At 66.4% G+C, this 55617-nt stretch carries 56 protein-coding genes and 1 pseudogene (2 of these 57 cut by a window edge); 21 read left to right on the plus strand and 36 right to left on the minus strand.

From position 1 onward, the window contains the following. Window positions 1–1324, plus strand: partial view of an ATP-binding protein gene (locus tag THSYN_RS07335; protein WP_100918560.1) — the 3' portion only. Its footprint begins 95 nt before the window's first position; the window shows 1324 of its 1419 coding nt (coding positions 96–1419); its start codon lies beyond the left edge, outside the window; its stop codon occupies window positions 1322–1324. Continuing rightward, complete coding sequence (locus THSYN_RS07340) at window positions 1314–1856, plus strand: response regulator transcription factor (RefSeq protein ID WP_100918561.1); 543 nt, start codon at window positions 1314–1316, stop codon at window positions 1854–1856. The genes THSYN_RS07335 and THSYN_RS07340 overlap by 11 nt, the downstream gene beginning before the upstream one ends. Before the next feature lie 23 nt (window positions 1857–1879). Here the strand turns inward: THSYN_RS07340 and THSYN_RS07345 are convergent, their stop codons facing one another. The 4 genes from THSYN_RS07345 to THSYN_RS07360 all read right to left on the minus strand — a co-directional run bounded on the left by THSYN_RS07345 (window position 1880) and on the right by THSYN_RS07360 (window position 8152). Further along, the gene (locus tag THSYN_RS07345) at window positions 1880–4219 is read right to left on the minus strand and encodes a TonB-dependent receptor (RefSeq protein ID WP_100918562.1); all 2340 of its coding nucleotides are present in this window, start codon (window positions 4217–4219) and stop codon (window positions 1880–1882) included. 270 nt (window positions 4220–4489) lie between these two features. Continuing rightward, on the minus strand, window positions 4490–5608 hold the full coding sequence (locus tag THSYN_RS07350; RefSeq protein ID WP_100918563.1) for a hypothetical protein: 1119 nt from the start codon (window positions 5606–5608) through the stop codon (window positions 4490–4492). Then, the gene (locus THSYN_RS07355) at window positions 5602–5829 is read right to left on the minus strand and encodes a site-specific DNA-methyltransferase (protein WP_236848812.1); all 228 of its coding nucleotides are present in this window, start codon (window positions 5827–5829) and stop codon (window positions 5602–5604) included. Before THSYN_RS07355 ends, THSYN_RS07350 begins: the two co-directional genes overlap by 7 nt. Window positions 5830–5935: 106 nt before the next feature. After that, the gene (locus THSYN_RS07360) at window positions 5936–8152 is read right to left on the minus strand and encodes a DUF6263 family protein (protein WP_157817514.1); all 2217 of its coding nucleotides are present in this window, start codon (window positions 8150–8152) and stop codon (window positions 5936–5938) included. 190 nt (window positions 8153–8342) lie between these two features. Between THSYN_RS07360 and THSYN_RS07365 the strand changes: the two genes are divergently transcribed. After that, window positions 8343–9323, plus strand: coding sequence for a DNA ligase (locus tag THSYN_RS07365; protein ID WP_100918566.1), 981 nt, complete (start codon window positions 8343–8345; stop codon window positions 9321–9323). Window positions 9324–9586: 263 nt separating this feature from the next. Here the strand turns inward: THSYN_RS07365 and THSYN_RS07370 are convergent, their stop codons facing one another. From THSYN_RS07370 to THSYN_RS07380, 3 genes are all read right to left on the minus strand, one after another. Continuing rightward, a complete protein-coding gene (locus THSYN_RS07370) occupies window positions 9587–10165 on the minus strand; it encodes a Uma2 family endonuclease (RefSeq protein WP_100918567.1) in 579 nt (192 codons plus the stop codon). Window positions 10166–10279: 114 nt separating this feature from the next. Continuing rightward, entirely contained in the window at window positions 10280–10861 is a 582-nt protein-coding gene (locus THSYN_RS07375; RefSeq protein ID WP_100918568.1) for a peptidylprolyl isomerase, read from the minus strand. 92 nt (window positions 10862–10953) lie between these two features. Next, window positions 10954–11529: a hypothetical protein gene (locus tag THSYN_RS07380; RefSeq protein WP_100918569.1), complete on the minus strand. Its 576-nt coding sequence runs from the start codon at window positions 11527–11529 to the stop codon at window positions 10954–10956. Window positions 11530–11839: 310 nt separating this feature from the next. On the opposite strand from THSYN_RS07380, the gene THSYN_RS07385 reads away from it, so the two are divergent. Next, entirely contained in the window at window positions 11840–12277 is a 438-nt protein-coding gene (locus tag THSYN_RS07385) for a hypothetical protein (RefSeq protein ID WP_100918570.1), read from the plus strand. 285 nt (window positions 12278–12562) lie between these two features. Here the strand turns inward: THSYN_RS07385 and THSYN_RS07390 are convergent, their stop codons facing one another. From THSYN_RS07390 to nth, 4 genes are all read right to left on the minus strand, one after another. Beyond that, the gene (locus THSYN_RS07390; protein ID WP_100918571.1) at window positions 12563–14899 is read right to left on the minus strand and encodes a DUF1631 domain-containing protein; all 2337 of its coding nucleotides are present in this window, start codon (window positions 14897–14899) and stop codon (window positions 12563–12565) included. 20 nt (window positions 14900–14919) lie between these two features. After that, window positions 14920–15138 (minus strand): hypothetical protein, encoded by a 219-nt coding sequence (locus THSYN_RS07395; RefSeq protein ID WP_100918572.1) that lies wholly within the window; start codon window positions 15136–15138, stop codon window positions 14920–14922. 322 nt (window positions 15139–15460) lie between these two features. Continuing rightward, complete coding sequence (gene queG, locus THSYN_RS07400) at window positions 15461–16546, minus strand: tRNA epoxyqueuosine(34) reductase QueG (RefSeq protein WP_100922333.1); 1086 nt, start codon at window positions 16544–16546, stop codon at window positions 15461–15463. A 187-nt stretch (window positions 16547–16733) separates the two neighbouring features. Next, window positions 16734–17393 carry an endonuclease III gene (nth, locus tag THSYN_RS07405; RefSeq protein ID WP_100918573.1) on the minus strand — a complete coding sequence of 220 codons (660 nt, stop codon included), beginning with the start codon at window positions 17391–17393 and terminating at the stop codon, window positions 16734–16736. 97 nt (window positions 17394–17490) lie between these two features. Here nth and lexA point away from each other — a divergent pair, with 97 nt between their 5' ends. The 3 genes from lexA (at window position 17491) to THSYN_RS07420 (ending at window position 20517) form a co-directional block, all read left to right on the plus strand. Further along, entirely contained in the window at window positions 17491–18177 is a 687-nt protein-coding gene (gene lexA / locus THSYN_RS07410; protein WP_100918574.1) for a transcriptional repressor LexA, read from the plus strand. A gap of 149 nt (window positions 18178–18326) precedes the next feature. Next, entirely contained in the window at window positions 18327–18992 is a 666-nt protein-coding gene (gene imuA / locus THSYN_RS07415; RefSeq protein WP_100918575.1) for a translesion DNA synthesis-associated protein ImuA, read from the plus strand. A 73-nt stretch (window positions 18993–19065) separates the two neighbouring features. Beyond that, on the plus strand, window positions 19066–20517 hold the full coding sequence (locus THSYN_RS07420) for a Y-family DNA polymerase (RefSeq protein ID WP_100918576.1): 1452 nt from the start codon (window positions 19066–19068) through the stop codon (window positions 20515–20517). A 12-nt stretch (window positions 20518–20529) separates the two neighbouring features. Here THSYN_RS07420 and THSYN_RS07425 read toward each other — a convergent pair whose 3' ends face one another. The 7 genes and pseudogenes from THSYN_RS07425 to THSYN_RS07455 all read right to left on the minus strand — a co-directional run. Continuing rightward, entirely contained in the window at window positions 20530–21354 is an 825-nt protein-coding gene (locus tag THSYN_RS07425; protein ID WP_100918577.1) for an RMD1 family protein, read from the minus strand. Between the two features lie 384 nt (window positions 21355–21738). Beyond that, window positions 21739–22563 (minus strand): M15 family metallopeptidase, encoded by an 825-nt coding sequence (locus THSYN_RS07430; RefSeq protein ID WP_236848813.1) that lies wholly within the window; start codon window positions 22561–22563, stop codon window positions 21739–21741. Between the two features lie 305 nt (window positions 22564–22868). After that, entirely contained in the window at window positions 22869–23087 is a 219-nt protein-coding gene (locus THSYN_RS33520) for a PIN domain-containing protein (protein WP_157817515.1), read from the minus strand. 43 nt (window positions 23088–23130) lie between these two features. Further along, window positions 23131–23328 carry a DUF2283 domain-containing protein gene (locus THSYN_RS07440; protein ID WP_100918578.1) on the minus strand — a complete coding sequence of 66 codons (198 nt, stop codon included), beginning with the start codon at window positions 23326–23328 and terminating at the stop codon, window positions 23131–23133. A gap of 2 nt (window positions 23329–23330) precedes the next feature. Further along, a complete protein-coding gene (locus THSYN_RS07445; protein WP_100918579.1) occupies window positions 23331–23585 on the minus strand; it encodes a DUF4258 domain-containing protein in 255 nt (84 codons plus the stop codon). 375 nt (window positions 23586–23960) lie between these two features. Next, the gene (locus tag THSYN_RS07450; RefSeq protein ID WP_100918580.1) at window positions 23961–24173 is read right to left on the minus strand and encodes a type II toxin-antitoxin system HicB family antitoxin; all 213 of its coding nucleotides are present in this window, start codon (window positions 24171–24173) and stop codon (window positions 23961–23963) included. An 8-nt stretch (window positions 24174–24181) separates the two neighbouring features. Then, window positions 24182–24310, minus strand: a pseudogene (locus THSYN_RS07455) (type II toxin-antitoxin system HicA family toxin); the annotation flags it as partial. A 102-nt stretch (window positions 24311–24412) separates the two neighbouring features. Here THSYN_RS07455 and THSYN_RS07460 point away from each other — a divergent pair. Continuing rightward, window positions 24413–25423, plus strand: a complete 1011-nt coding sequence (locus tag THSYN_RS07460; RefSeq protein WP_100917404.1) for an IS1 family transposase — start codon at window positions 24413–24415, stop codon at window positions 25421–25423. Window positions 25424–25808: 385 nt separating this feature from the next. Here the strand turns inward: THSYN_RS07460 and THSYN_RS07465 are convergent, their stop codons facing one another. The 7 genes from THSYN_RS07465 to THSYN_RS07495 all read right to left on the minus strand — a co-directional run bounded on the left by THSYN_RS07465 (window position 25809) and on the right by THSYN_RS07495 (window position 31178). Continuing rightward, the gene (locus tag THSYN_RS07465; RefSeq protein ID WP_100918581.1) at window positions 25809–26336 is read right to left on the minus strand and encodes a ZrgA family zinc uptake protein; all 528 of its coding nucleotides are present in this window, start codon (window positions 26334–26336) and stop codon (window positions 25809–25811) included. Between the two features lie 42 nt (window positions 26337–26378). Beyond that, window positions 26379–26957, minus strand: a complete 579-nt coding sequence (locus THSYN_RS07470; RefSeq protein WP_236848814.1) for a protein disulfide oxidoreductase — start codon at window positions 26955–26957, stop codon at window positions 26379–26381. Further along, window positions 26954–27364 (minus strand): hypothetical protein, encoded by a 411-nt coding sequence (locus tag THSYN_RS33525; RefSeq protein ID WP_157817516.1) that lies wholly within the window; start codon window positions 27362–27364, stop codon window positions 26954–26956. The genes THSYN_RS07470 and THSYN_RS33525 overlap by 4 nt, the downstream gene beginning before the upstream one ends. Beyond that, window positions 27361–28779: a PhoH family protein gene (locus THSYN_RS07480; protein WP_100918583.1), complete on the minus strand. Its 1419-nt coding sequence runs from the start codon at window positions 28777–28779 to the stop codon at window positions 27361–27363. Before THSYN_RS07480 ends, THSYN_RS33525 begins: the two co-directional genes overlap by 4 nt. Window positions 28780–28938: 159 nt before the next feature. Continuing rightward, window positions 28939–29427: a peroxiredoxin gene (locus tag THSYN_RS07485; protein WP_100918584.1), complete on the minus strand. Its 489-nt coding sequence runs from the start codon at window positions 29425–29427 to the stop codon at window positions 28939–28941. A gap of 274 nt (window positions 29428–29701) precedes the next feature. Then, window positions 29702–30241 carry a glycine cleavage system transcriptional repressor gene (locus tag THSYN_RS07490; protein WP_100918585.1) on the minus strand — a complete coding sequence of 180 codons (540 nt, stop codon included), beginning with the start codon at window positions 30239–30241 and terminating at the stop codon, window positions 29702–29704. A 343-nt stretch (window positions 30242–30584) separates the two neighbouring features. Beyond that, window positions 30585–31178 (minus strand): FmdB family zinc ribbon protein, encoded by a 594-nt coding sequence (locus tag THSYN_RS07495; protein WP_100918586.1) that lies wholly within the window; start codon window positions 31176–31178, stop codon window positions 30585–30587. Window positions 31179–31376: 198 nt separating this feature from the next. On the opposite strand from THSYN_RS07495, the gene THSYN_RS36820 reads away from it, so the two are divergent. The 6 genes from THSYN_RS36820 to THSYN_RS07520 all read left to right on the plus strand — a co-directional run bounded on the left by THSYN_RS36820 (window position 31377) and on the right by THSYN_RS07520 (window position 39350). Then, a complete protein-coding gene (locus THSYN_RS36820) occupies window positions 31377–34871 on the plus strand; it encodes a VanZ family protein (protein ID WP_100918587.1) in 3495 nt (1164 codons plus the stop codon). A gap of 95 nt (window positions 34872–34966) precedes the next feature. Continuing rightward, window positions 34967–35416 (plus strand): hypothetical protein, encoded by a 450-nt coding sequence (locus THSYN_RS33530; RefSeq protein ID WP_157817517.1) that lies wholly within the window; start codon window positions 34967–34969, stop codon window positions 35414–35416. 370 nt (window positions 35417–35786) lie between these two features. Further along, entirely contained in the window at window positions 35787–36017 is a 231-nt protein-coding gene (locus THSYN_RS07505) for a DUF2281 domain-containing protein (RefSeq protein WP_100918588.1), read from the plus strand. Beyond that, a complete protein-coding gene (locus THSYN_RS07510) occupies window positions 36014–37120 on the plus strand; it encodes a M20/M25/M40 family metallo-hydrolase (RefSeq protein ID WP_157817518.1) in 1107 nt (368 codons plus the stop codon). Before THSYN_RS07505 ends, THSYN_RS07510 begins: the two co-directional genes overlap by 4 nt. 174 nt (window positions 37121–37294) lie before the next feature. Beyond that, window positions 37295–38971 (plus strand): DUF6399 domain-containing protein, encoded by a 1677-nt coding sequence (locus THSYN_RS07515; RefSeq protein ID WP_100918590.1) that lies wholly within the window; start codon window positions 37295–37297, stop codon window positions 38969–38971. 70 nt (window positions 38972–39041) lie between these two features. Further along, on the plus strand, window positions 39042–39350 hold the full coding sequence (locus THSYN_RS07520; RefSeq protein WP_100918591.1) for a hypothetical protein: 309 nt from the start codon (window positions 39042–39044) through the stop codon (window positions 39348–39350). Window positions 39351–39557: 207 nt separating this feature from the next. Here THSYN_RS07520 and THSYN_RS07525 read toward each other — a convergent pair whose 3' ends face one another. After that, the gene (locus THSYN_RS07525) at window positions 39558–40547 is read right to left on the minus strand and encodes an adenosine kinase (protein WP_100918592.1); all 990 of its coding nucleotides are present in this window, start codon (window positions 40545–40547) and stop codon (window positions 39558–39560) included. 407 nt (window positions 40548–40954) lie between these two features. Here THSYN_RS07525 and THSYN_RS07530 point away from each other — a divergent pair, with 407 nt between their 5' ends. The 6 genes from THSYN_RS07530 (at window position 40955) to THSYN_RS07555 (ending at window position 48297) form a co-directional block, all read left to right on the plus strand. Continuing rightward, a complete protein-coding gene (locus THSYN_RS07530) occupies window positions 40955–41359 on the plus strand; it encodes a PIN domain-containing protein (RefSeq protein ID WP_172965247.1) in 405 nt (134 codons plus the stop codon). A gap of 52 nt (window positions 41360–41411) precedes the next feature. Further along, window positions 41412–43844 carry a DEAD/DEAH box helicase gene (locus THSYN_RS07535; protein WP_100918593.1) on the plus strand — a complete coding sequence of 811 codons (2433 nt, stop codon included), beginning with the start codon at window positions 41412–41414 and terminating at the stop codon, window positions 43842–43844. 77 nt (window positions 43845–43921) lie between these two features. Beyond that, window positions 43922–44236, plus strand: a complete 315-nt coding sequence (locus THSYN_RS07540) for a helix-turn-helix domain-containing protein (protein ID WP_100918594.1) — start codon at window positions 43922–43924, stop codon at window positions 44234–44236. 24 nt (window positions 44237–44260) lie between these two features. Beyond that, window positions 44261–45559: a ribonuclease H-like domain-containing protein gene (locus THSYN_RS07545; protein ID WP_100918595.1), complete on the plus strand. Its 1299-nt coding sequence runs from the start codon at window positions 44261–44263 to the stop codon at window positions 45557–45559. 171 nt (window positions 45560–45730) lie between these two features. Continuing rightward, on the plus strand, window positions 45731–47569 hold the full coding sequence (locus THSYN_RS07550; protein ID WP_100918596.1) for a carbamoyltransferase family protein: 1839 nt from the start codon (window positions 45731–45733) through the stop codon (window positions 47567–47569). A gap of 137 nt (window positions 47570–47706) precedes the next feature. Continuing rightward, complete coding sequence (locus THSYN_RS07555; protein WP_100918597.1) at window positions 47707–48297, plus strand: hypothetical protein; 591 nt, start codon at window positions 47707–47709, stop codon at window positions 48295–48297. 15 nt (window positions 48298–48312) lie between these two features. Here THSYN_RS07555 and THSYN_RS07560 read toward each other — a convergent pair whose 3' ends face one another. Together THSYN_RS07560 and THSYN_RS07565 are read right to left on the minus strand one after the other, a co-directional pair. Further along, complete coding sequence (locus tag THSYN_RS07560; RefSeq protein WP_100918598.1) at window positions 48313–48855, minus strand: hypothetical protein; 543 nt, start codon at window positions 48853–48855, stop codon at window positions 48313–48315. Window positions 48856–49085: 230 nt separating this feature from the next. Further along, entirely contained in the window at window positions 49086–49691 is a 606-nt protein-coding gene (locus tag THSYN_RS07565) for a histidine phosphatase family protein (RefSeq protein ID WP_100918599.1), read from the minus strand. Window positions 49692–49941: 250 nt separating this feature from the next. Here THSYN_RS07565 and THSYN_RS07570 point away from each other — a divergent pair, with 250 nt between their 5' ends. After that, a complete protein-coding gene (locus tag THSYN_RS07570) occupies window positions 49942–50205 on the plus strand; it encodes a hypothetical protein (protein WP_216644709.1) in 264 nt (87 codons plus the stop codon). 56 nt (window positions 50206–50261) lie between these two features. Here the strand turns inward: THSYN_RS07570 and THSYN_RS07575 are convergent, their stop codons facing one another. The 8 genes from THSYN_RS07575 to THSYN_RS07610 all read right to left on the minus strand — a co-directional run. Next, entirely contained in the window at window positions 50262–50723 is a 462-nt protein-coding gene (locus THSYN_RS07575; protein WP_100918600.1) for a protein YgfX, read from the minus strand. Window positions 50724–50742: 19 nt separating this feature from the next. After that, the gene (locus THSYN_RS07580; protein WP_100918601.1) at window positions 50743–51030 is read right to left on the minus strand and encodes an FAD assembly factor SdhE; all 288 of its coding nucleotides are present in this window, start codon (window positions 51028–51030) and stop codon (window positions 50743–50745) included. Window positions 51031–51173: 143 nt separating this feature from the next. Further along, a complete protein-coding gene (locus tag THSYN_RS07585) occupies window positions 51174–51866 on the minus strand; it encodes a succinate dehydrogenase iron-sulfur subunit (RefSeq protein WP_100918602.1) in 693 nt (230 codons plus the stop codon). A gap of 122 nt (window positions 51867–51988) precedes the next feature. Then, window positions 51989–53752 (minus strand): succinate dehydrogenase flavoprotein subunit, encoded by a 1764-nt coding sequence (gene sdhA, locus THSYN_RS07590; protein WP_100922338.1) that lies wholly within the window; start codon window positions 53750–53752, stop codon window positions 51989–51991. Window positions 53753–53759: 7 nt separating this feature from the next. Continuing rightward, complete coding sequence (gene sdhD / locus THSYN_RS07595; protein ID WP_100918603.1) at window positions 53760–54122, minus strand: succinate dehydrogenase, hydrophobic membrane anchor protein; 363 nt, start codon at window positions 54120–54122, stop codon at window positions 53760–53762. Continuing rightward, window positions 54119–54499: a succinate dehydrogenase, cytochrome b556 subunit gene (gene sdhC / locus THSYN_RS07600; RefSeq protein WP_100918604.1), complete on the minus strand. Its 381-nt coding sequence runs from the start codon at window positions 54497–54499 to the stop codon at window positions 54119–54121. Before sdhC ends, sdhD begins: the two co-directional genes overlap by 4 nt. A gap of 360 nt (window positions 54500–54859) precedes the next feature. Then, window positions 54860–55513, minus strand: a complete 654-nt coding sequence (locus THSYN_RS07605; RefSeq protein WP_236848815.1) for a DUF4276 family protein — start codon at window positions 55511–55513, stop codon at window positions 54860–54862. Window positions 55514–55522: 9 nt separating this feature from the next. Continuing rightward, window positions 55523–55617: the 3' end of an AAA family ATPase gene (locus THSYN_RS07610; protein ID WP_100918605.1), read on the minus strand. 1156 nt of this gene lie beyond the right edge of the window; the window shows 95 of its 1251 coding nt (coding positions 1157–1251); the start codon falls outside the window, past its right edge; its stop codon occupies window positions 55523–55525.

Here is a 55617-nt window from a genome sequence, read left to right on the forward strand (position 1 = left end):
CCATCCGGCGGCGGTCTGCGCGGGCGCTCGTGCGCAAGAGGCACCGGACCATCCCGTGATCGACTCATTGATCGGAACGACCCAGTCCCACCTGCTGAGGCTGCGCTGGTTGTCGGTGCTGGTCATGGTGCTGGCAGCGCTGGCTAGCCCCTATCTCTTCGGTGCGTCCGAGTTGATGATACGCCTTCTGGTGTGTGCCATGGTGGTTGGCGGCATCAACCTCGGGCTGGCGGTCGCGGCCCCCTTTTCACCGGGTACTGACGACGCTATGCCGATGATGTCGCCCTTCGTTGGGCTGCTCTTCGAGCTGGCCGCCTGGGGTACCTATATTTACCTCTCGGGCGGGGCGACCAACCCCCTGATATCGGTTTTTCTGCCGCTGGTCGCCATCGGCGCTGTCGTCCTCACCGAGCGTCAGGCCTGGTTCCTTGGGGGCTGCGCCATCGTGCTCTATTCCTTTCTGTGGCGTGTCCATGTGCCGTTGATCATTACCAATTCCCAGACGGCCGTCAACCTGCACCTCTTCGGCATGTGGCTGGTATTCGCGCTCTCGGTCGTGGTGCTGCTCTGGTTTGTCCTGCAACTGGCCAGGAGTATTCGCCACCGCGATCGGGCCGTGATGGAGGCCCGCGAACAGGCCATACGTGACGACTTGCTGATCTCTTTGGGCAGCCAGGCGGCCGGAGCGGCGCATGAGCTGAGTACTCCGCTTGCCACCCTGAATATTCTGGCCGACGACCTGCTGGACGACGGCCGGTTGCCGTCGGCGCTGGTCCCTGAGGTCCGGTTGATGCAGGATCAGATCAAACGCTGTAAGCAGACCCTGAGCCAACTGGTCGCACGGGCCGGGCAGGTCCGTGGCGACCAGAGTGAAACCAGTTCCGCCGCGGCCTGGCTGCACCGCACTCTTGTGACCTGGCAAAGTCTGAATCCGGATATCGCACTCGAGATCGCTATCAGCGAACGTCTGCACGCCCGCCATGTGAACCCCGACTTTGCCATTGAACGTGCGATTGTCAACCTGCTCGACAACGCGGTGAAGGCGACGGCCACCCGCATCCAGATTACCGCAGAAGAAATCGGCGGCTGCCTGGATTTGACCGTGGCGGACGACGGACACGGCATGTCGCCCGCGGCCATGGCAGCATTCAATCAGCGGCGCCCCATCGCTTCGGCGGATGGCATGGGGGTTGGTCTGCTCTTGGGGCGGGTCGCCGTCGAACGCCGGCGGGGCAGCCTCGATTACGCGCCGCGCGACTCCGGTACCGCGGCCAGGCTGCGCCTCCCCCTTGCACATGGGCTGGAGGTTACGGATGGCGAATGACACCCGACCCTTGCTGATCGTTGATGACGACGGTCACTATCGGGAGGTGCTGGCGCGCTCCCTGACCCGCCGGGGATTTCAGGTCTGCGCGGTCGGCACGGCCTTGGCCGCCTTGGTCGCCTGCCGGGAACAGGATCCCGAGTACATCGTCCTCGATCTCAATCTCGCGGGGGAGTCCGGCCTCAACCTCATCGCGCCCTTGCTGGCGATCTCGCCGGGCACCCGGATCCTTGTTCTCACCGGCTATGCCAGCATTCCCACCGTGGTCAGTGCAATGAAACTTGGTGCTGCTCACTACCTTGCCAAACCAGCGGATACGACGGATATTCTTCGCGCCTTGGCGGATGACGGCAGTGAGGCGGCACAACTGCCCGTCGACCAACGCATGACCGTGCAGAACATGGAATGGGAGTACATCCGGCGCATCCTGACCGAACACGGCGGCAACATTGCGGCGACCGCCCGCGCCCTCAAAATGCACCGCCGTACGCTCCAGCGCAAACTCTCCAAACGACGCCCCACCGCGTCGTGAGCGATTACGCGCTCCCTTGCGGTTCAAAATGTCACGGTCACACCGGCATAGATGGAGCGGCCCGGTCCGGGGACGGGGGTGCCCCATTGAGGTTGATTGGGCGCCGGTGGTATGGTCATCGTCGTGCCCTGACCAACATAGGCCCCGCCCAGGGGCAGGTCATAGGCGCGGTCGAACAGGTTGGCGATGCCGACTTCCAGACTCCAGGTCTTCTTCTCATAGCGGCTGCGCAGGTGGACAAGCCCATAGCCCGCGGTCTGCATTTCATTGCGCACCTGGGAAATATGGTCCTTGGCATCGACGAACTCGCCCTCCAGGCTGTTGCGCCAGGGACCGAGCACCTGGATCAGCGAAACCTTTGCGTTCAACGGCATGATATTGTAGAGATTGTCGCCGGTATCCAGGTTCTCGCCTCGGGTGTAACTCGCCACGAGTTGCGCCGTGAAATCGCCGCCCCTGGTGCCGCGCGCCACCAGGTAGTGCGCGGAGAGGTCAAGGCCATAGAGTTGAGCGGATTGGTTCACATACTTGAGCACCGTGAAGTCATCGACCACGGGTACCCGGCGCGGGGCGTTCGTGGTCGAGTCCCATTGCACCGCGTCGATGTAGTCCCGCACGTAGGTGTAGTAAGGAGTTACCTTGAGGTCCCAGATAGCTTCGCCGGCATCGTGCCAGTTCGCGGTGAGGCTCAGGGTGCCGGCGACCTCCGGTTGCAGGTCAAGGTTGCCGACATAGCCGTTGCCGTCGCCGACGAAGTTGTTCATGAAGGCCGCCATCTGCCAGGTGGACCAGGAATAGCGCTCATAAAGATTGGGCGAGCGGGTCTTTTGCGCCAGCCCCAACTCGTAGGCCTGGTTGGCGTCGGGCGTGAAACGGGCGAGCCAGGACAGGTCCCAGTTGTTGTCGGTCTGCCGGCGGGACTGGGCGTTGAAGAGCGCTGCATCACGGGTTTGGTTGCCGAGGCCGCCGCTGCCACTGGTCGGGTAGGTCGCGAGGTTGTAGCCGTGCACCGGGCCTGCATTCATGTCCAGGTTCTCGAAGCGCAGGCCCAGGGTGTTGGTCCAACGTTCCTGGCGAATCTCCCACTCGCCAAAGAGGGCGAAGCGGTTGCGCTGCCCATCGTTGATGTTCCAGAAGGTGAAAGGCCACATGCCGGCGCCGGAGGGGCGCCACCAATCGTCCAGGCGATAGTTCTGGTACTCGGCGCCGAGGCGCAAGAGATGCTCCAGGGACAGTGGGATAGCGGCGCTGATGGCGACCCCGGTGTTCTTGCCGTCCGTGTCCATCGGCATGCCCGCGGCACATCCCACCATCATGCCCTTGACGACTTTGATACCGGAGATCGGCGCGCAGGGCATACCGTTGAGCGCGGTGTCGCCGCCGGAGCCGCTCGGTGGCTGTCCGGGGCCGTACCAGAACCGCTTATCGTCGCCGAAATCCATTTCATGTTGGGTGTGTTCGTAATAGACCCGTGCCTGCAGGGTGCCCCAGCCCTGGTCGCCGGTATAGGCCAGGTTGAACTGGTCGCTCAGGTTATCCGTCATATCCATCCGCTGATTCGGATAGTTCTCATAGGGGATGTGTTGATTGCCGTAGGTGAAGCTGACCAGATTGCGGTCGTTCTTCCACGCGAATTTGACGGACTGATTGATGGCCTCAAAGGCGGTGGAGCCCACCTGATCCAACGGCAGGGTGTGCCCAACCCGGCCGGTGAAACGATAGTCTTTGAAATTCCCGCCGGCCTGGTAGTTGTCGGACTTGGCATAGGCGCCGGTGTAGTTGAGACTTAAGTTGTCGGTGGCCACGCTGCCGGAGAGGTTGCCTCCCCAGCTAGCGCCGTTGCTGCGGTAAAAGGCGCCGGCGCTGCCCGTCGCAAGCTGCTTGCCGGGGTCCGCGAAGGCGGGGGACGCGGATTGCACCACGATACTGCCGCCAATGCTGTCGCCGCCCACACTCACCGGTGTTACGCCGGCATAGACCTGTACGCTGTCCACCGCCGTCGGGTCGATCGAGGACAGCGGTGAGTTCATGTGATTGGGGCAGGCGGCGACGAGGTCCATGCCGTCCACCTTCGTGCGCAGGCGATCATCTGCCAGACCACGAATGACCGGCAGACCGGAGACCCCGCCCGCGCCATAGGTGCTGACGCCGGGGATGTCCACGAGCAGGCTGGCGGTGTCGCTGGTGCGGGCGCGCTTGGGGGCGATCACGGCGGCATTCAGTGTCGTGGCACCGGCACCGGGCAGGTCCTCCGGGCGGGCCGTGACGACGACTTCCTGCAGGGTGGCGGTATCTTCCGCCGCCAGGCCGGCGGCCGCGTAGACGGCAAGGAATGCCGTAACGAGGTTGAGACGAGACTGCATACGGTCAGATTCCTGGATGATCCAAGGTGCGGGCAGCGCCTGGCGGCGCCGTCGCTCAGGGTCGCCGACCGCCGCCGGGGGCGGGGACTGGTCGGCCCAACCGCCGACCGGGTGCCAGGGTGGGCGATCGGCAGTTATGGGAGGAGGATTGTCTGGGAAGCGGCAGGCGATGGGTATGCGACAAATTGTCGCGCGAGACGCCCCGGTCCTTCATGTGGTCCGTCCAGGTGGTTTCAGCCGCGAGCGGGCAGGCGCGGAGTCCGCACTGGTCTAACGCAGTTGCGTCGGCAACCACGCCTTCGGCAGCAACCAACGCGACATCCTGAGCGCCGCGCCCGAGCCCGGCGACCTGTTCGTCGCCGGGCTCCTGGTGCTCGCCGGCCGACGTCTGGCCGCGCGTCGGCCGCCGCGGCCAGCCGCGATCCAGGCCCCCATTACTGGCGTGGAAGGCTTCGGCCTAGGAGGCGGGGGGCTCGTGACACCGCTCGGAGGAGGGCTGGGAGACAGATCGAAGCCGACGAGTTGGAGCAAGACCTGGCCGTTGCTCAAGCTGCCCATGATCATCGTCAATACCCCGACAGATTTTCCACCCGGAACACCTGATCCTCCTCGCAACGGCCGGTCTTCTCGAACCAGCGCACCGTCATGAAGCGCCCGTTGGCGTCTTGCTTCAGCATCAATACCGGGCCGTAGACCTGATGTTCCGCGGTGATCTTCTCGATCGTCTCCGGGCAGGTCGGCGGTGGAGATGGGCAGCCGCTCGGTCTGGAGCACGCGCTCGGCATCGGCACGGAATGGATGGTGCGGCGTTGCGGGCGTCGGCATGGGCTGTTCCGCCGTGACCGGCAGGTCTCTGGCGGAGCGCTCCGGCAGCAGTGTCCCGGTCAGCGGGTCGCCCAACAGGTCGAGCAGCGGGGGCATGGGGTAAGTAAGGGATGCCGTTTCACCAGAATTTGGCAGAGCGGCTGGGGCGCCCGCCGCGTTGGTGCCGGGCGACCCTGGGGCGCGGGCTCCATCCGTCGCGTCCGGGGACCGGAACAGGCTTCCTTGACCATTCACCGCCACCTGGACCTGCATGTCGTCCCCTACCCGGTAAACGACGGTCGCCCGGCAGATCTTGGATAGTTCATCGCGAATGGCATTGATGCGCTCCCCGGCCCCGACCAGGCCGCCCTGGTTGTCCGCGTCCGCCAGAAAGACATAGCCGTAACGCAGGCCCGGCGGCAGAGTGCGGTCCGGGGTGCCGGGTTGCAGCAGGCGATGCACCCGCAGGATGCGTCCCACCACCTGGATGCCGAAATCCGTGTCTCTTGCGCCGCGCAGAGAGGCGAGCACGAAGGCGCGCGGGGCGTCGAAACCGAGTGCCACGGCGACCTTGAAGATCAGCACCTCCTTGCGTTCACTGACGACGCGTCGTTCGCGTGCGTCCGCAGCTTGGCGGAGCTGTGACTCGGCGTAGCGGAAGATGGCAGGTAGATGACCTTCGTCTCACCGGTGACGAGCACCTGGACCTCCACACCCGGGTCGAATGGGGTCAGCAGGTCGCCGTGGATTAATTGGAGCACGGCCTGCACGGTGGTGCCGGAGCCGGCGAAGAAGTCGAGGACCACTGCGTGGGGGTCATGGATCAGTGCCAGGATACGTTGAATCGGCTCAACCGGCTCCCTGATCTATGAAGTTGCCGGGGGCGGTGGTGCCCTCCCGGCCGGCGGCGATTCAGCGCTGCTCAACGGGCGTGAGCTTCCACTCCAGTTGGTTAAGCTGCGCGTCGCGGTTCGGGTCGAAACCATCCTGCTGCGAATACAGGCGATCACCCCCCGGGGTGGTCCAGCGGAAGCGGTAGTCGGAGGAGTCCTGTTCGACCTCCCGGGTGTAGGGGTTGACGTATTTTTCCTGTCCGGTGAGCAGCAGGTAGTTGTCCTCGCTGATACGCTCTTGCATGGCGCTGCGATGCGCGAAGATCTCCTGGTCGATACGCTCCAAAGAGCGGAACAGCGCGGCGGCCGCCTGGCCGCGTTCGCCGGCCGCCCGGACATAGGCGGCGACCCATTGCGGATTGAATTTGAGCGACTGGCGTACGATGTCCAGAACGGGCTTCCACTGGGTTTCCTGCGCGGCCGGGGCGCGCATATGGAAGGTGAATTGGTTGGACCAGATCCCGGCCGCTGCCCGCCAGTCGCCCAGCGCCGTCAGGGCCGCCTCGCGGTAGCGGTTGCCGCCCTCGGTGTATTCGATGACGAGGGCGCCCGCGGTGAAGGTCATCGGCGGCTTGCCGAGTTGCGCCATCTGGGCGTTGACGCCCTGGGAGAGCTTGGTGCAAAGGTCCGCGACCATGGGTAGATCGATGCGCTCGATGACCCGCACGTCCGTGGCCTTGGGACGGACGAGTTTGAAACCCTCCATCAGGTATTGCTCGACGGTGGGCATGGGCTTGACCAAGGCACCGTTGTAGGTACGGCCGGGCGGAAAGAGTTGTGCCAGGCTGGCAAATTCGGCCGCCCGCGACCAGTCCACGAAGTTGTAGCTGGGCGCCCAGCGCACCATGACGGTCCCGGCCGTGTCGCGCTTGACGCTGAAGTCACACTTGGTTTCGATGGCGTTCAGCGCCCCGCCCGCCTGGGTCGGATCGACCGAGAAGAGGCCGCCCTCGATCAGCCAGCCCTGTGGGACCAGGACGCTGAACGCGTTTTGCCTGGGTTCGGCCTGGCGGCGCATGACCAGGGGTCCGGGCGCTGCCGGGGGCTGGGCAGATGACGGACGGGAGGAGGCTGCGGGCGGGGGCGCGGTCAGCGCGGGCCTGTCGCCGTTGTCCGCCTCACCCTGCATCGGGAGTCCCTGCGTGCTGTCGTCCGTCTGGTCCGTCGCTTGCGCGGCGGTGGCAGGCGTCGCCGCCTCCTGCGACTGCGCCCAGCCGGACGGCCGCCCGGTGTCGGCGCCGGCCCGGGATGCGGCCTGGACCGCACTGTCCCGCGGGGGCTGAGCGCCGGTCGGGGTGAGGGTCGTGGTGGTGTGTGAACTGTTCTGGCTGGAGACCTCCTGTTGCTGGTCTGCCTGGGTGGCAATCCCCTGCACGGAGACGCTGCGGGTCGACTCGTCGGAGACGAAGATCCCGGTCTGGACATCAATCTTGACCCTGGCCTTCTCCGCCATCTCAATGTTGCGCAGCGTGAGGGCGACTCCCTGCGCCTCGATGGTCTTCGGCTTGGACAGGCTGTAGGTCGAATTCGCCTCGATCACGGCAACATCGCCGTGGCTGCCCGGCTCGAGTGCGACGAGCTTGCAGTCGTAGCGCACCTTGAGTTCGCCGACCAGCGGCAGGTCCATTCGTACACCTGCTTTCCACGCGTCGCCGACGGCGATCGCAGCCTTGGGCATCAGGGCCTCGAGGCGTCTGAAATTCGACTCAAAGCCCTTGTCGCTCTTCGCGATCCGCATCTCGGCCAGGAGTCCTTGCTGCATCGGCGTGTGCGCCTTGGTATCCAGGTCGGTCCATAATTTGTCCAAACCCGAAACCTCCACCACGGTGTCGTCGGCGTCGAGCGTGACGAGGACCTCGGCCTTCATCAGGGGTGCGTAGGCGAACTCCATCCCGCTCGTCTGCTGGCCCTGCCGCGTACTGTCGAAGCGGTATTGCTGACCGCTCTCCAGACCCTCGGTCCTGGCCTCGACCAATCGGATCAGGACCTTTTTCTCGTCCTGATCGTTGGGCTCCGGGACTTGCATCCGCCAGACCTCCCGGGAGTCATCCTTGCTCGGGGACTTTTCGCCGCCGGTCTCGGTACTGCCCTGCGACTGCGAGACGGTGGTCATCAGATAGTCCCCGGGCGGGAAGGCCAGCCGTACCTTCATCTTCTCCCCCCCCGCGTCGGCTGCTCCCGCCGCGCACAAGACGAGCGTCGCGTACAACCACTTCTTCATCGCTTTCATACCCATTGCCCTCCTCGCTGAGGTCATCGTTCAGGTGAACAAACCGCCATAGCGTATCAAATACAGGTGCGCTTAGCCTCGGGTGTTCGCACCGCGGGGTGCCTGGCGCTGGTGCACCCATGCGCCGGGCGGCTTGTGTCCGCGCCGCTCATAGTCTAGGGTTTGCTCAGGTTCAACCGTCCGATGGAGTGCGGCCATGCGCCCGGTGCAGACACCCGTTTCCCTGTGCTCGATTCCGGCGCTGTTGGCGGCGCTGCTCGTCCAGCCCGCGCTGGCGGTGGCCGATGCGGGTGCGCGCGCGGCGCCGCGTCCGGACCCTGGGGCTGGGGTGGCCGCGTCGGTGCCGGTGCCGGTGCCGGCGGCGAGCGCCGCAGCCGGGGTTGCGCCGCCGGCATTGATGCTGGCCGAGGTCTACCGGCCCGGCATTGACGTGGCCGACTATTGGGTCAGCGAGAAGCTCGACGGGGTGCGCGCCTATTGGGACGGGGCGCGGCTCATCAGCCGCGGGGGGCATGAGATCCGGGCGCCCGCCTGGTTTACGGCCGGCTTTCCGCCCGAGCCCCTGGACGGCGAGCTATGGCTGGGGCGGGGGCGTTTCGAGGCCCTGTCGGGGACGGTGCGGCGGCTGGTGCCGGTGGATGCGGCTTGGCGGGAGGTCCGCTATCTGGTGTTCGACCTGCCGGGGTCGCAGGCGGCCTTCGGGGCACGTCTCGTCCGGCTGCGGGACCTCGTCGCGGCGGCGGGCAACCCCGGGCTCGGGGGCCTGGAGCAGGTGCGCCTCCCGGACCAGGCGGCATTGATGGCGATGCTCGACGTGGTGGCCCGGGCCGGCGGCGAGGGGCTGATGCTGCATCGTGATGCGTCTGTGTACCGCGGGGCGCGCTCGCCGGACTTGCTGAAGCTCAAGCCCTATCAGGACGCGGAGGCCCGCGTCATCGGCCAGGTCGCGGGTAAGGGCCGGTTCCTGGGGATGCTGGGTGCGCTGGAGGTGCAGGACGAGGATGGCCGGCGCTTCCGTATCGGCACCGGCTTTACCGACGTGGTGCGACGGGACCCACCGCCGCTGGGGAGCCTGGTGACCTTCAAGTACCGGGGGCGGACCGCCGACGGCATCCCGCGCTTCGTGAGCTTCCTGCGGGTCGATCCGGAGCCCCCGGACCCCCTGCCCGAACGCTAGTACCCGGTTTCAGCTTATCTTGTGTATCGACCCCAACGGGGTCGAACATACCAGCCCAGGGCAGCGCCCTGGGTATGGGGTATCGCAGAGCTTAGCCCTGAAAGGGCGTGACATAACGGCGTGGCTCCTTATGTCACGCCCTTTCAGGGCTAGGCCGACTAAACAACGCTACCCCAGGGCGTTGCCCTGGGCTGGTATATCGCGCCCCTTCGGGGCTTGAGCAGGCGCAAGAATAGCTGGAGCGGGGTACTTAGCGCCAGGCTTCAAAAGCGGAACAGGTCCGTCATGGTCACTTGGACCTCGACCCCCGCCAGGGTCGCTGCGATGGCACCCTCGGCGACCGAGCGGGACTGCCGATAGCGGCGCGCGAAGCGGTCCGGGTCCTGGTACTCGTGGATGCTCTTGTGCTGCACGTCCACGATCCAGTACAGCGGCACCCCGGCCCGGGCGTATTTGGGCAGTTTGGTCTTGCGGTCATAATTCAGGGTCGAGTCCGAAACCTCGATCAGCAGCAACACGTCCTCCGCGCTCGGGTGGCCGGTCTGATAGAGGTCGTCGCGCGGTTTGAGCACCAGCAGGTCGGGATACAACTCGCTGCGGTGGTCCAGGGCGAGGGGGCCTTGAACATTCAGGAGTGCCCGCTCGCCCAGGGCCTTGGTCAAAACCCGGATGAGGCCGACGGTGCAGCCGCTATGCGTCGGTCCAATCGGTGGCATGTCACGCATCTCCCCATCGATGAGCTCGATCCGGTCGTTCTCGGTCAGGACGCCGGCCGCGAGCATGAGGTGAAATTGCGCGACGTTGATACGGTGAAGCGGGGGCTGGATCTGCTGCACGTCCATGGGGGCCTCGCGCGGTCAGGGTGGGTGGTCAGGCGCTGCTCCGCATTTGAGGCGGTGCCGCGGCGCGACCGGACCGCGCGGGGCGGGCCGGTCGCGCAAGCCCGCCGCGGGCGGCTAGAGCTGCTTGCAGGCGGCGAGCTTGACCTCGCTCTTGGTGGCCCCGGTCTGGGAGCCTTGGGCCTCCAGCTTCTTTACTACGTCCATGCCGTCGACCACCTTGCCGAAGACGACATGCTTGCCGTCCAGGTGCGGTGTGGCGACCACGGTGATGAAGAACTGGGAGCCGTTGGTGTTGGGTCCGGCGTTGGCCATGGAGAGGGTGCCGGGGCCGGTGTGCTTGAGCTTGAAGTTCTCATCGGCGAACTTCTCGCCGTAGATGGACTCCCCGCCACGGCCGTTGCCGAGGGTGAAGTCGCCGCCCTGGATCATGAAGCCGGGGATGACGCGGTGGAAGGTGCTGCCCGCGTAGCTCAGCGGCTTGCCGCTCTTGCCGACGCCCTTCTCGCCGGTGCACAGGGCGCGGAAGTTCTCCGCGGTCTTGGGCACCACGTCGGCGAACAACTCGATGGTGATGGTGCCGGCCGGCTCACCGCCGATGGTCACGTCCAGGGCCACCTTGGGGTTGGTGTCGGCCATGGCGGTCGGGGCGCCGACGGACAGGACGGCGGCGGCGAGCAGGTTGGGGGTCAGATTCATGGTCACTCCTTAAGGATGGGCAGGCGATGTGGGTCGGTTGAAAGAAAAAGGTTGGTGGCTGGTCCGGCCGCCAGGGGCCGGGCCGCGCATGATCAGGCCGCAGCCGCGCCCGATGCAAACTCCGTGTCCGCGCCGGTCAGGTCGGGCGGCGGCGGGAAGCGCTGGATCAGGCGGTCCGGCACCTCGCCGCGCTGCGCCTGATAGATGGCGCCGGACGCCAGCATGACGAGTACCATCAGCGCGATCAACATGGGGGCGATGGCCACCCGTTGCAGGGCGATGAACATCATTGCCTGCATCCCGGGCAGCTTTTGGGTGTGGGCCAGGAGCCAGCCAAGCCCGATCAGACCGGCACCCCCCAGATAGACGGCCAACAGAATCCTGTAACGCCCGCTCGCCAGCCGCCAATGGGCAGCCGGAAACCAGGGACCGGCACGCGTCGCGCGGCGCGCGCGCAGGAAGCTGTAGGCGACGATGGCGAGTGACAGGCCGAGCGGCACCATGACCCCCGGGACCCGGTAGGGGGCGAGGCTGGAGTCCGGCTCCACGAAGCTCCCGCCCAGGAGCGCGATCAGCGTCAGCAGGTTGAAGATCAGGAGGTTGACCATGGTCAGTTCATGGGGTGTCTTGGCCTGGCGGCGGACGGGTTCGGGTATGGGGAAGAACATGGGGTGTGGGTCCTTAAGAATTTCCGGTCGCGTTTTCGTCCGCAAATGAACGCGAATAAACGCAAATAAGACAGTAACTTGTCGTTCGCCAAGGAGGCCTCCCGCCCGGGTTATCAGGCTGCCGACCAACCGGCAAGCAAGCCCCTGAATTTATTTGCGTTCATTTGCGTTCATTTGCGGACAAATCATCTTTATCCGGCCGTCGGCGGTCGGCGCGAGTCCGTGGAGTGTCGCTGCCGTCCGCGCGCTACGGCAGCGCGGCCTGTGCGATCATGTATCCCCGCACACTCGATGCCGACCGGAGTACCCCATGACCCTGCCCGAACTCAGCCCCTCACCCCCGCCCGAACTGACCCCCTATCCCGAGAACAGCCCGGAGGCGATGTTGCGGATCATCACGCTCTTCATCGTGTGCGACGGTGACGTCGCCGAGGGCGAGATGGAGGTCCTGGAGCGGATCGGCGTCCTGGACACCATCGGGGCGGATCGCAACCTCTTCGCCCTGGTGTTCGACGGCTATTGCGACGACCTGATTGCCCATGCCGGCACCGCGCGCTATGTGGGCCTGGCTGACACACAGTGGGTGGACGCGGTGCTGGCCGGCGTCACCGACCCGGGGCTGCGCCGCTACCTGGCGCAGACCCTGCTCCTGGTCGCCCATTCCGACGGTCACTTTGCCGACGTGGAACTCACGGTCTACCGCCAGATGCTCGACCGCTGGGGGTTGGATATCGACCACCTGGTGTAGTGTATTGCGCCTGCCCGAAGTAGCGAGTCTAGAACAATCGTTGTCGTTGTCGTTGTCGTTGTCGTAATCGTAGTCGTAATCGGAGAACCGATGCACTTTGTGGTCCGAGAGAATCCGGGGCGCTACGATAACCTCGACAACGACAACGACAACGAAAATCGCGCTATAGGCAGTCCCTACTGGAGTTGTTTAACTTATCAGTAACCGTTTCTTAAGATTTCTTCCTTTGCGTCTCCGTGTCTTTGTGAGAAATTCTTTTCCGACCCAGGGTGCGACGGCGCCGTACTAGCCTGCGGGCGGCGGCGCCGAAACCCCGCCGGGGCCGCCGACTTGCAGCATCTTGCGGATGGAGACCAGCGCCCGGTCGATGAAGGGGTGTTTGGGGCGCGGAATCACGCGGGCCCGGCCGTCGAGGATCTCGCGCGCCAGGTCCCGCAGGCTCTTGATCTCCGCCTGCATGCCGGAGCGTTCCACAAACATGCAGGTCGAGGTCAAGGGGCTCATCCAGGACAGCTTGATGCGCCGGGGCGCCGCCTCGGGGATGTCGGTGAACTCGAACCAGGTGCCGAAGCGCATCTTGCGCAGACGCTCCACCATTTGCCGCTCCGGTTCCGAGAGGTCCTCGTCGCCGCTGGTGCTGGTCGCGAGCGTGGGCGGGGTGCTGGCGGCGGCGGCCTGCTCGGGGGCCTGGGACGGTGCGAACTGCGGCCGCTCCAGGGCTTGGGATTGCCAGTTCTGGGGCGCGTCCAGGAGGGTGAGCAGGGCATCGACGGTCGCGGTGTTGAAGCCGCCGCCCATGCGCGCGGCGGTGCTGACGATGGCCTCGCGCAGTTTCGGGATGCCGGCCATGCGCGTGCGCAGGGTCTCTGCCGAGGCGCGCCGATCAAAGAGCCCGACCAGTTGCTCGGCGATCCCGATTGCTTGCTTCCAGGCGGTGCCGCGCTCTTGCTGTTCGTCGCGCAGCAGGATGAAGACCAGATTGTCGAGCCAGGTCTTGGAGAGGAAGCCGGCGACCTGAGTGGGCATCGGGAAGAGGCCGACCAGCCCCTCGATTTCGTGTGCGGCGCGCTGTTTGGCCAGGGCCAGTTTCTCGCGGCCGCGGGCGGCCTCCTGGGTGCGCTGTTCCATGGTGTCGCTGCGCCGCTGCTGTTCGGCCATCTTCTCGTCGAAGAAGCGCAGCAATTCGTCGAACAGGCCGACATCCTCGGTAAACTCCTGGAGGACCCGATCGACGATCTGCTGCATGGCGGGGAACATGCCGCGGGCCGGGTTGCCCTCCTCCACCCAGAGGCTGCCGGCCTCCACCATCTGATCAAGCAGGCGCCGCGCCGGGTGGCGGCTGTCCACCAGCAGGCGGCGGTCGATCAGGGCGACCTTGAGATAGGGGGTGTGCAGGTGGCTGAGCAGGGCCTTGGCCACATTGGGCAACACCGGGTCATTGAGCATGTACTCGAACAGCATGCCGATCAGGTCGATCAGGTCCGCATCCATCGGGGAGAGCTTGTCGCGGTCGATGGTGTTCAAGACCTGTTGCCGCTCCAGGCTCAGGGCCTCCTTGACACGGGTGACGAAGGCCGCGTCGACCTCGATGTTGGGGAACTGGGTCGCCTCGGTCACCGCGGTGGAGACCAGTTCGGGCGTGTGGCTGGCCTGTAGGCTGTTGATCGCCGACAACAGTTCGTTGGTCTGGGCCTGGGCCTCCGCGGAACTTGGTCCGCTGCTGCCGACGCCGCCGGTGCCGGGTCTGCCGCGGCGCTGCGTGTGCTTCCTCGACATCAGGTCCAAGATGGAGTCGAATAACTCAGCACCCAGGGCCTGGGGCTCCGCCATATCGCCCCCGGCGGGGCGTTGACCGGCTTCGCCACCCGCCCCACGTTGCCCCTCGACCCCGGTCCGGTCGCGCTCCGTCTTGCGTTCCGGTGCGTCCCGCCGGGCATCCGCGCGCAGGTGCACCGGTTTGAGGTTCGGCAGGATCCCCGCGCCGATCAGGATGCTGTTGTACTCGGCATAGGTCGGACGCGCCTTTTTGAGCAAGAATTTGTCGAACAGGGCGTAGAGGATGATCTTGACCCGGATCTGCACGTCCAGCCCCTCGATGGCGCGCCGAAAGGAGTGCACCAGGTGGTGGGGGCTGGCCGGGATCTCGAAGTCCTTGAGCTTCTTGCCGCCGTTGACGACGCTCAAGCGCTGGCTCAGGGCGTACAGCTCGGGAAAGTAGTTGGCGTTGGCGCGCAGGATGAGATTTTCCGCCGCGACCGATTCCTCCATGTCGTCCGGCTCTACCAGCGACAGTTCCACGCCGTGGCTGCCGGCCGAGTCCGGCAGCGGCTGCGCCGGGTTGCTGGACTTGTCCAGGTTCTCGAACCCGAGATTGATTTCCTGGCGGAAGATATGCTCGATGTCGCTGCGCCGCCGCGTCAGTTGGCCCATGGCCTCAAAGAAGCGGCTTTGGACCGCGTTGCTCTCGGCCCGCTCGGCGAAGTCCAGCAGGGCCGCCCCCGCGTTCTGGAACAGCTCCGTCAACTGGGCGTCGAAAAAGACCAGCACCGTGTCCCGGCATTGGTCCAGGACGGCGTGATATTGCCGTCGGTGCGTGGCGCGGGTAATGGTGTTCTCAAGCATCTTGGCTGCCGGTTGCGGGATCAGTCCTCACCGATCACCCGTTCATCGCGCGGCAGCGACAGAAGTCGTTCCGCCTCGGCCATCTGGCCCGCGAAGATGAGCCGATACGCGGCCGGGCCGGCGTCCGGGTCGGCCGCGCGCAGGGCGCGGACCTGGTCGCGCGCATCCTGGTAGCGCGCGAGGGTCGCGCGGTGCGTCAGGGTGCGGGGCGGCGTGATCTGATAGACGAAATAGGGCATGGCATCCTGATCGACAAGCTGATCCCAGGGGCTAAGGCCGTCGGCACGCGCCGGCGCGCCAAGCGCGCCAGGGACCGTCCGGTCCTGCCCCCGGTCGGGGTCACGGTAGTCATGAAAGCGTGAGTTTATCTTAATCCTGCGCCGGAGCAATCACCGTCCGCGTTGGCGGGCGACGACCCTGGGGCGGTTGCTCATCCATTTCGGTCGGTACGGCCAGCCCGTCCGAGCGGTGCACTGATCCCCATGGTACTTGGTTTCTCGTTTCTCGTTTTTCGTAACGCACTGTTTAATAAGTTTAAACGAAAAATGAAGAACCGAAAACTCAAAACCGTTGCGGATCGTCCGGGCGGTGCCGCCGTGCCCAGCCGACGTGCTCGCGCACCAGTGGGCTCGCATGGTCGGCGCGGGCCGCCAGGGCCGCCGTCACCGCCGGGCCGGGCGGGGCATTGCCCAGCGCGACGGCGAGGTTGCGCAGCCAGCGCTCGTGGCCGATGCGCCGCAGCGCCGAGCCTTGCGTGCGTGCGAGGAAGGTTGCTTCATCCCAGGCGAAGAGTTCCACCAGGGTCGCCGCGGCGAGTCCGTGGCGGGGCAGAAAGGCGGGCTCTGCCGTCAGCCGGGCGAAGCGGTTCCAGGGGCAGACCAGTTGGCAGTCGTCACAGCCGTAGATGTGGTTGCCGAGCAGGGGGCGCAGGGGCTCCGGGATGGGGCCGGGGTGTTCGATGGTGAGATAGGAGATGCAGCGGCGGGCGTCGAGTCGATAGGGCGCGACGATGGCCCCGGTCGGGCAGGCGCGGAGGCATGCCTGGCAGCGACCGCAGTGGTCCCGGGCCTGGGTATCCGGGGGCAGGGCGAGATCCGTGTAGAGCGCCCCCAGGAAAAACCAGGAGCCGGCCCGCCGGTCGATCAGATTGGTGTGCTTGCCGATCCAGCCCAGGCCCGCGTGCTGCGCCAGGGGCTTCTCCAGCACCGGGGCCGAATCCACAAAGGCGCGATGACCGAAGGGGCCGATCGCCGCCGTGATGCGCTCGGCAAGCCGTTGCAGGCGGCGGCGCAGGAGCCGGTGATAGTCGCGGCCCAGGGCATAGCGGGAGATGAGCGCGCCCGTGGGGTCGCGCAGCGCCGCGGCCATGGCCGTGCGGGTCTGCGGCAGATAGTCCATCCGCGCCATGATCACACTGCGGGTACCGGGTACCAACTCGGCGGGGCGGGAGCGGCGGGTGCCGTGGCGGGCCATGTAGTGCATCTCGCCGTGATATCCGGCGCGGAGCCACTCCGCCAGGTGGGCCGCGGCGACGCTCAAGTCAGTCGCGGCGATGCCCAGTTGCTGGAAGCCCAGTTCCTGGCCCCAGGTCTTGATCGCCTGAGCCAGCGCGGCGCCGTCGGGACTGTCCCTGGTGGCTTCCGTCACGCGGGCCCAGGCCAGCGCCCGCGCGCGCTCCCGGAAAGAATATTTGGCCGCAAATGAACGCAAACGAACGCAAATAAAGACATCAACTTACTCGTTGCTGTGCGATGCCGGGAGGTCACCCCGCGGGTGGACCGGCCTGGTTCGACGGGCGTCCGCAAGCCACGGTATTTTTTGCGTTCATTTGCGTTCATTTGCGGCTTAACTGCTCTTCTTTAGGTTGATGCTTGTCCGGGAACTCGCACAGGTCGGCGATGGGGCAGGCGGGGCAGCGGGGGGTGCGCGCCACGCAGACATAGCGCCCGTGCAGGATCAGCCAGTGATGGGCGTCTTTCAGGAATTCCCGGGGGACGTGCCGCAGGAGCTTTTGCTCCACCACCGCCGGGGTCTTGCCCGGGGCGATGCGGGTGCGGTTGCCGACCCGCAGGATGTGGGTGTCGACCGCCATGGTCGGCTCACCGAAGGCGGTGTTCAGCACCACGTTGGCGGTCTTGCGGCCCACCCCGGGCAGGGACTCCAGCGACTGGCGATCCCGCGGCACAGCCCCGCCGTGCGCGCTCACCAACAGCTCACAGGTCTTGATCAGGTGGCGTGCCTTGCTGTTGAAGAGCCCGATGGTGCGGATCTGCGCCTTCAGCCCCTCCTCGCCCAAGTCCAGGATCGCCTGGGGGGTGTTGGCGATGGGAAAGAGCCGGGCGGTGGCCTGGTTGACGCCCTTGTCCGTCGCCTGCGCGGAGAGGATCACGGCGACCAGCAACTCGAAGGGGCTGCGGTACTGAAGCTCTGTGGTCGGGGTCGGATTCGCGGCGCGCAGGCGCTCGAAGATCAGGCGGCGTTTGGCGTCATTCATGGGTGGGGAGGATAGGGTGTCGGGCGCCCCGGGCCAAGCCCGCCGACAGTTCGACAACGGCCTTGCAAAGCGCCCACATCTGGATAAAAATACAGTTATGACCGATCAACTCACCGACCGCCAACGCCTGGTTCTGGACCTGATCGAGCGCCACCTGCGCGTGACCGGGGTGCCCCCGACCCGGGCCGAGATCGCCCGCTCACTGGGGTTTCGCTCCGCCAATGCGGCGGAGGACCACCTGCGCGCCCTGGCCCGGCATGGGGCCATCGAACTCACCCGCGGGCGCTCCCGGGGCATCCGGCTGATTGCGTGCGGGGCCGACGGTGAGTCTGACGAGGGGACCTTGGGGCGCTCCGGTACAGGCGGCGCTGAGGCGGGCCTGCCGGTCATCGGCCGGGTCGCCGCCGGTAGCCCGATCCTGGCCGCGGAGCATGTGGAGGACCGGCACCGGATCAGCCCGGGGCTCTTTCGCCCCCGGGCCGACTACCTGCTGCGGGTACGCGGCAGCAGTATGCGCGACGCGGGCATTCTGGATGGGGACCTGCTCGCCGTACATGCCATTGCAGAGGCGCAGAACGGCCAGATCGTGGTGGCGCGGCTCAATGACGAGGTCACGGTCAAACGCCTGCGCCGCCAGGCCCACTGGGTCTATCGCGTCCAGCTCCTGGCGGAGAACCCCGACTTCCCGCCTATCGCGGTGGACCTGCGCAAACAGGAACTGGTCATTGAGGGCATCGCCGTCGGGGTGCTGCGACTGGGATTGGTCGCGCCGCAACGGCTGTAGTGGTGTCAGACATGTGTCAGGAATGCTTTTCGCGTCGTTGTCGTTGTCGTAATCGTAATCGAGGTTATCGTAGCCCCGGATTCTCTCGCACCCCAAATTGCATCGCTTCTCCGATTACGACAACGACAACGACAACGACGATTTGACACATGTCCATCCAAGAGCTTCTCGCGCGGCGTCCCGACCTCTGGCAGGGTCGGGTGGCGCAGGACCTGGCGCCGGCGGGGGTCCCCACCGGGCACGCCGCCCTGGACCGGGAACTGCCCTGGGGCGGCTGGCCCCCCGGCAGCCTGAGCGAACTGCTCGGGGAGCAGCCCGCGGACGGGTTCGGGCTGGTCCTGCCGGCCCTGGCCCGGCTCAGTGCCCAGTCCCGCTGGCTGCTGCTGGTGGACCCGCCCCTGCAACCCTTTGCCCCGGCCTTGGCCGCCCAGGGTGTCGGCCTGGAGCGCCTGGTGCTGGTGAGCGCCGGGGAGCGGTGCGCCTGGGCCGCCGAGCAGGGCCTGCGCTCTGGGGCCTGTGCGGCGGTGCTGCTGTGGGGCGGGCGCTGGGACGCAACGGCGCTGCGTCGGCTCCAGTTGGCCGCCGCGGCCGGTGAGGCCCTGGCCTTCCTGTTCCGGGACCCGGGGGCCGCCCGCCAGCCCTCGCCCGCCGCCCTGCGTCTGCAGGTGCAGACGGCCCCGACCGGTTACCGGGTGACGGTCCTCAAACAGCGCGGCGGCCGGGCCGGGGCGGTATTGCACCTGCCATTTACCGGGGCCGTGGCGCCTCAAGAAGCAGGCGACGCGCAATTACGCAGCAAGGTCCGAGCAGTCTGAAAATATCAACCGGCCGGCTCGGCCTTCAATTTCAATGCTGTGTGGCCTTCAATCATTCTTGCGGGGGTCGCCGATGCGCTGGCTCGCGCTCTATCTCCCCCAGCTACCCCTTGAGGTCCTGGGGCGGGCCTGTGCCGCGGGGGTGCCGCTCGCCATCAGCACCACCCGCCAGGGCGAGCGCATCCTGCGCTGCGACCCGGCCGCCGCCGCCGCGGGCATTCGCCCGGGGCTGACGGTCGGTGCCGCCCGCGCCCGCTGCGCGGAACTCGTGGTGCGGGTGCTGCGCCCGGGGGCGGAGCGCGAGGCCTTGGCGCGCCTGGCCGCCTGGTCCATCCGCTTCACCCCCGTGGTCAGCCTGGTGCCGCCCCGCTCGCTGCTGCTGGACGTGGCCGCCAGCCTGCGCCTCTTCGGCGGGGCCCAGTCCCTGCTGGATCAGGTGGGGGAGGGCCTGGCCGGGCTCGGCTACGAGGGCCGCCTCGCCCTGGCGCCCACGCCCCTGGGCGCCCTGGTCGTGGCGATCCAGGCCGGGGGCGGGGCGGGCGGGCGCCCGATCATCCCCGACCGTGCGGCCCTGGGCGCCGCCCTCGCCGGCCTGCCCCTGGGCGCCCTGGGCCTGGGCCCGCGGGAGTTGGAGGACCTCACCGCCATGGGCCTACGCCGGGTCGGCGACCTGCTGCGCCTGCCCCGCCAGGGGTTGCGCGAACGCCTGGGGCCACGGCGGGTGGACTGGCTGGAGCGCCTGCTGGGCGAGACCCCGGACCCCCGCCCGCCCTTCGTACCCCCGGCCGCGTACCGCGGCTACCTCGAACTGCCCGCGGCGGTGGAACTGGCGCCGGCCCTGGTCTTCCCTTGTCGGCGCCTGCTCGCGGAGTTGGGCGGCTTCCTGCTCGGACGCCAGGCCGGGGTGGCGCGGCTCGACTGGCGCTTCGGGCATGCGCGGCACCCCGACACCCGGTTGTGCCTGGGCGCCGCCCGACCCCTGGCCGACCCGGAGCGCTGGCTGGAACTCTTGCGCGGGCACCTGGAGCGCCTGGAACTGCCGGCCGCGGTGTGCGGGATCGGCCTCGATGCGACTCAGGTCCAGCCCCTGAGCCCCACCCCTGGGGACCTCTTTGCGCGTCTGTTGCCCCCCGGCCGTACCCCGGACACCGCGCTGCTGGACCGGCTGCGCGCCCGTCTGGGTCCGGACGCGGTGCGTGGCCTTGCCCTGGCGGCCGACCACCGCCCCGAGCACGCCTGGTGTTGGGTCGAGCCCGGCGCGTCCGGCCGCGGCTGTCCCCGTCCGGACCGCCCCCTGTGGCTCCTGCCGCAGCCCCAACCCCTGGTGGTGCGCGACGGCCGCCCCTGGCTGGACGGCGCCCTGGACCTGGGGCAGGAGCGCGAGCGCATCGACACCGGCTGGTGGGATGAGCACGCCGTAGCGCGGGACTACTTCGTCGCCACCAGCCCGCGCGGCGAACGGCTATGGGTCTATCGGGACCTCAGGGGCCGCCGCGACTGGTTTCTACACGGGCGCTTCGGTTGATTGAGCCGGACCTCAGCCGCCCGGCCCGCGCACGAACAACTGATAGAGCGTGAGTACGATCTCGATCAGGATCAGGATCGTGATGTACCACTCAACCCGCGCCGAGCGTTTGGTCTGGAGCAGGTCGAGCAGGGTCGCGGCGGTGTCGTTGATCAGCGTCAGCTTGCGCTCCAGGGCGACCTGGCGCTCACGGACCTCGAATTCGGCCTCCAGGCCGAGGAACAGGCGTTCCAGATCCGGCCGCTCCCAGATCACCTCCGGCTTGTCACCGACCTCGGCGCGCCCCACCAGGCGGTGCTGGATCAGCAGGGTCTCGCCGATATGACGGATCAGGTGACGGGCGCGCCGCGCCCCGCGGCCGTGCCGATGCAGTTCCTCGGCCAAGGGGTCGATGCGGTCGAAGGCGCGTGCCACCTGCGCCTCCTGGTCCGCCAGCAGCACGCTCTTGCCCAGCACGTCCGCCACCACCTGCAGGCGCGCCGCGTCGGAGTCGCAGAGTACCAGCCGGTCGCGTTCCATCAGGTCGCCGCGGGTGCTGTCGATGACGATCTCGAGCGTCTCGGTCTCGGGGGTGGCCAGGGGTTCGCGCACGCAGGGTGCCAGCAGTTGCAGGAATGACGCCTCCGCGCCGGGGGCCACGTCGAACAGTACCGCCGCCCCGTAGCGCATCAGTACCGCCCGCCCCCCGCCGCTGACCCGCACCACCAGCGGATTCATGGCCAGCGGCTCCACATGGGTGAGACTGCGCAGGTCCAGACGGCGGCCCAACAGCAAGGCATGGGCCTTGAGGGTCGGCGCCTCCGGTGCGATGGCGATGACGGCGCTCGTTGATGGCATTCTGGTTTCTCCGTGGCTGGTCTGCGCAGTGTGCCACCGCGGGGCCGCCGCGGCAAAGCGCCCGCGGGGCCCGCTGAACCGGCTGGGGACGCGGCCGCCTGGCGCAGGTATCTGCTTAAGGCTGCGCCCACTGGACGGATCAGCCGAGAGGGTCTCGGCGCCAAAATGCAGGCGCAGGTTTGACCGTGAAGGTCGCGCAGCGACGCTGTGGGAGCGGCTTCAGCCGCGACGAGGCCTCGCATCGCGGCTGAAGCCGCTTCCACGGGGGGCTCTTATCGTCCGGGGTGACTGAGGTTCCTTCCATGGCCGTTAGCCGGACGATGGCGCCGAACGCGCAGGCGCAATTCCAGCAGATCGTCTCGGCGCCAGAGTAGGAGACCGCCGTCATTGACCCGGGGCCATGACCGGAAAATCGAACCAGGTGTTCGGGAAGGGTTCGGCCTTGAGGGTGAAATGCCACCACTCCTCGGGCAGGCCGCGGAAGCCGTGCCGCTCCATCGCCTGGGCGAGCAGGGCGCGGTTGCGCTGGGCCTCGCTGGGCACGGCCGGGCTGTCCGGGTGCGAGAGTGGGTCCATACAGTCGAAGCCGGTGCCGAAGTCCAGCGGGCTGTCCGGGAAGCGCTCGGCGAAGGGCGCCGTGCAGGCGACCGCCGGCCCGTCAGCCCGCGCGTCCACCTGGGACGGCGACGCAGCGGCGGGCTCCAGGGCCAGGTCCACCGTACTGCCGCGGGAGTGGCCGGAGCGCTTCGCGACATAGCCCAGGCGGAAGAAGTCCGTCTTGGCGATGTTGGGGTAGAACTCCGCCTTCATCCGCTGGTCCTCGAGATCCCGGCTCCAGCGTACGAACTGCGCCACCGCCCGCGTGGGGCGGTAGCAGTCGAAGACCTTGACCCGCAGGCCGGCGGCGGCAAGGTCCTCGTGCACCGCCTTCACTGCCGCGGCGGCCTCCCGGGTGAGGATACACTCCGGGGCCTGATAGCCGTCGATCGGGCGGCCGATGAAATTGTGGCTGCCGTAGTAGCGCATGTCCTGCGCGATAGCGGGCGCGACCTCCCGCAGATAGACAAAGCCGTCCGGGAGCCCTGCCGCCCACACGGCCGCCGACGGCAGCGACAGCAGGCCGGCGAGACAGGCGACGGTGATCGCAGTCCAAGCCTTGCGCGGCATCCGTTGTTGTTCGTACCCGTTGCGGTAGATGATTGCGATCATCGTAGCACCTTGTATCGGGAATTCCGGGGACAGCTTGCTCAATCGCGGGCGGCTTTACGCTGAATTAAGGATACTGTCCCCGGAACTCTGAGGGCGGATTTGCGCTGAATTCAGTATACTGTCCCTGGGTCTTGCGCTAAGCCGACTGCTGAGATTTTATTGCCAACCGACGTGGTGCCCGATCAACAACCTTGCGTACCGATGACCGCTCTCTTTCCTTAAGGGCTTTGCAGATTGCCCCGGTATTATTGCCGTATCGCGCAGCCAATGCCAGGCCATGGTTCCGGACCTCATCGACAATAGCGTCATTCTTCATCAGCGTTACCTCCGAGTTCCTCGGGCGAGCAGAGAACAGGACATACCCAGCCATCGGCTTCGACGACCCGGGCAATCAGTGCCTTTGTCTCGGCGTTGTTGATGTGCTTAAAGTTCCAAGTGAGAAGGTATTCGATCCCCTGCGTGGCTGCGATCACAATATGCAGGGCGTCCCATACGCTGTTGTCTGGAACAGCTCTTGCTGCCATAAGTGCGTCGGCAAGCGACTGCGCTATTGGTTGCGGACCGCTCTCAGGCGGCCTTTCTCGTGTCCAGCAGCGCCGGTAACAACCCGGCTTCACGCGCTTCCAGGACAACCATTTCAACCAGATTGCCGCTCACGTCGAATGACAGGTTGATATTCCAACCCTGTGACGTTTCTTTGACGATGGGCGCATCTGACAGACGGATTTCAAGGATGTCATCATCGGCGTAATAGATGGCTTTCATCTTCATTCCCCTGACGTGAAATGGTGCATGACGGTCTTTACGATCATGGCGTCAGACAACAGGGCGGCCACGCACAGCAGATTGTCGGCGCGGTCCGGGTAGCCCTTGAACAGCCACAGGTGGCGGTCATCTTTGTACTTGACTTGCCCGGTTTCTATGATGTCGAGAATCCGCGCCTCGTCGATGTCTCGTTCGACCATGCGCTTATTGGCATGGTCGGTCAGTCGGATCGCGCATCCGAACCGCTCACTGTTCATGACTGCCCGGATCCCCCTGCCGGCGGGCCTTGATCATCGTCCCGGCCGCCACCCAGGCGTCCCACACAGGAGGTCGAGGCTTTAGCCGGATCAGGGCCGCGAAGACGCGATGTCGACCGGCTAAAGCCTCGACCTCCTGTCTCCTTGCGGCCGGAACGACGATCAATGCCTGCCGACGTTAGCACGTTGTCGCGCCGCTCCCCTGTAATGATTTCGCGCAAACGTTCGCACGCTTGCCCTACAATTGTTGTTCGCGGCTTACGCTGTTCGACAGCAGGACCAACACGCGATACGGGCGGGCGGCTAACCCCTACCCGACGGGGATTTTCACCCCGCAAGAGACGGCGAGTCTTGCTCGGCGCGACAACCTACCAGTCAGGCCGCAAGTTCGATGTAGCCGACCGCGCTGGTTGGCTCCGGGATAGGTATCCCATCCTCACGAAGTCCATCAATGTGAAAAACGATGGCTTCTCGAATCTCTGCCCGGACTTCCTCAACCGTGGCACCGGTTGCGACACATCCTGGAAGATCCGGAACATAAGCCGAATAATTTCCTTCGGCTTTCTCGATTACTACGGCATATTGCATCGTAAGCCTCAGCGCTCCAGTCCAGCCTGCTTGAGTATACTGGCCTGCGTGCCGGGGGCCAAGTCATCGCTCGGCTTTCCAGGCACAGTCACCCGACCTTTCTTCGCCGGGTGCTTATACTGCCGATGGCTGCCCCGGGCACTGGTTCAGTTTAATTCCTGTTTACAAGACATTGAAATATATGTAATATATCTAGTTCGGCGCGGGTTTCCGTCACTTTTTGAATAAGTGAGAACTTCTTGAACGGACAATGGACATGCCCTCATTGCAATTCACAGAATTGTCGGCATCACAAGACGTATCAAACCGGTCATAACGGTACGCGTTTGCTGTGGCGATGTCAAAGTTGCAATAGGCTCTTTTCCGAGACCAAAGCCACCCTTATCGAGGGGCTCAGGAAACCGACCAGCTTCATCATTCAAGTGCTCAAAACGCGCACTGAGGGGATCGGCTTGAACGCCGCCTGCCGGGCCTTCGCGATTGCGAAGAATACGTTGCTCCTATGGGAGCGTCGCCTGGCCGATTGCAAGGATGTGCTGGTCATATATGCCCTGACGCACACCTTTATTGAGCAACTGATCGAAGGTGATGAGCTTTATACGAAAGTGAATAGGAATGTCCCCCCGGAGGATTGTGAAGGCTGGACGATCGTACTGATGGAAAGGGCAAGTCGATTTATCTGGGCGCTTCAGTGCGGGAAAAAGGATCGCAGCCTATTTTCATATGCCATACAAATACTTAGAGATGTCATCCTGCGTACTGGCGATGTCACTCTAGTCACCGACGGGGAACGTCGGTATGGCAATCTCCTGTTTGAAATTTGCCACGAAGTATTGCGAACCGGAAAACGCGGCCGCCCACCGAAAGTGCTTCGTCGCGGTGTGAAGGTGCGCCTTAAGAATAAAGGGAAAGGAACTGATAGAACGGGGCACTCGCGTCCCAAATACGAAACCCCTCATCCGGAGCATCCAGAAACCGATCAAGATGTGACGCCAGCCGATATTCATGCTAATCATTTGGAAGCATCGAACGCTTCATTTCGGCGAAAGAATTCTGCTTATCGCCGCCGAACGAATACGTACGCGAAGAGCATTTCTGGTTTGCAAAGAACATTGGATATGTTGTGGATTGTCCATAACTTTATTCGCAGCCACTTCACGACAAAACAGGTTCCTGCGGTGGCTCTGGGGATTCTCCAGCAGGGACTCTCGTGGGATGAGGTCCTTAGAGTTCGACAGCCCAGGTTATAAAAATACTACAAAAACATAAGGATAAGGAAGAACCAAACTGAACCAGTGCCTGCCCCGTTGGGCCGCGACAATTCAACCATCGTCGGCAAGCAATCGGAGAATATCGGAAACCGTCATTGGTACTCACAAATTAAAGGGCTTTGACCCCTTTTCCCTTCCTTCTCCCTAATCGAGGCTGCCCTCAGGCTGAGTCAAGCATGCCGTCCCCGGAACTCCCCCAAGGATCGCCGCCGGGTCTGAATCACAGGGAAATTGTATCACAGGTAACTGGTGCGTCAAGTAAATTGTTAATACAAAATGGTCCGCTGCTGGTTGCTCTCTCGGCAACGCCAGACCCGGGCGGGCCGCGGGTCAAGGCGCCCCTTTATGGCACCGGGACCGTTACTTACTGCAAGGGCACGAAAGTAACGACCGGATTGCCGAGGGTCAGCACCGCCGCGCCCTGGCCCTGGGCCGTGGTGTAGTGGACATGGACCCGTTGCAGGGCCGGGAAGCCGATGAAGAGCCCCAGGGCGGCGGAGTTGAGCATCTTGGGGAAGACGCAGTTGAAGCGGTAGTTGGCCCCCATGCCGGCCTCGCCGTCGCGTTCGCGCGGGTCGGCGTCGACCTTGGCCTCTTCGAGCAGGCAACTCGCCTGGGGGTTGAAACGCACCAGGGCCTCGCCGTGTTTGAGGTTTTCGCCGGCGACCTTCAGGTCCTGCTGTTGCGCCGCGGTGCCCGGGGTCCCGGCGAAGCCGACCAGGGTCTCGGCGGCGGCGGACAGTTCGACTTGCACGGCCGCGCCCTCGGCGCGGATGCGCAGTTCCGCGGTGCCCACCGGCGGGACGGCGCCCGCGGCCAGCAGCGGTGTGCTGAGGCCCAGGGCCCAGGCGAGGCGGCGCAGTCGTGCGGCGGTGTGGGTTGGCTGTGGCATGGTGTCGGTCCTGTTCTGATGGTGACTTGTATCAGCCTGGGATCAATCGGACCTGACCTGGTCGGTGCCGGATGCGGCCCACAGCCGGGCGCGCAGGCCGGTCTCGGTGCTGGCGCCCATGGTGGCGTAGCTGATCCGCCCGGCGGCGTCCAGGACGAAGGTCGCCGGGACCCCGGCGACTCCCCAGCGGCGGGAAATGGCGCCGTCTTCATCCGGCACCACCGGGAAGCGCAGGTCCGCGGCGGCCATGAAGCGGCTGATCTGCGCGGCGTCGCCCGATTCCATGGCCACGGTCAGGACGCGATGGTCTTTGGCAATGGCGTCGATGCCGCCGTTGGTGAGCTTGCAGACCGGGCACCAACTGGCCCAGAAATGCACCAGCACCGGTTGGCCCCGCAAGTCCTTGAGATCGATGGCCTGGCCGTCCAGGGTCAGGCCCGTCAGGGGCGGGGCCGCGCCGGTGGCGAGCGGGCGCGCCTGCCACCACTGGACCCCGAGGAAGACCGCCAGGATCAGGGTCAGGTCGAGTGCCCAACGACGCAGGCGCCTGGGTCGCGGGCTGGCGGCCTGGGGCGCCGCCGGGTCGGGTGCGGTCATGGGGTCCTTGGGCGACTCGCTCATGCGGTTGGGTTCCGGGTGCCGCACTCGTAGTGCAGGGCCGCCGCCGGGAGCAGGTGCAGGTGCAGGCGCTCATCGCGCACGGGCAGTTGGGCGAAGGCGCTCGCGATGGGCGCGGTCGCGGCGGGGGTCGCGTCCGCCAGACCCAGAACCAGGCGCACCCGGTTCATGCCCTGGCGGTCGCGCTCGGCCAGGCCCGCCGCGGCCCAGTCGCCGATCCGCGCGACGGCCAGGGGGGGCGCGGTGATTGGGATCAGGTAGATCAGGAGCCGCCCGCCGATGGCGATGCGCCGCACCGGTGCGGCCAGACCGGGCAGGGGGACCAGATCCTCGGCGACCTGCTGGAAGACGGCGGGTGCGCAGTTGCAGCCCAGGGTCTCCCGGGCGAAGCGTTCCAGTGCGCTGGTCATAGCTCCTCGGACGCGAAATCGGCCAGCCGCGAGCGCTCCCCGCGCATCAGGGTGATGTGACCGCCGTGGGGCCAGTGCTTGAAGCGGTCCACCACATAGGTCAGGCCGGAACTGGTCTCAGTGAGATAGGGCGTGTCGATCTGGCCGATGTTGCCCAGGCAGACCATCTTGGTGCCCGGCCCGGCGCGTGTGATGAGGGTCTTCATCTGTTTCGCGGTGAGGTTCTGCGCCTCGTCCAGGATGACGTATTTGTTGAGGAAGGTGCGGCCGCGCATGAAGTTGAGTGAGTGGATGCGGATGCGGCTCTTGACCAGGTCGTTGGTGACGGCGCGCCCCCAGTCGCCGCCCTCGGGGCGGGTCAGGACCTCCAGGTTGTCCATCAGGGCGCCCATCCAGGGGGTCATCTTCTCCTCCTCGGTGCCGGGCAGGAAGCCGATGTCCTCGCCCACCGGCACCGTGACCCGGGTCATGATGATCTCCTTGTAGAGACCGCGGTCCAGCACCTGGGCGAGCCCTGCGGCCAGTGCCAGCAGGGTCTTGCCGGTGCCGGCGGTGCCGAGCAGGGTGACGAAGTCCAGGTCCGGGTCCATCAGCATGTTGAGCGCGAAGTTCTGTTCGCGGTTGCGGGCGTTGATCCCCCACACATTGTGACGTGGTGTCCGGTAGTCCTCGACCAGTTCGATCACCGCCTCGGCGGCGCCGGGCGTGCCGCGCACGATGGCCTCGAAGCCGCTGTCGTCGCCGCTGTAGATGCACTCGCCGGGATACCACTCGTCCAGCCCCGGCCCGCTGACGCGGTAATAGGTGCGGCCCTCCTCCTTCCAGGAGTCCATGGACTTGCCGTGTTGCTCCCAGAATTCCTTGGGGAGCTGCTCGACCCCGGTATAGAGCAGCGAGGCGTCGTCCAGGACCTGGTCATTGGAATAGTCCTCGGCCGGGATACCGAGCACCGCGGCCTTGATCCGCAGATTGATGTCCTTGGAGACGATGATGACCTGGCGGTCGGGCCGCAGCAGGTGCAGGGCGCGGGCGGTGCCGAGGATGTCGTTGTCGGCCGTGCTCCCCGGCAGGGACTGCGGCAGGCGCAAATCCATGGGCTGGGTCTGGAAGTAGAGCCGCCCGGCGGCCGGCAGGACCCGGCCGCCGCCGTTGACGCAGACGGGGTCGATCGGCAGGCCGGCGTCGATCTCGTCCTTGTCGGCCTGGGACAGGAGTTGGTCGAGGAAGCGGGTCGCCTGGCGGACGTTGCGGGCCACCTCGGAGATGCCCTTCTTGCCGTGGTCCAACTCCTCCAGGACCACCATCGGCAGGAAGATGTCATGCTCCTGGAACCGGAAGATGCAGGTGGGGTCGTGCATCAGGACATTGGTGTCGAGGACGAAGAGGCAGGGCTTGTCGTGTTGGCGTTTGATCATGGGCAGGGAAGCAGGTTAGGAACGGTTCACTTTGCGTCGTTGTCGTTGTCGTAATCGAGATTATCGTGGCGGTTCGGATTCTCGCACCCTAAATTGCATCGCTTCTCCGATTACGACAACGACAACGATCGTGTTCGTGTCTAGCTTGTTTCCGGCTCGTTACTGACGTATTAACGCCCTTGCCTCAAGCGCAAGCGCCGCGGCGAGCACCTCCTCGACATGCCCCTTGACCTTGACCGCGCGCCATTCTTGACGCAATACGCCGGTCGCGTCGATCAGGAAGGTGCTGCGCTCCACCCCCAGGCTTTCCTTGCCGTACATCTTCTTCAGCTTGATCACGTCGAAGGCCCGGCACAGGGCCTCATCGGGGTCGGCGATCAGGTCGAAGGGGAACCCCTGCTTTGCCTTGAAGTTCTCTTGGGCCTTGAGGCCGTCGCGCGAGGCGCCGAGGATCAGGGTGTCGGCGGCGGTAAAGGCGTCGGCCGCATCCCGGAAGTCCTGGCCCTCTTGGGTGCAGCCGGGAGTGCTGGCCTTGGGATAAAAATAGAGGACGAGTTGTTGGCCGCGGTAGTCGGAGAGCTGGACGGTGCGCCCGCCGGTGGTCTTGAGTTCGAGGTCCGGGATGGGGTCGCCGAGGGTCGGGGTCATGGCATACTTCCTCTCGTGGATTAGTACGTTAGTTCGGAAGTAAGTTAGTACGTCAGGACCGCCCGTACCCAATGCCACTAAGTTGAGAGCCGGCGGCGGGGCTTCTCGTTCCCACGCGGAAGCAGGGGAATGCCGTGCGGGCGCTTCGCGTCCGGCCCTGGCACTGGACGCGGAGCGCCCGCACTTGCTCCCACGCGGGAGCGTGGGAGCAAGAAGCGCTTAACTTAACGGCATTGCGTCCGTACCCACGTACTTGCCTACTCACGTATTTTCTTCACCCCTTCAGCGGCTCCAGCACCGCGTCCAGATTGAGGCCGTCACAGTAGTCCATGAATTCCTCGCGCAGCCCGGCGATGTGCATGTCCGAGGGGATGCCGACGGTCATGTGCACCGCGAACATGGGGGTTCCAGTGTGGGCGGCGGCATAGGTGCTGGTGGCCATGTCTTCGATGTTGATGGCGCGGTCGGCGAAGAAGCCCGCCAGGTTGTTGACGATGCCCGGGTGGTCCATGGACACCACGTCCACCGCGTAGGGGAGCAGGTTGCGGCCGGTGGCACGCTCACCGGTGCGTTTGGTGATGATGGTCATGTTGAGCTGGCGTTGCAGCTCGGGGATTGCGTTTTCGATCTTGGCCAAGGTGTTCCACTTGCCTTCCACCAAGAGCATGGCGGCGAACTCGCCGCCGAGCACCGTCATGCGGCTGTCTTCGATGTTGCAGCCTTGCTCCAGGATGGCCTTGGAGAGCAGGTTGACGATGCCGGGGTGGTCCTCGCCCAAGGCGGAGATCACGAGGTAGGTCTTCTGGGTTGCCATGTCCTGTCGCGCCAACAGTCGGGTTTAGGGTTAGTGGGTGAGTGTAACATGGGGGTCCGGGCGCTCGCACAGGGCGAACCGCACGGCCGCCCCCCGGGGCTTGCGCGCCGGCTGCCCGGCGACCGGAGGTCGAGGCTTCAGCCGGTCGACCGCGCGGCGGCGCAACCCTGGTCCGGCTAACCGCCATGAGGGCTTGTCCATCACCCCGGAACATGAAAGTTCCTTGTGGGAGCGGCCTGCGGCCGCGCTGCGAGGCCGCGGCAAGCTGCGACCTTGCGGCCGCTTGCCAGGCCCCGTCGCGGCTGAAGCCGCTCCCACCGGTCCCCGGCCGACCGGGTTGGGTTCAGGCAGGTTCATCCGGGGGCAAGCGCGCTCGCTCGGCACCTTGGTCAGCGCCTTGATCAACGCTGGGGTCCCGGCCGTGCAGCGGATACCAGGTGTCGTCGCGGGCGGCCGGCAGTAGCTCCCGCCGCAGGCTGCGCAGGGCCGCCGCGCCGCCGCTCAGGGCCGCAAAGGGGTCCTCCCGCTCCAGCGTGTCCCCCAGTTCGGCGTCGATCTGGTCCGGGTCCTTCCCGGCCTCCATACGGCGGATCGCCTCCGCCATGCCGCCGCTGACCTCAAGCCCGCTTGCGTCGAAGAGTCGCCGCATCAGGCGGGCCGCCTGCTTGGGGTCGGCCTCGTCCAGGTGTTCCATCTCCCCGGCCATGGACGCAAAGGCCCGCATCATCCGCTCCTCGTCGACCCCGGCGGGCAGCCCCGCGCCGTCGCCCGTGTCGGCCTGTCCCCGGCCCTTGCTGATGGCAAACAGGCTGGCCCGCCGGGCGAGTTGCGGACGGCGGCAGCGCGGGCAGGCCGGTCGGGTGTCGGTGTCGACCCGACGCGAGAAAAAGCTGAAGATGGTATGGCAATCGGGGCAGTAACATTCGTAGACGGGCATGGGGTGGGCTCCGGTTCCTGGGTTGACTGCGATTCTAGTGGAGCACGCGCCTGAGCGTGGTGTCGGACTTGGTGTTGCGCGCCCCGGGGGCGCCCGCCGCCGGTCACTCGGCAGGCGCACCGCGGCGGCCCCCGTTGCCGCTACAATCCACGGCCTTGAGCGGCCGCGCGCGGCGCGACCCCCAGAGCGGAAGTTCCGATGACCTATTCCCCGACGCCCGGCGCCACCAGCCCCCGCGGCCCCGTGTGGGCCGCCTTCCTGATCTATCTGGCCTTCGTGGTCTACGGCAGCCTGGTGCCCTTAGAGGTGGGGTCCCTGGCCTGGGACCAGGCGCTCGCTCAGTTTCAGAGGGTCCCGTACCTGGACTTGGGGGTCGGCAACCGGGCGGACTGGATCGCCAACATCGTCCTGTATGTGCCCCTGGCCTTCCTCGGCTGCGCCGCCCTGCTCGGGGTGCGGCGTGCGGGTTGGTGGACGCCGCTGGGCCTGATCCTGGTGGCGGGCTTTTGCGTGGCAGTGGCGCTCGGCGTCGAGTTCACCCAACAGTGGTTCGCCCCGCGCACGGTGTCCCTGAACGACCTGATCGCCGAGACCATCGGGACCCTGATCGGCATCCTGCTCTGGGTCTTCGGGCGGGGCCGGGTGGCCCGGGGGCTGGACGCGATCACCGTCGGCGGACGCGCCTCGGTGCTGGCGGCGCTCGTGACCGGGAGTCTCGGCTATCTCCTGTTGTCCTTCTTTCCCTATGATTTTGTCGTCTCGTTCGACGAACTGCGAGGGAAGCTCGCGGGCGGCAACCAGGGTTGGTTGGTGGCACCCGGCTGCGGGGGGCTGCTGCGCTGCGCCGCCGGGCTCACCATCGAGGCCCTGGCCGCGGCCCCACTCGGGCTCCTGGCGTCTCTGTTGTGGCCCAGGCTGCGGCTGCGCACCCTGTTCTTGGTCGGGGTCCTGGCGGGCCTGGTGTTGGAGCCGCTGCAACTGCTGTTGGTCTCCGGCGTCACCCAGGGGTTATCGGTCCTCATGCGCGGCAGCGGGCTGGTGCTGGGGGCCCTGGCGGGCCAACTGCTGGGGGAGCGCGGGCCGCGGCCGGTGGCGCGCCTGGTGGTGCGGGCCGCGCCGCTCCTGGGCCTGCCCTATCTCGCCGGGATGCTGTTGGTTTCGGGTTGGTTCCGCTCGCCCGCGGTCTCCGCTGCGGCGGCCCTGGCTCGGCTGTCGGAGGTCCGCTGGCTGCCGCTCTATTACCAGTATTACACCAGCGAGGCGGTCGCGCTGACGAGCGCCCTGGCCCAGTTGGGCCTGTACTTCCCGTTCGGCCTGCTGGCCTGGGCGCTGGCGGCGCAGCGCTCGGGTTCGCGGGCGGTGGGACCCTGGCTGGCGGTCGCGATGGTGATCCCGGTCAGCCTGCTGACCGAGGCCGGGAAGTTGTTCTTTCCCCCGGAACACCCGGACCCGACCAATGTGCTGATCGCCGTGGGCGCGACCCTGCTTGCCTATGCCCTGGCCACCTGGTTCGAGCGGGTGCTGACCGGCGCACCGGCGGGGGGCGCCCCGTCGCCGGTGGTCCGCGCCTGGGAGCATGCGCCGGCGCCTGTTCCGCGGCCCGCGGTGGGGGCGCCTACCGGTGCTGGTGCGGAGAGCGGCCGCGCATCCGGCGCGGGCGTCGCCGCCGACGGTTGGGACCAGGGGGGCGCGGCGGTGGCGGACGCGCCGACGGCCGCCGCCGACCGCTCCGCGCCGCCGCCCCTGGTATGGCCGGCACCCAAGAAGCTGGGCATGGCCCTGGCCGTGCCGGCTGGCCTGGCCTTATCGGCGGGGATCGCCGCCTTCCCGGTCGCCTGGCCGATTCTGGCGGCCCTGCTGCTGCTCTACGCCCTGTTGCTCTGGTCCTATCCGCTGGCCTGGCTGCTGATGGTGCCGGCCCTGCTGCCGACCTTGGATCTCAGCCCCATCACCGGCCGCCTGCCCCTGGACGCCTTCGATCTGGTGGTGCTGACCACCCTGCTGCTGGGCTATCTGCGCGTCCTTGGGGTACACCGCCGGCTCTGGCCCAACCGGCTCTATCCCGTGGCGCTCGGCCTGCTGTGGCTGTCCTGGGGGATCGCCATGGCCCGCGGGCTCTGGCCGCTCTGGGGTGCGGACTGGCCGCCCGCCGACGGTTCACACTCCCCGGTCGAGGCCTGGATGGTCGGCAAGGGGATGCTCTGGGCCTTGCTGCTCGTGCCGCTGTTGCGGCGGATGCCCCCCCGCCGACTGGGGCAGGCGCGGGACTTCGTCATGTCCGGGGTGCTCCTGGGGCTTACGGTGGTGGCGCTCGCGGTGCTGTGGGAGCGCCATGTCCACGTCGGCATCGCCGATTTCGCGAACGAGTTCCGGGTGACCGGGACCTTCGCCTCCATGCACACCGGCGGCGCCTATATCGAGGCCTTCCTCGCCTTTGCCTTTCCGTTCCTGGTGGTGGGCGTGCTGACCGCGCGCCGGTGGTGGCCGCGAGTGACGGGCGTCCTGCTTGCCTTTCTCGTCGCCTACGCCATGATGGTCACCTTCTCGCGAGGCGGCTGGGCGGGGCTGGGGGTGGGGTTGCTGGTGGTGGTCCTGGGCCTGCTGCGCGGCCGCACGGGTCGGGGGACCTGGATCGCGGCGGCGGTGCTGGTGGCGGCGGTGGCGGCGGCCACACTGCCGGTGCTCACCGGCGGCTTTGCCAAGGAGCGGCTGGCCGGCAGCGGGAACGACCTGCGGATACGTCTCGCCCATTGGGAGCGCGCCCTGACGCTGATGACACCGGGCGTCGGGTCGGTCCTGGTGGGTGAGGGCTTCGGTCAGTATCCGCAGGCATTCCTGATGCTTGCCGCGCCCGCCCGCCCGCCCGGCACCTTCGCGATCCTCAGGGAGGGCGGCAACCCCTACTTGCGGCTCGGGGCCGGGGAGACTGTCTTTCTGGACCAACAGGTGGGGATCGAGCCCGGCAAGCGCTATCGCCTGACGATCCGGGTGCGCCAGGCGGGAGAGGTCAAGCCGTTCGCGGTTCCCCTGTGTGAAAAGGCGCTGCTCTATTCCTTCCAGTGTCAGTCGGTGGTCCTGACCCCCCAGGCCGTGGGCAGCGGCTGGGTCGACCTGTCGGCGGATTTCGACTCCGGCAGGCTTGGCGCGGGCGGCCATTGGCCCCACCCCAGCGTCAAGCTCGCCCTGCCGAACGCCGGGGGGACGGTTGATCTGGACAACGTCAGCCTGCGCGCTGCGGACGGCCGCGAGTTGATCGCCAACGGGGACTTCAGCCAGGGCGCGCGGCGCTGGCTCTTCGTCAGCGACCAGGATCTGGCCTGGCATATCCATGAGTTGTGGGTGGAACTCTATTTTGCGCAGGGGGTCCTTGGTATCCTGGCCTTGCTGCTGCTCCTGGCCGCGGCTGGCCTTGCCCTGTGGCGGGTGCTGCGGACGGCGGACTCCCCGGGGTTTGATCTCGCGCTGGGTCTGGCCGCGGGGCTCGCGGGACTGCTGACCGTCGGGTTGCTTGGGAGCGTGCTGGATACGGCGCGGTTGGCTATGCTCTGTTATCTTGGGGCATTGCTGGCGGCGGGGATGTTTCCGGGGGAGTGGCGTGCTCGCCGCGCCCGACGTTCGGTCGCCAGGGGTCGCCGCGATGGGCCTGAGGGCGAGGTGCAACCGGATGCGGGCGGTCGTGTCGATCCGAGTTGACCCGCCCCGCAAGATAACATTCCGACCGTGGCGAATGCCCCGTCGGGCTCGGGGGTCAAACCGCAAATTCTATTCAACCAACCTGGAGGCAGAAAATGAACCGAGTTTTCCTGGTCGCGGTGCTGCTCGCAGCCTATGGGTCAGGAGCCTTTGCGGCGCCTTGTCCCGGAACGCAACTGTCGTTTGCTCAGATCACCGCGGCGCTTCAAGGCAAGACAATCAATGCCAATTCGCCTGCGGGTGAGAACTGGAACGAAATTCACTGTGGCACGAGCGGTTCCACCGACAACCTGCAAAAGGTGGGGCTCGGCGTAGGTCACCCCGTCGACCCGCAGGAGAAGGTGGGAACCTGGACCGTCAACGTCGGCGCTACCGGCGTAGATACCGTTACCTATAATTACGGGCCTGGTGCCATCTATACCTGGCGTGTTTTCTCCACAGACACCACTATAGATAGTACTCTCAACAACATATGCTGGCAGGCCGGAGGGGAGGCGATCGCGACTCAGACGGCAGCGGCCACTCAGGTTGGTTGCCTACCTTGAGCCGGACCGGGATTCTGCCAGGCGCTGGGGCGGGCCCGAGCCGGACGGGGTTTGTCCCACCCACCGCGGCGGGACGGGGCATTCGCCCCGTCCCGAACGTTTATCAAGCCGGACGGGGTTTGTTTAAGCCGGACGGGGCTTGTCCCATCCACCGCGGCGGGACGGGGCATTCGCCCCGTCCCGGACGTTTATTCCGACGCCGGGCGTTGGTGCGGGTCGGCCGGTCCGGGGAAAACGTTTCGGACGGGGCGAATGCCCCGTCCGGCAGTTAATCGGAGGTCCCGGCCGACGGCCAGGCGATTGTTTCTTCGCGCCGGGACGGGGCATCCATGCGCACTGTCGGACATTTGAGCGGTTTATCGAGGGCGGCATGAACATCCACGAGACGATCGATAAGCTGGCCGCCCTGCCGCCCGAGCAGCAGATGGAGGTGTTGGACTTCATCGAGTTTCTCAGGGCGCGTCGGCGTCCGCCGACGGCCAAGGCAAGACACGGGAATCTGCGCGAGGATCCCTTCATCGGCATGTGGGCGGAGCGACCGGACATGGCCGATAGCTCGGCCTGGGTGCGCGGGATTCGAGACCGGGAGTGGCACGGGTGACCGTAGCCATCCTGATCGATACGGATATCCTGATCGACGCCTCGCGCAAGGTGGATCTCGCCGTCGATTTCATCGCCGGGCTGGAGTCCGAGGCGGTCCCTGGAATCAGTCTGATTACCAAGTTGGAACTGCTCTCAAGCCGGACGGGGCTTGGCTTTGGGGGGGCGGGACGGGGCATTCGCCCCGTCCCGAGCGTTTATTCCAACGCCGACTGTCGGCGCAAGTCGGTCGTTCCGAGGAAAACGTTTCGGACGGGGCGAATGCCCCGTCCGGCCCGGCAAGCTGGTTCGGCGCCGGCCCCGGCCGCCTGTTGCGGCCTGAGGAGGTTGTTCGTCATGTTCCAAGTCAAGCTGTATCTTCTCGCCGCGGCCCTGATGTTGGCCGGCACGCCGGTGCGGGCGAGTCCGAGCGTCAGCGGTATGCTGGCGGAACTGTCGCAGTCGGACTATCAGGGCTATGTCGAGCACCTGGTGTCATTGGGCACACGCTATTATGGGACCCAGGGTAACGCCGACGCGACCGCCTACGTCGGCCAGGTCTTCCGCGGCTTCGGGCTCGCGACGCGCGAGCACCTTTTCACCCTGGACGGCTACCAGTTGGCCAATGTCGAGGCGACCCTGCCCGGCCTGGTGCGCCCCGATGACATCGTGATCATCGGCGCCCACTTCGATTCGATCGCGAGCCGCACCCCGGGCGACCCCTCGGCCACCAATGCGCCCGGCGCCGACGACAATGCCAGCGGCACCGCCGGGGTGCTGGAGATCGCGAGTGTGCTCAGCCGTTACCAGTTCGCGCAGACGATCCGCTTCATCGGCTTCAATGCCGAGGAACAGGGCATGATCGGCAGTCAGCGCTATGCGCAAGCGGCCAAGGACGCCGGCGACAAGATCGTTGCCATGGTCGACCTGGACATGATCGGCTATGTCAACGACGGTGCCGCCGAGGACCTGGATATCATGGGCAATGGCTGGCTGGTGGAGCTGATGGTCGCCAATGTCCGGGCCTTCACGACGCTGCCGGTCACCGGGCATGTCGAAACGCCGATGTGGAGCGATCACCAATATTTCGGCCTTGATCATAAATCCGGCCAAGACCTAGCGTAGGGCTTGGTTAACCCCCACTGGAGAGCGGGAGGACCCGCGAAATTGTGTACCCTTGGAAGTGCAAACAAACCGAGGGAGAAGCACGATGTTCGAAGGTCCTGCCGGGATCGACTTTAGCGCAGACATCGGGTCGACGCCATCGGGCGTGGTCCGGCGGTCGGCCGGCGGTGGGTCGTGAAGCACCGCTCGCGCCTGGAGCGAGCCGAACAGCGCGGGGCGGCCGTGGCCCGCTTGGCGACGGGGCAGCCGCAACGCCACGTCGCCGCCGAACTGGGCGTGGCGCGCAGCACCTTGCAGGACTGGTGCAAGCCGACCCCGGTCGGCGCGGCCCCGGCGGTGTTGGCAGCCTTCGTGGCGACCCCTGAGGGCGTGCAGTGGCTGCACCAAGTGGTGGTGGCGGCGCACTTCGTCATCACGCTGCACGGCGGTGCCGGGGTGCGGATGGTGTGTGAATTCTTGAAGTTGAGTGGGTTGTCGGCGTTCGTCGGCGCGAGCTATGGCACCCACCAGGCCCTCAATGCGGCCTTGGAGGAGATGGTGGTCGCCGTGGCGCGTGAGCAACGGGCGGCGTTGGCGGTGGGCATGCCGCACCGCGCGATCACGGCGTGCGAGGATGAGACCTTTCATCCGCAGATTTTGTTGGTCATGTTGGAGCCGGTGTCGAACTTTCTGCTGCGCGAACAGTACGCCGCCGATCGCACGGCGGCCACCTGGACGCAGGCGTTGCGCGCGGGTCTGGACGGCTTGAACGTGACCGTGATCCAGGGCACCAGCGACGAGGCCACAGCGTTGCGCCGCCATATCCAGACGGATTGTGCGGCCCATCATTCCCCGGACCTGTTTCATGTGCAACAGGAGGTGTCCAAGGGCACCAGCCTACACTTGGTCCGCCACGTGAAACAGGCGGGCGCCAGCGTCGCGGCCGCCCAGACGTCGCTGGACGCTGAGCGGGCGACCGCGCAGGCCTATGACGCCCAATCCCCGCGTCCGCGCGGGCGCCCACCGGCGTTCGCGCCCCGCATTGAAGCCGCCCTGGCGGTCGTGGTGCAGGCCGAAGCCGATCAGGTACAGGCGCAAGCGCGTCAGGCCGAGGCCCGTGAACTGGTGCGTGAGTTGGGGACCCTCTATCACCCCTATGAGTTGGAGCAGGGACAGGCGCAGCCCGTGGCGCGCATCGCGCAACGCTTTGCCGACGTGTGGACGCGGCTGCAACAGCTGGCCGACGCGGCCGATCTGCCAACGCGCGCCCGTGAGCGCCTGGCCAAGGCGCAGCGCCTGACGATTCAGTTCCTTGCCACCATTACCTTTTTCTTTGCGACCGTGCAGGCCAAGGTCGAGGCGCTGAATCTGCCGCCCGCCGTGGAACTGGCGTTGCTCACGCAGCTGATTCCGGCGCTCTACCTCGAGCGCGTCGCCAATCGCAGCACGCTCGCTGAACCGCGCCACCGTCTGCACGCCCTGAGCCGGCAGTTGCTCGAACCGCTGCGCCAACGCGATCATCCGCTCCAGGCCCTCCCAGAGGCCGAGCGCGCGCGCCTCGAACAGGTGGCCGGTGACTGCGCCGACCTGTTCCAGCGCAGCAGTTCCAGCGTGGAGGGGCGCAACGGCCAACTGTCCCTACATCACCATGGCCGACATCGCCTGAGCGACCGCAAGCTCGAGGCACTGACCGCCGTACATAACTTCCACCTCCGTCGCCCCGACGGGACCACTGCCGCTGAGCGCTTCTTCGGCCGGGCCCACGAAACGCTGTTCGCGCAGGTGCTCCAGCGCATGCCGTTGCCCCCGCCGCCAGCGCGCCGACGACCGCGCCCGCCCAAGCCGCCCGCGCTCCTGCCGGTAGCGGCGTAACGGGGGTGGCCGGAACGATGATCAAGGCCAATATTTCGCTGCCGACGAGTATCCGGGCTCCGCATCGGTGATGGCGATCGAGTTCGATTGGGACGAGGATCCGGGCAATCCCTACTACCACCAGATCGGCGATACCGCGGCGACGCTCAACTATCCCTTCGCCTTGGAGGTGAGCCGCGGGGCGGCGGCCACTGTGATCGACCTGGCGGGTCTGATGGGAGTACCGGCGCCGCCCGTCTGGGTCTTGCTGGTGCCGGGTCTGGTCCTGTTGCGGCGGTGGTCGCGGCCTGGCATCCGGCGCACAAGCCGCGGCAGCGGCCCCGGCCCTGGTCTGCCGGGGCCGCCGGGCGGCCGGCCGGGGATCAGACGAAGGCCTTGAGTACCGCAGGTGGTACGGGGCACCAGGCGGCGGGACGGGGCATTCGCCCCGTTTCGAACGTTTATTCCGTCGCCGGGCGCTGATGCGAATCCCAGGGTTTCGGGGGAAAGGTTCCGGACGGGGCGCATGCCCCGTCCGGCGCGGTACCGCAGGCGGGACGGGGCACCAGGCGGCGGGCTGGGACGCATGCCCCGTCCGGCGCGGCACTTAAGCGAAGGCTTTCAGCACCGCCTGGGTCTCGTCCCGCGGGATCCGCGGCCCCAGCGTCGTGACCAGCCGCGCGGAGGCGGCGGACGCCAGGTCCCCGGCGCGCCGGTGGTCCCAGCCCTGGGTGAGGCCGTAGAGGAAGGCCCCGGCGAACATGTCCCCGGCCCCGACGGTATCGACGACCTCGACCTTGTTCCCGGCGATCTCGATCAGCGCCTGGCCGTCCCACACCAGGGCGCCCTGGGCGCCGCGGGTGATGGCGAACGCACGGCTGATGGTCTTCAGATAGGCCACGGCGCCGTCGAGGTCCGCGGCCCCGGCCATCCCCATGGCCTCTGACTCGTTGGCGAAGATCAGGTCCACGCCGGGGCCGATCATCTCCAGGAGTCCGTCCTTGAAGTAGGTGACCATGTTGGGGTCGGACAGCGACAGGGCGGTGCGCACCCCGGCGCTCGTGGCAATCGCGTGCGCCGCGACCGAGGCGGCGCGGGCGGCGGGGGAGGTGACCAGATAGCCCTCGGTGTAGAACCAGTCGGAGTCGCGCAGGGCCTCCTCCACCAGTTCGTCGGCCGAGAGGTTGCCGCTCACGCCTAAAAAGGTGCACATGGTGCGGTCGCCGTCCGGGGTCACCAGCACCACGCAGCGGCCGGTATGGCCCTGCTCCTTCTGGGTGTGGTGGTTGGTGTCGACCCCGCCCTCGCGCAGGTCGCGCATGTAGAAGTGGCCCAGTTCGTCGTCCGCCACCTTGCAGGAGTAGTAGCCGCGCCCGCCCAACTGGCTGAGCCCGATGACGGTATTGGCGGCGGAGCCCCCGGAGGCGCGCTCGTGGTGGTGGCAGGCGAGATGCAGCATGATCTCCAACTGCTTGGCCTCGTCGACCAGGGTCATGACGCCCTTGTCGATCCCCAGGGTTTCCAGGTCCTTGGGGTCGACCTCGTACTCCATATCCACCAAGGCATTGCCGATGCCGTAAACGTGATAGCGCGCCATGTGCTCTCCGGGAGGCTGTGCGTGAAGGGGTGGGATTGTACCAAAGTCGCGCAGCGACGCTGGCCGTGGCCGCCGATTGCCCGCAGTCTCGGGCCGCAGGATGGCCGGTGTTTCTCGGGGTGGTCTGCGACTGCTCCCGCCGGGTCCCGGACTGATTTTCATGGCAACGCCTCGACCCCCGGTCCGAGTACCTCGCGGGCGCGACGGCGACCATGTGGGGGCCTCAGGTGCTCGCCGAGCCACCGGAGGTCGAGGCTTCAGCCGGACCGCTCTCGGACGCAAGGGGCGTGATCTCGACGGCCTGGCGGGCCTGGGCGAGGCACTGGTCGATCGCGGTTTGCAGGTCGGCCGGGTCGACTTGCGTTGGCGCAGCCACCGGGCTTGGGGGGCGAAGGCAGCTTGACTCCGTGGCGTTACTCGATATCGTCTGTAATATGACATTGATGCGCGTCGTCCTGGACACTAACGTGTTGGTCGCGGCCTCCCGCAGCCGCAACGGCGCATCCTTCGCGCTGCTGCAAGCCTTGCGCGAGCGCCGGTACGTCGCGGTCGCGTCGGTTCCGCTCATGTTGGAATACGAGGCGGTGCTCAAGCAGTTCTTCGTGACGGCGATTGCGGAGAAGGTCTCCGCACTCAAGACCGAGACCTATTTCCGCGAGCGGCAGGCGCGCGGCGACCTGGCGGCATTCGATGCCTGGCTGGCCGCGAGTCCCGACGTGCCGCCCGCGGGCGGAAGATGCGTTGAGCGATTGAACGATTGGCATCCTCGTGAAGCCGCTACTGCGGTTTCACGAACGAGGCTGAGGAGTTGAGCCCCCCTGGTGTAACCTGACGGCCGCGCCATTCCATCCGGGGACCCAGACGATGCCAGACTCAGGCCGATCGCCCTCAGCCGACCAAGCGGTTCTCCGCCTCAAGGACCGCCTGCTCAAGCGTTATCGCGCGCGCATCTGCGGCGAGTTGGTCCGCCCCGCGACCGCGGCCAGCTTGCTCGACCTGCCGCCGGATTTGGCCCCGGGCCTGCGCGAGGCCCTGACCGCCCGCGGCCTCCCCCAACTCTATGCCCACCAGCGCGAGGCCTTCGACCTGGCCCGCGCCGGCCGGCACCTGGTGGTCGCCACCCCCACCGCCTCCGGCAAGACCCTGTGCTACAACCTGCCGGTCCTGGACGCGGTGCTGCGCGGCGGCAAGAAGGCGCTGTATCTCTTTCCCACCAAGGCCCTGGCGCAGGACCAGGTGGCCGAGTTGATCGAACTGGGTCGGGCGCTCAAGGACGCGGGCGCGGACGGCGTGCGCGCCTACACCTTCGACGGCGACACCCCGGGCGATGCCCGCAAGGCGGTGCGCACCCGCGGCGATATCGTCGTCAGCAATCCGGACATGCTCCACCAGGCGATCCTGCCGCACCACACCAAGTGGGCCCAGTTCTTCGAGGGCCTGGCCTTTGTGGTGGTGGACGAACTGCACAGCTACCGCGGGGTCTTCGGCTCCCATGTGGCCAATGTCTTCCGGCGGCTGAAGCGCGTCTGTCGCTTCTACGGGGTCAGTCCCACCTTCATCTTCACCTCGGCCACCATCGGCAACCCGGCGGAACTGGCGGGGCGGCTGTGCGGCGAGACAGTCACGGCCCTGATCGAGAGCGGTGCGCCCCAGGGGGAGCGGCACCTGCTGCTGTGGAACCCGCCGGTGATCAATCCGGACTTAGGGATACGCGCGTCCGCCCGCTCCCAGACCACCCGCATCGCGCGCATGGCAGCCAAGGTCGGGCTCAAGGCGATCGTGTTTGCCCGCTCGCGGCTCATGGTGGAGGTCATCACCAAGTACCTGAAGGACGTTTTTGACAAGGACCCGCGCCACCCGCCCCGGGTGCTCGCCTACCGCGGCGGCTATCTGCCGAGCGAGCGGCGGGCGGCCGAGCAGGCGATGCGCGCCGGGCGCGTGGATCTCGTGGTCAGTACCTCGGCCCTGGAACTGGGAATGGACATCGGCGCCCTGGATGTCGCGATCCTGAACGGCTATCCGGGCACGGTGGCCGCCACCTGGCAGCGCCTGGGGCGGGCCGGGCGGCGGCTGCGGCCCTCGCTCGGGGTGCTGGTGGCGACCAGCGACCCGCTCGATCAGTACCTGGTCCGCCACCCGGAGTTCTTCTTCGACGCCTCCCCCGAGCAGGCCCGCATCCACCCGGACCAACTCCTGATCCTGCTGGAGCAGGTGCGCTGCGCCGCCTTCGAGCTGCCCTTCCGGGACGGCGAGACCTTCGGGGCCGAGGACCTGGGCGAGATGCTGTCCTATCTGCGCGACGAGGGCGTGCTGCAGCGCCAAGGCGATCAGTGGTTTTGGGTGGCGGACAGCTACCCGGCCAACGCCGTCTCGCTGCGCTCGGTGGCGGAGGGCAACTTCGTGGTGATCGACACCACCGGCGGGGCCCAGACCATCATCGCCGAGGTCGACTGGTCGAGCGCCCCCGGGACCCTCTATGTCGGCGCCATCTACATGATCCAGGCCCAGCCGTATCAAGTCGAACGCCTGGACTGGCCCGGCCGCAAGGCCTTCGTCACCCGTACCCAGGCGGACTATTACACCGACGCCATCGACTATACCCGGCTCAAGATCCTGGACCGCTTCGAGGGGCGGGCGAGCGGTCAGGGGGCCACGGCCAACGGCGAGGTCCACCTGGTGCGCCGCTATCCCGGCTACAAGAAGATCCGCTATTACAGCCACGACAACATCGGCTACGGCAACATCGACCTGCCGGACCAGGAGATGCACACCACCGCCGTCTGGTGGCAAGCCGAGCCCCAGGCACTGGAGTCGGCCCTGCCGGACCGCGCCCAGGCGATCGAGGGCTTCCTGGGCGCCGCCTATGCCCTGCACCATGTGGCGGCGCTGCGCTCCATGGCCGAGCTTCACGACCTGGGCCGCGCCGTGGGCGATGGTCAGGGCACCTGGTTCGCGGTGACCGGCAACACCGGACGCGGCCAATTGCGCGGGCCGGACAACGCACCGGTGGACGGGGAGGGCGTCGACCGCTTCGAGCCGACGCTCTTTCTGTATGACAACTACCCGGGCGGGGTGGGCCTCTCGGCACCTCTTTACGACGCGGCGGATGTGCTGGTGCGCGATGCGCGCGATCTGGTGGCCGGCTGCGGCTGCACCGGCGGGTGTCCGGCCTGTGTCGGGCCCATCATGCCGGGGGATGAGGTCAGGGTGATTACGCCGCGGGCGGCGGCGCTGCGGGTGCTGGGGTTGTTGGAGGGGGTGGTCGCGGCGGGGTTTGATCAGTGCGCAGCCGGATGAGTCCTGCTTGCTTTTATCCGGCAAAGACGTATTGTCCGCCCTCATGCATACCGTCATCGGGACTCCATAGATCAGATATGCCATCGAATACGCAACCCCTGACCGATGAACAACTCCAGGCGTTTGAAGCAGCACGCGACTTAGGCGATGACCTCCTGGAATCCATCGGTCAGATGAATGCGGGCCTGGGAACCCTGGTGCACTCGCCGATCATCGCCGCCCGCGAGCGTTGCGGCCTGTCGCAGGCTCAGTTCGCCGCACTCTTGGGGGTGTCGGTGCGCACGCTGCACGAGTGGGAGCAAGGTCGGCGTCAGCCGAGCGGTGCGGCCAAGACGCTGCTCAGGTTGGCGCAGCGGCATCCCGAGGTGCTGCGCGAATTGACCGAGTCCTGAGGGTGGCGCAGAGGTTTTTTTATCATGGGCTTTGAGGAGCGGCTCCGGCGTATCCGCGCCCCGGCGGCAGTCCCGGACGCCAGCGCGGCGGTGCCGCCGTCTGGCGGGCCCTCGCTCACCGAGCGGCTGCGGCGGATCTCGACCGGGCGGCCGACGCCCGCCCCGGCCGCGACCGGGACCCCCGACGAGTCCGCGCTCGCCGCGGCCCTGGGCGCCGCGCTCCTGTGCCCCGGGGTCCTGTGTCTGGAGCGGCGCCTGAACCCGCGTCTGCGGCACGGTCGGGTGCTGCTTGGGTCGTCCCATCGCCTCGAGCATCTGCCCTGGACCCCGGTTCCCCCTGTAGGGTGGATAAGCGCAGCGCATCCACCAGATGCGCAGCCATTGAGTCCGTGGCTCTGCCTCGACACCGAGACCAGCGGTCTGGCCGGCGGCACCGGCACCTGGGCCTTCCTTACCGGCCTGCTGCGCCCCGACGGCGCCGGCTGGTGTCTGCGCCAATATTTGCTGACCCGCCTCGACGCCGAGTCGGCCTACCTGGAGCGGGTCGCCGCCGAACTGGCGCCGCCCGCGCGGCTCGTCACCTACAACGGCCGCACCTTCGACGCCCCGCTGTTGGCCACCCGCTTCAGACTCGCCGCCCGCCCGGACCCGCTGAGCGTGCTTGCCCACTTGGACCTGCTGGCCCCCACGCGCCGCGCCTTCGCCCGCGCCTGGCCGGACTGCCGGCTCGCCACCGCCGAGTCGCGCCTGCTCGGGGTGCACCGCGACGGCGACCTTCCCGGGTCCGCCGCCCCGGCCGCCTGGCTCGGTTGGCTGCGGCGCGGGGAGACGGGCCCGCTGGCCGCCTGCCTGCGGCACAACCGGGCGGACTTGCTCTCCCTGGCCGGACTGCTGCCGGTCCTGGACGCCGTTTACCGTGATCCGGCCGCCTTCGGCGCCGACTGCCGGGCGGTCGCCGCTGCCCACCTGGCCCGCGGTGACCAGCCGCTGGCCCTGCGCATTCTGGCCGCCAACCGGCGCGGCCTGGACGCCCCGGGCCTGCACGACTTGGCGCGGCTGCATCGCCGTGCCGACGACTGGGGGTCGGCGCTCGGCATCTGGCAGGACCTGGCGGCGCGCGGTGACTCGCAGGCCCGCGCCGCCTTGGCGCGCTTTTACGAGCACCGCGGCGGCGATCTCGTCCGCGCCATGGAATTTACCGTGACCCTGCCGCCGGGGCCGGAGCGGGAGCGCCGCCGCGACCGTCTGCAGACCAAGCTCCAGCGCGGCGGGGGCGGGCAGCAGATTGAATTGTCGATTGACATCGGCCATGACGGCGTTTAACTCCCGCGGTGGAGAGCGGTCCCCCACGACTGAATTCTGATATACTTTATCCACGTCTAGCCGAATGTTTTGGGTTGTGCATTCGCGGCGGGCGGTGCGTCGGCCGAGCGTCATTAACCCACAGGCGGCGGCCGACCCACGCGGCCCCCGCCACCTCCGGAGTCAGCGCGAATGAACATCCTGGGCATCTCCGCCTATTACCATGACAGTGCCGTCGCCCTGGTACAGTCCGGCACCATCGTGGCCGCCGCCCAGGAGGAGCGCTTCTCCCGCAAGAAGCACGATGCGCGCTTTCCCCGCCATGCGCTAGGTTACTGCCTCGACGCGGCCGGCCTGAGCCTGGCCGACATCGATGACGTGGTGTTCTACGACAAGCCGCTGGTCAAATTCGAGCGCCTGCTGGAAACCTATCTGGCTTACGCCCCCCATGGCCTGCGCTCGTTCATGGCGGCGATGCCGGTGTGGCTGAAGGAAAAGCTCTATCTCAAGAGCACCCTGAAGCAGGAACTCGCCGCCCTCGGGGGCGTCGCCGAAAAGGATTTGCCGCCGCTGCTGTTCGCGCAACATCACCAATCACATGCCGCCTCGGCCTTCTATCCGAGCCCGTTCGAGGAGGCGGCGGTCCTGTGCCTCGACGGGGTCGGGGAATGGGCTACGACCACGGTGTGGCGCGGCCGGGGCAATCGGCTCGAGCCGCTCTGGGAGATCGACTTTCCCCATTCGTTGGGCCTGCTCTACTCCGCCTTTACCTACTATACCGGATTTAAGGTCAATTCCGGAGAGTATAAGCTGATGGGCCTGGCCCCCTATGGCGAGCCCAGGTATGTCGACCTCATCCTGCATCATCTCATCGACCTCAAGGACGACGGCACCTTCCGCCTGGATATGCAGTATTTCAATTACTGCACCGGGCTGACCATGACGAACAAGCGGTTCGATCGGCTGTTCGGGGGCGCTCCACGCACGGCCGAGACCGACCTCACGCAGCGCGAGATGGATATCGCCGCGTCGATTCAGAAGGTGACGGAGGAGGTCGTCCTGCGTCTGGGCAAGACCATCCGCCAAGAGACCGGGATTGAACGTCTCTGCCTGGCCGGCGGCGTCGCCTTGAACTGCGTGGCCAATGGCGAACTGTTGCGTTCCGGGGTTTTCAAGGACATCTGGATTCAGCCCGCCGCGGGCGATGCCGGCGGTGCCTTGGGGGCCGCCCTGGTGGCCTGGTACGACAAATACGACCGCCCGCGCCCGCTGACCGCCGGCGATTGCATGTTCGGGTCCTATTTGGGGCCGGACTATCCGGCCGACGAGATCCGCCGCCAACTCGAGGCCGCCGGCGCGCGCTATGAGGAACTCGACGAAGTAACGCTGGTGGAGCGGGTTGCCGACCTCCTGGCCGCTCAGCAGGTCGTCGGCTGGCACCAGGGACGCATGGAATTCGGACCCCGGGCCCTGGGTGCGCGCTCCATCCTGGGAGACCCGCGTGCCCCCAAGATGCAGTCGGTCATGAACCTCAAGATCAAGTACCGTGAGTCCTTCCGGCCCTTCGCCCCCTCGGTGCTGGCCGAACGGGTCGGCGACTATTTCGAGTTGGACCGCCCCAGCCCCTATATGCTGCTGGTCGCACCCGTCACCGAGCAACTGCGCATCGCCATGACGCCGGAGCAGGAGCGGCTCTTCGGCATCGACCGGCTCAATGTGTCGCGTTCGCGCCTGCCCGCGATCACCCATGTGGACTATTCCGCGCGCATCCAAACGGTGCATCGCGAGACCAATCCACGCTACCATGCGCTGCTGACCCGTTTCAATGACAAGACGGGGTGTGCCGTCCTGGTCAATACGTCCTTCAACGTGCGCGGGGAACCCGTAGTCTGTACCCCGGCCGATGCTTACCGCTGCTTCATGCGCACCGGCATGGATTATCTGGCGGTCGGGAATTTCCTGCTCGCCAAGGCCAGCCAGCCGGCACCGGTCGGGGACGACTCCTGGAAACAAGAGTTCGCCCTGGACTGAGAGTGAACGATTGGGAGTCAGGGGACGATCAATGGCTGGGTCCATCGTAACGGCACGCCTTTGGATGAGATGCGGCCAGTGGAAAGAGACATCATCGGTGTCGTTTGGATGCCGGTGGCCGAGCAGCGACAGCAATTATGAACTACACCGCGATCCTTGAAGCCTTGGGCCAGGCCAGCCTGTTCCAGCTCTTTCGCCTGAATGCCGCGATCAGCAACCAGCTCGATGATCCGACGCGGATCGCCGCGGTGAAGCGGGTGCTGCGTGTCGGTCAGACGGTGCGCTGGTTCGACAGCACCGAGAACCGACTGGTGGAGGCGCGGCTCATGAAGATGAACCGGACGCGGGCGGAGATACGCAACCTCGTCGACGGCAAGCCTTGGACCATCCCGTTCTACCTGATCGAACTGGAGGGTCAGGACGTGGCCATCGCCTCGCAAAAGCGTCAGGGGCTCGACCGCAATAGCCTGCGGGTCGGCGATCGGGTGGGTTTCAAGGATCGCCAGGGGCAGGAGCGGTTCGGTCAGGTGGTGAAGCTCAATCCCAAGTCCGCGTCGGTGCAGGTCGACGCGATGCGCTGGCGGGTGGGCTACGGGCTCCTGCTGCCGGTGATCGATGGCGCTCTGGGTGACGCGACTCTCGCATTGCCGGGGCAGTGGGTTGCGATCACCGGGGAGGAGACCTCGCTTTTCGATACCGACGGTGAAGATGATAGCGAGTCTGCCTGACGGGTGAACCGTTCCCTATTCGACCGGCACATAGTAGATCCAGGCATCCTGATCCACCTTGAGGTCGATCAAGCTCTGGTTGCGTACGTCCAGATGCACATAGACCGGGGTGCCGGCGGCGATCACGATTCCGTAGCCGCTCGGGAAGCTCAGGTTGGTGGTGGTGACGTTGGAGCCCAGGTAGGTGTTACCGTGGTCGCTGCCGTAGACATAGAGCGCCGGGCCCATGTATTTCATGCGGAAGATGCAGCCGCTGCCGTCGGAGTCCCCGCAATTGTACATTTCCTTGCGGGTACTGATCTCCAGGTCCACATAGAGTGCCACATCGGCCTGCTCCGCCGCCGAGACGCTCAAGATCGCCACCTTGGTCTTCGGCACCCAGACCCCGGCCTTGTCCACATGGCAGGTGGTCCCGCGCAGGCATAGTCCGGTGGTGGCCCTGATCACCGCCGTGTTGAGCGGCTGGATCTCGGGTGCGGCGGCGACCGGACCCGCGAGGCTGGCCAGCAGCAGGGGGACGAGGGACAGGGCCGCGGCGGGCGGGCGTTGTTGGTGCATTCTGTGTGGTTTCCTCGTGGGTCCTATGCGATAGGCAGCAGAGGACGCTATTGAATCCAAAAAGAGTATTTGGCCGCAAATAAGCGCAAATAAATCTGCTGGTTAGCATCGTCGCCGGCATTACCCGGACGGTGAACATGCAGTAAACGCCAAGCCTCTGATTATTTGCGTTAATTTGCGTTCATTTGCGGCTAAACTGCTTTTTCTGGGTTGAACGGTTGGGTGGCCGTTCAGCTGACCCTTTGCGGGGCCTCGCACTCGCACAGGGTGGCATGGGGTGTGACCTCGAGCCACACCGATTCGCCATTCTTGCGCTTGAGGTTGAGCACGGTGTCACGCGCCAGGCCCTGGATGTGTCGCGTAATGACGTCCATGACCCAGCCGTGGGTGATCACCAGAATGCGGTCGGTGGAGTGCTCACTGGCGATGTCGTCCAGGGCCCCCAGCACCCGGTCCGCAAAATGATCGAGCGATTCGCCTTCGTCGAAATGGCAGGCGGGGTTGCGCCGCTGGATCTCCTCGTGGAGGCCGGGGTGCGTGAGCGACAATTCGCTCTTGGGCATCCCCTGAATCAGGCCGAAGTGACGCTCCTTCAGACCCTCGTAGGCGTCCGGGGCCGGCAGTCCCCAGACTTGGGCGATAATCTCCGCGGTCTCCGCGGACCTGCGCAGCGGGCTGGTGCAGACCCGCGAGAAGCCAAAGGGAGCCAGGGACTCTGCCAGTTCCAGCGCCTGTCGTCGGCCGGTGTCGTTCATCGGTACATCGACCCACCCCTGGAGAATTTGGGCGATATTCCAATCGGTCTCGCCATGCCGGGTCACGCAGAGCTTTGTCATCTTGTTCCCAAGGCCCCAAGACTGGCAAAATCGTCGTCAATCTTGCGGATGAAAGTGAGTTGATCTGAGATTATGCCACTTTTCGCCGCCGGGCGTGCCTGGTGTCCGGAAATGACGTAACCGTCTGCGCAGGGGGGCCGCGCTGCCCCGGCGCGGCGGTCGAACCAACAATTGCGGAGGGCCCGATGATGAACCTTGATCCCTTGCCATTATTTCTTGTGTTGCTCAGTGGCTTCTGCAGAATCTGCTGATGTCGATTCTCTTTATCGGCATGTTGGTCCAGCGCGGCGGCAGCGACGGGCAAAGCCTCTTGATCGCCGTGAGCAAGTGGCTGGGTACCCTGGCCCCGACGATCCTGTTCGGCGTGCTGGGCGCCGAGGGTTTTACCGGCCCGAATGCCTTCATTCTGGCGCTCGGTCTCCTATGCTGCGTGTTCGACCTGATCTATATCGCGATGTTGGCCCAGACCAAGGCGCAGGAGCGGCGCGGCGGGCAGGCGGCCGTGCTGTTGTAATGCCGTGACGCGTGCCACTTCGGCCATTGAGCAAGCGGCGGGAAATTGGACAGCGCTCAGGCCGGCGGCGCCCCGTCCGGTTCCCGCCCGGTCCCTTCGATCCGCAGGCGTTGCCGCAACCGGCGCAGTTGTTCGGGGTCCAGGGCATCGGCGAAGAGTGGGAGCGCCCAGCGGCGAACATGGCCGCGGCGCAGGTTCAGTACCACCAGCGGGACGCTGACGAAGGTCGATGGGGCCAGGCGGACCTCGGTTTCGGTCCCGGAGCGCAAGGCGATGGTCCAGGTGCCGTCGGCTTGCCAGGTGGCCGCGCGGATGGACCAGGGCGCGCGGCCCAGGACCCGGACATAAAACTGATAGGTAAGGCTCAGGCCGACCGGAATCAGCAGCAGCCAGGCGGTCCCGGGCAGTGCGAGGATGGCGGCGGCGGTCAGCAGATGGGTGAGTGCGACGAAGGCGGCGAGTCGCCGGGAGAAGCGGGGTTGGATCAGGAGCGGCGGTTGTTCACGATGGGAGGCCATGGGTTGGCCCGGGTCTCGCTCAGGGGTGCTGGGCGGCCACGACCGCCACGATATGCCGGATCAGCTCATGCAGCCGTGGGTCCTCGTGGACGCGGCGGGACATGAACCAATCGCTCAAGTCCTGGTCCTGTTGGGCGAGGAGGGTGACGAATTCGGCGCGGCGCCGCGGGTCCAGGTCGCGGTAGCCCTGGTCCAGGAAGGGCATCAGGAGGTGGTCCAGTTCCAACATGCCGCGGCGGCATTGCCAGCGCAGACGGCGGATCTCTTCGTCGGTGGTGCCGTGCGGATCTGGGGTGGCGTCGGTCATGGTTGGCGATCAGTTCGTAGGTCGGGTAGAGCGTAGCGAAACCCGGCGGGCAACGCCTGACCGGGGCGTCGAAGATGGGTTTCGCTGCGCTCTACCCATCCGCAAACACCCCCGCCCGGTCGCGGGCGGGGTCTGATGCGGGGCTATAGGCCCTTCTCCAACATCAGGTCCTTGATCCGCCCGATGGCGCGGGTGGGGTTCAGGCCCTTGGGGCAGACCTCGACGCAGTTCATGATGGTGTGGCAGCGGAACAGCTTGTAGGGGCCGTCGAGTGCGTCCAGCCGCTCTTCCGTCGCCTGGTCTCTGGTATCGGCGAGGAAGCGCCAGGCCTGGAGCAGGGCGGCGGGGCCGTGGAACTTCTCCGGGTTCCACCAGAAGGAGGGGCAGGCGGTGGAGCAGCAGCCGCACAGGATGCACTCGTAGAGTCCGTCGAGCTGATCCCGGTCCTCGGGGGACTGGAGGATCTCCTGCTCGGGCATGGGGTCCGTGCGGATCAGGTAGGGCTTGACCGCCCGGTAATGCTCGTAGAACTGGGTCATGTCCACCACCAGGTCCCGGATCACCGGGCGGCCCGGGAAGGGACGGACCACGATGGGCTGCGCAAGCTCGGTGATGGGGGTGACGCAGGCGAGACAATTCTTGCCGTTGACGTTGACCCCGTCCGAGCCGCACACGCCCTCCCCGCAGGAGTGGCGGAAGGCAAAGCTCTCGTCCTGTTTCTTGATCTCCAGCAGGGCGTCGCGCAGCATCATGCCCTGGACGGGGCGGACCTCATAGGTCTGCATGCGCGGCCTTTTGTCGACATCGGGGTTATAGCGGTAAACGCTGACTTTCATGTTCTTGTACCTAATCTCTTGCTCGGGCGCTCCAAACGCGGCGCCGCCGGTCGGTGTTCGGGTGGATGGGTTGTCCTCAACCACCCGCCAACCACTGGTCACTGACCACTAGTCACTGGGCACTAGTAGGTCCGCTCCGCCGGCGGGAACGACTCGACCGTCAGCGGCTTCGTGCGCACCCGCTTGTAGTCCATGCGGTCACCGTCGCGATAGTACAGGCTGTGCTTCATCCAGTTGACGTCATCACGCTTGGGGTAATCGGGCCGCGAGTGGGCGCCGCGGCTCTCCTTGCGGTGCAGGGCGGACACCGCGACGGCGAGCCCCACGTCGATCAGGTTTTCCAGTTCCAAGGCCTCGATACGGGCGGTGTTGAAGACCTTGGATTGGTCCCCGAGCCGGGCATCTTTGAAGCGCTCGCGCAATTCGCTGAGCTTCTGGTAGCCCTCGGCCATGACCTCCTCGGTCCGGAAGACCCCCGCGTGGTCCTCCATGCATTTGCGGAATTCGGCCCGCAGTTGATGCGCCGGCACCCCCTCGCCCTTGCGCTCCCAGCGGGTGAGGCGGGCCATGGCCTGCTCCAGGCTGACCGGGTCGGTCTCACGCCGGTGGGGGTTGGCGCGCACATACTCGATGATGTCCTTGCCGGCCAGACGTCCGAATACCAGGATGTCCAGGAGCGAGTTGCCGCCCAGGCGATTGGCCCCGTGGACCGAGGCGCAGGCGCACTCACCGGCGGCATAGAGCCCGGAGATGACCTCTTCCGCGCCGTATTTGGCCGGGATCACCACCCGTCCGAAACGGTCGGTGGGGATGCCGCCCATCTGGTAGTGGGCGGTGGGGAAGACGGGGATGGGCTCGCGCACCGGATCGGCCCCGGCGAAGATGCGGCTCGATTCGCGGATACCGGGCAGGCGCTTTTCGATGACGTCCGCGCCCAGGTGTTCGAGTTTGAGGTAGATGTAATCGCCGTTCTCGCCGGCACCGCGCCCCTCCTTGACCTCGGTGACGATGGAGCGCGCCACCACGTCGCGGCTTGCCAGGTCCTTGGCGCGTGGGGCATAGCGCTCCATGAAGCGCTCCCCGTCCTTATTGACCAGGAAGCCGCCCTCGCCGCGCACCCCCTCGGTGATCAGCATGCCCTTGCCGGCGATGCCGGTGGGGTGGAACTGGTAGAACTCCATGTCCATCAGCGGCACCCCGGCGCGCAGGGTCATGGCGCAGCCGTCACCCGTATTGATGTGGGCGTTGGAGGTGGTGCGGAAGATCTGACCGCAGCCGCCGGTGGCGAGCAGGGTCGCCGTGGCCTCGATCAGCAGCGGCTCGCCGGTCTCGATCTCCAGTACCAGGGCCCCGCAGATGATGCCCTCCTTGTCACGCACCAGGTCGAGCGCGAAGAACTCGTCGAAAAAGTGGGTCTTGGCGCGGATATTCTGCTGATAGAGGGTATGCAGTATGGCGTGTCCGGTGCGGTCCGCCGCCGCGCAGGTCCGCGCCGCCTGATCGCCGCCGAAGTCCTGGCTCTGGCCGCCGAAGGGACGCTGGTAGATCTTGCCGTTGTCGAGCCGCGAGAAGGGCACGCCCGCGTGCTCCAACTCATAGACCGTCGGGATCGCCTCGCGGCACATGAACTCGATGGCGTCCTGGTCCCCGAGATAGTCGGAGCCCTTGACCGTATCGAACATGTGCCAGTGCCAGTTGTCCGGCAGGACGTTGGCGAGTGCGGCGTTGACTCCGCCCTGGGCCGCCACCGTGTGGGAGCGGGTCGGGAAGACCTTGGAGACCACTGCCACATGGATGTCGGCGGTCGCCAGTTGCAGTGCCGCGTTCAGGCCGGCGCCGCCGGCGCCGATGATCAGGGCATCGAAGTGTCTGGTTGGGATGGACATGGACAGATTACCCTGGGGTTCCGGTTCCGGCATTGATGACGGCGATGACAATGGCCTTGAAGCCCCATAGCCCCGAGCCCAAGAAGGTGAAGGCCACCAGCGCGAACAGGACGACCCGCACGCCGACGTTGTGCACATAGTCGAGAAACACGTCACGGATGCCGACCCAGGCGTGGGACAGGAGTATCGGGAAGAAGAGCAACAGCGCGGCGGTGACCAGGGGTTCTGCCACCCAGGCGCGCAACGCCTGGTAGTCCACGGGGGGATCGAACAGGAATTTGATGAAGAGATAGGAGACAAAGAACGCGAGATAGACGGCGGTCAGCCGCTGGGTCAACCACGCGATGACGCCGGATGCCTGGCGACTCATTGTGCGATCCTCCAGATCAGAACCAGGCCCAGGACCGCCACCGCCGCGACCATGACAATCCAGGCGCCGAGCCGTGAGGGATCCCGGTCGAGCCCGATGCGCAGGTCCAGAAGCAGATAGCGAATCCCCGCGAACAGGTGGTGCAGGATGCTCCAGGCCAGCGCGAGCAGGGCCAGCCGTACCAGCCAATGGTGGAGGAAGGCGTCGCTGGCGGCGAAGCCCGCGGGTCCCGACACGGCCCGATCGAGGAGGATGGCCCCGACCGGGATGGCCAGGACCATCAGGATGCCGCTGATGCGGTGGAGAATGGAGGCGTAACCGGTGGCGGGGAGTCTGATCCGCCACAGATCCAGGAACACGGGTCTGGTCGATTGCATGCTTGATCCTGTGTGGATTGCGAAGGCTGCGGGCGCCGGTCGGCCCCCCGCGACACCGGCCCTGGGGCCCGGTGCGGCGTCCGGCAGGTGCGACGGGCCTCACCTGCACTCAAGCGTCCTGCGCGCCGCCGACAGGGCGCCCAAGGGTCGCACCCCCTATTGTGCACTGCAACAGCGGCGCGCGTCACCCGGGTGTGCATCAATGGGTTCTATTTAGCCCGCATCGCTTGCCAGCCTCGGGGCGTTCGCGAAGTCGGCACGGCGCGATGCGGGCTACAAGGCGGGGAACGTTCGGGGTCTGAGACACGAGACCCTGCGTAGACGGCGGTTGGACAGATGCCTTTTGAAGGTACCGGGCCATCAGGGGCCAGCGACGTGCTCGGGCGGCTGGCCGAGTTGCCGGGACCACTCGCTGCACAGTTTGCGGAACGACCGACTGCGCGCCCGGGCCTGATCCAGGTCCATCCGGGCCGTGAGGGCTGGCTGATCGGTGATCTCTCGATACACCCCACCGACCATCCGGTGGCCGATCCAACCCTTAGCGTTGCGTGGGACCTCAGGGTCGACCCCATCGGCAGGATCAAAGCGAAATCCACGCTGACCATCCAAGGATTGCGCGGCGGCCAGGAACCAGGCCTCGTACTCGTGGTTTGCCAGCACCACCGAAACCGACCTGTGGGGCACCACCCGCCGGGCACGGTCCAAGATCTCGGGGCCGCGGGTTGCCGGGCAGTCGTCGTCCGCGTCCAGCAGGATCAGGACCCAGCCAGTCTCTCCGCATTTGGCAGCGGCCAGTTTCAGGTGTCGCGAGAACACGTCGTCTTTGTTCAGGAACTGCTCCCGGCGAACCCGAATCGGCGTGGCGATCTCCGTATAGACATCGGGGGTCAGCCATTCGCCAAGTCGGCGCAAGAGGACGGGGAGTGCGGAGACCTCTCCGTCGCCTTCGACGATGGATGCCACGGTCTGCATAAGGCCGGCGCTACCCGGTGCGTTGTTGAAACTGTTCGACATCGACCAGTCTCAAAGGTAAAGGTCCGACCTGCCGAAGTCGAAGTCCAGGTGGTCCGAAGGCGAGAGTGCCTCAAATAAATCGGTGGGGCGCAGCGCTTGGCCTG

The sequence above is a fragment of the Candidatus Thiodictyon syntrophicum genome (assembly GCF_002813775.1).
GTDB classification, from domain to species: Bacteria; Pseudomonadota; Gammaproteobacteria; order Chromatiales; family Chromatiaceae; genus Thiodictyon; species Thiodictyon syntrophicum.

Excerpts from the sequence above, each read along its gene's own strand:
- THSYN_RS07340 (WP_100918561.1), top strand. The coding sequence starts at position 1,314 with ATGGCGAATGACACCCGACCCTTGCTGATCGTTGATGACGACGGTCAC.
- THSYN_RS07345 (WP_100918562.1), bottom strand. The coding sequence starts at position 4,219 with ATGCAGTCTCGTCTCAACCTCGTTACGGCATTCCTTGCCGTCTACGCG.
- THSYN_RS07360 (WP_157817514.1), bottom strand. The coding sequence starts at position 8,152 with ATGGGTATGAAAGCGATGAAGAAGTGGTTGTACGCGACGCTCGTCTTG.
- THSYN_RS07365 (WP_100918566.1), top strand. The coding sequence starts at position 8,343 with ATGCGCCCGGTGCAGACACCCGTTTCCCTGTGCTCGATTCCGGCGCTG.
- THSYN_RS07370 (WP_100918567.1), bottom strand. The coding sequence starts at position 10,165 with ATGGACGTGCAGCAGATCCAGCCCCCGCTTCACCGTATCAACGTCGCG.
- THSYN_RS07375 (WP_100918568.1), bottom strand. The coding sequence starts at position 10,861 with ATGAATCTGACCCCCAACCTGCTCGCCGCCGCCGTCCTGTCCGTCGGC.
- THSYN_RS07380 (WP_100918569.1), bottom strand. The coding sequence starts at position 11,529 with ATGTTCTTCCCCATACCCGAACCCGTCCGCCGCCAGGCCAAGACACCC.
- THSYN_RS07385 (WP_100918570.1), top strand. The coding sequence starts at position 11,840 with ATGACCCTGCCCGAACTCAGCCCCTCACCCCCGCCCGAACTGACCCCC.
- THSYN_RS07390 (WP_100918571.1), bottom strand. The coding sequence starts at position 14,899 with ATGCTTGAGAACACCATTACCCGCGCCACGCACCGACGGCAATATCAC.
- THSYN_RS07395 (WP_100918572.1), bottom strand. The coding sequence starts at position 15,138 with ATGCCCTATTTCGTCTATCAGATCACGCCGCCCCGCACCCTGACGCAC.
- nth (WP_100918573.1), bottom strand. The coding sequence starts at position 17,393 with ATGAATGACGCCAAACGCCGCCTGATCTTCGAGCGCCTGCGCGCCGCG.
- lexA (WP_100918574.1), top strand. The coding sequence starts at position 17,491 with ATGACCGATCAACTCACCGACCGCCAACGCCTGGTTCTGGACCTGATC.
- imuA (WP_100918575.1), top strand. The coding sequence starts at position 18,327 with ATGTCCATCCAAGAGCTTCTCGCGCGGCGTCCCGACCTCTGGCAGGGT.
- THSYN_RS07420 (WP_100918576.1), top strand. The coding sequence starts at position 19,066 with ATGCGCTGGCTCGCGCTCTATCTCCCCCAGCTACCCCTTGAGGTCCTG.
- THSYN_RS07425 (WP_100918577.1), bottom strand. The coding sequence starts at position 21,354 with ATGCCATCAACGAGCGCCGTCATCGCCATCGCACCGGAGGCGCCGACC.
- THSYN_RS07430 (WP_236848813.1), bottom strand. The coding sequence starts at position 22,563 with ATGATCGCAATCATCTACCGCAACGGGTACGAACAACAACGGATGCCG.
- THSYN_RS33520 (WP_157817515.1), bottom strand. The coding sequence starts at position 23,087 with ATGGCAGCAAGAGCTGTTCCAGACAACAGCGTATGGGACGCCCTGCAT.
- THSYN_RS07440 (WP_100918578.1), bottom strand. The coding sequence starts at position 23,328 with ATGAAAGCCATCTATTACGCCGATGATGACATCCTTGAAATCCGTCTG.
- THSYN_RS07445 (WP_100918579.1), bottom strand. The coding sequence starts at position 23,585 with ATGAACAGTGAGCGGTTCGGATGCGCGATCCGACTGACCGACCATGCC.
- THSYN_RS07450 (WP_100918580.1), bottom strand. The coding sequence starts at position 24,173 with ATGCAATATGCCGTAGTAATCGAGAAAGCCGAAGGAAATTATTCGGCT.
- THSYN_RS07465 (WP_100918581.1), bottom strand. The coding sequence starts at position 26,336 with ATGCCACAGCCAACCCACACCGCCGCACGACTGCGCCGCCTCGCCTGG.
- THSYN_RS07470 (WP_236848814.1), bottom strand. The coding sequence starts at position 26,957 with ATGAGCGAGTCGCCCAAGGACCCCATGACCGCACCCGACCCGGCGGCG.
- THSYN_RS33525 (WP_157817516.1), bottom strand. The coding sequence starts at position 27,364 with ATGACCAGCGCACTGGAACGCTTCGCCCGGGAGACCCTGGGCTGCAAC.
- THSYN_RS07480 (WP_100918583.1), bottom strand. The coding sequence starts at position 28,779 with ATGATCAAACGCCAACACGACAAGCCCTGCCTCTTCGTCCTCGACACC.
- THSYN_RS07485 (WP_100918584.1), bottom strand. The coding sequence starts at position 29,427 with ATGACCCCGACCCTCGGCGACCCCATCCCGGACCTCGAACTCAAGACC.
- THSYN_RS07490 (WP_100918585.1), bottom strand. The coding sequence starts at position 30,241 with ATGGCAACCCAGAAGACCTACCTCGTGATCTCCGCCTTGGGCGAGGAC.
- THSYN_RS07495 (WP_100918586.1), bottom strand. The coding sequence starts at position 31,178 with ATGCCCGTCTACGAATGTTACTGCCCCGATTGCCATACCATCTTCAGC.
- THSYN_RS36820 (WP_100918587.1), top strand. The coding sequence starts at position 31,377 with ATGACCTATTCCCCGACGCCCGGCGCCACCAGCCCCCGCGGCCCCGTG.
- THSYN_RS33530 (WP_157817517.1), top strand. The coding sequence starts at position 34,967 with ATGAACCGAGTTTTCCTGGTCGCGGTGCTGCTCGCAGCCTATGGGTCA.
- THSYN_RS07505 (WP_100918588.1), top strand. The coding sequence starts at position 35,787 with ATGAACATCCACGAGACGATCGATAAGCTGGCCGCCCTGCCGCCCGAG.
- THSYN_RS07520 (WP_100918591.1), top strand. The coding sequence starts at position 39,042 with ATGGCGATCGAGTTCGATTGGGACGAGGATCCGGGCAATCCCTACTAC.
- THSYN_RS07525 (WP_100918592.1), bottom strand. The coding sequence starts at position 40,547 with ATGGCGCGCTATCACGTTTACGGCATCGGCAATGCCTTGGTGGATATG.
- THSYN_RS07535 (WP_100918593.1), top strand. The coding sequence starts at position 41,412 with ATGCCAGACTCAGGCCGATCGCCCTCAGCCGACCAAGCGGTTCTCCGC.
- THSYN_RS07540 (WP_100918594.1), top strand. The coding sequence starts at position 43,922 with ATGCCATCGAATACGCAACCCCTGACCGATGAACAACTCCAGGCGTTT.
- THSYN_RS07545 (WP_100918595.1), top strand. The coding sequence starts at position 44,261 with ATGGGCTTTGAGGAGCGGCTCCGGCGTATCCGCGCCCCGGCGGCAGTC.
- THSYN_RS07550 (WP_100918596.1), top strand. The coding sequence starts at position 45,731 with ATGAACATCCTGGGCATCTCCGCCTATTACCATGACAGTGCCGTCGCC.
- THSYN_RS07555 (WP_100918597.1), top strand. The coding sequence starts at position 47,707 with ATGAACTACACCGCGATCCTTGAAGCCTTGGGCCAGGCCAGCCTGTTC.
- THSYN_RS07560 (WP_100918598.1), bottom strand. The coding sequence starts at position 48,855 with ATGCACCAACAACGCCCGCCCGCCGCGGCCCTGTCCCTCGTCCCCCTG.
- THSYN_RS07565 (WP_100918599.1), bottom strand. The coding sequence starts at position 49,691 with ATGACAAAGCTCTGCGTGACCCGGCATGGCGAGACCGATTGGAATATC.
- THSYN_RS07570 (WP_216644709.1), top strand. The coding sequence starts at position 49,942 with ATGTCGATTCTCTTTATCGGCATGTTGGTCCAGCGCGGCGGCAGCGAC.
- THSYN_RS07575 (WP_100918600.1), bottom strand. The coding sequence starts at position 50,723 with ATGGCCTCCCATCGTGAACAACCGCCGCTCCTGATCCAACCCCGCTTC.
- THSYN_RS07580 (WP_100918601.1), bottom strand. The coding sequence starts at position 51,030 with ATGACCGACGCCACCCCAGATCCGCACGGCACCACCGACGAAGAGATC.
- THSYN_RS07585 (WP_100918602.1), bottom strand. The coding sequence starts at position 51,866 with ATGAAAGTCAGCGTTTACCGCTATAACCCCGATGTCGACAAAAGGCCG.
- sdhA (WP_100922338.1), bottom strand. The coding sequence starts at position 53,752 with ATGTCCATCCCAACCAGACACTTCGATGCCCTGATCATCGGCGCCGGC.
- sdhD (WP_100918603.1), bottom strand. The coding sequence starts at position 54,122 with ATGAGTCGCCAGGCATCCGGCGTCATCGCGTGGTTGACCCAGCGGCTG.
- sdhC (WP_100918604.1), bottom strand. The coding sequence starts at position 54,499 with ATGCAATCGACCAGACCCGTGTTCCTGGATCTGTGGCGGATCAGACTC.
- THSYN_RS07605 (WP_236848815.1), bottom strand. The coding sequence starts at position 55,513 with ATGTCGAACAGTTTCAACAACGCACCGGGTAGCGCCGGCCTTATGCAG.